The organism is Thiothrix eikelboomii (assembly GCF_900167255.1).
Taxonomy (GTDB): domain Bacteria; phylum Pseudomonadota; class Gammaproteobacteria; order Thiotrichales; family Thiotrichaceae; genus Thiolinea; species Thiolinea eikelboomii.
On record NZ_FUYB01000010.1, the window covers coordinates 1 to 57671 of the forward strand.

Annotated in this window: 51 protein-coding genes and 2 pseudogenes (1 of these 53 running past the window's edge); 22 read left to right on the forward strand and 31 right to left on the reverse strand. The window is 46.1% G+C overall.

From position 1 onward, the window contains the following. The 16 genes and pseudogenes from B5D50_RS10955 to rpsB all read right to left on the reverse strand — a co-directional run. Window positions 1-467, reverse strand: a pseudogene (locus B5D50_RS10955) (collagen-like protein); the annotation flags it as partial. 244 nt (window positions 468-711) lie between these two features. Continuing rightward, window positions 712-1287 carry a ribonuclease HII gene (gene rnhB / locus B5D50_RS10960; RefSeq protein WP_078922690.1) on the reverse strand — a complete coding sequence of 192 codons (576 nt, stop codon included), beginning with the start codon at window positions 1285-1287 and terminating at the stop codon, window positions 712-714. Continuing rightward, window positions 1284-2426 (reverse strand): lipid-A-disaccharide synthase, encoded by a 1143-nt coding sequence (lpxB, locus tag B5D50_RS10965; RefSeq protein WP_078922691.1) that lies wholly within the window; start codon window positions 2424-2426, stop codon window positions 1284-1286. Before lpxB ends, rnhB begins: the two co-directional genes overlap by 4 nt. Window positions 2427-2429: 3 nt before the next feature. After that, the gene (gene lpxA, locus B5D50_RS10970) at window positions 2430-3200 is read right to left on the reverse strand and encodes an acyl-ACP--UDP-N-acetylglucosamine O-acyltransferase (protein ID WP_078922692.1); all 771 of its coding nucleotides are present in this window, start codon (window positions 3198-3200) and stop codon (window positions 2430-2432) included. Beyond that, window positions 3197-3646: a 3-hydroxyacyl-ACP dehydratase FabZ gene (gene fabZ / locus B5D50_RS10975; protein WP_078922693.1), complete on the reverse strand. Its 450-nt coding sequence runs from the start codon at window positions 3644-3646 to the stop codon at window positions 3197-3199. The genes lpxA and fabZ overlap by 4 nt, the downstream gene beginning before the upstream one ends. 5 nt (window positions 3647-3651) lie before the next feature. After that, complete coding sequence (gene lpxD, locus B5D50_RS10980) at window positions 3652-4692, reverse strand: UDP-3-O-(3-hydroxymyristoyl)glucosamine N-acyltransferase (RefSeq protein WP_078922694.1); 1041 nt, start codon at window positions 4690-4692, stop codon at window positions 3652-3654. A gap of 2 nt (window positions 4693-4694) precedes the next feature. Further along, window positions 4695-5282: an OmpH/Skp family outer membrane protein gene (locus B5D50_RS10985; protein WP_078922695.1), complete on the reverse strand. Its 588-nt coding sequence runs from the start codon at window positions 5280-5282 to the stop codon at window positions 4695-4697. Between the two features lie 34 nt (window positions 5283-5316). Further along, a complete protein-coding gene (gene bamA / locus B5D50_RS10990; RefSeq protein WP_078922696.1) occupies window positions 5317-7608 on the reverse strand; it encodes an outer membrane protein assembly factor BamA in 2292 nt (763 codons plus the stop codon). After that, a complete protein-coding gene (rseP, locus tag B5D50_RS10995) occupies window positions 7608-8984 on the reverse strand; it encodes an RIP metalloprotease RseP (RefSeq protein WP_078922697.1) in 1377 nt (458 codons plus the stop codon). Before rseP ends, bamA begins: the two co-directional genes overlap by 1 nt. Continuing rightward, window positions 8981-10159, reverse strand: a complete 1179-nt coding sequence (gene ispC, locus B5D50_RS11000) for a 1-deoxy-D-xylulose-5-phosphate reductoisomerase (RefSeq protein WP_078922698.1) — start codon at window positions 10157-10159, stop codon at window positions 8981-8983. Before ispC ends, rseP begins: the two co-directional genes overlap by 4 nt. Before the next feature lie 3 nt (window positions 10160-10162). After that, complete coding sequence (locus B5D50_RS11005; RefSeq protein WP_078922699.1) at window positions 10163-10972, reverse strand: phosphatidate cytidylyltransferase; 810 nt, start codon at window positions 10970-10972, stop codon at window positions 10163-10165. Continuing rightward, window positions 10965-11717, reverse strand: coding sequence for an isoprenyl transferase (locus B5D50_RS11010; protein ID WP_078922700.1), 753 nt, complete (start codon window positions 11715-11717; stop codon window positions 10965-10967). Before B5D50_RS11010 ends, B5D50_RS11005 begins: the two co-directional genes overlap by 8 nt. 18 nt (window positions 11718-11735) lie before the next feature. After that, window positions 11736-12293, reverse strand: coding sequence for a ribosome recycling factor (gene frr / locus B5D50_RS11015; RefSeq protein ID WP_078922701.1), 558 nt, complete (start codon window positions 12291-12293; stop codon window positions 11736-11738). Window positions 12294-12296: 3 nt separating this feature from the next. Next, window positions 12297-13010: a UMP kinase gene (pyrH, locus tag B5D50_RS11020; RefSeq protein WP_078922702.1), complete on the reverse strand. Its 714-nt coding sequence runs from the start codon at window positions 13008-13010 to the stop codon at window positions 12297-12299. Window positions 13011-13108: 98 nt separating this feature from the next. Next, complete coding sequence (tsf, locus tag B5D50_RS11025; RefSeq protein WP_078922703.1) at window positions 13109-13996, reverse strand: translation elongation factor Ts; 888 nt, start codon at window positions 13994-13996, stop codon at window positions 13109-13111. Window positions 13997-14035: 39 nt separating this feature from the next. Further along, window positions 14036-14815 (reverse strand): 30S ribosomal protein S2, encoded by a 780-nt coding sequence (rpsB, locus tag B5D50_RS11030; RefSeq protein WP_078922704.1) that lies wholly within the window; start codon window positions 14813-14815, stop codon window positions 14036-14038. 220 nt (window positions 14816-15035) lie between these two features. On the opposite strand from rpsB, the gene map reads away from it, so the two are divergent. From map to B5D50_RS11045, 3 genes are all read left to right on the forward strand, one after another. Beyond that, a complete protein-coding gene (gene map, locus B5D50_RS11035; protein WP_078922705.1) occupies window positions 15036-15845 on the forward strand; it encodes a type I methionyl aminopeptidase in 810 nt (269 codons plus the stop codon). After that, the gene (gene glnD / locus B5D50_RS11040; protein WP_078922706.1) at window positions 15842-18493 is read left to right on the forward strand and encodes a [protein-PII] uridylyltransferase; all 2652 of its coding nucleotides are present in this window, start codon (window positions 15842-15844) and stop codon (window positions 18491-18493) included. Before map ends, glnD begins: the two co-directional genes overlap by 4 nt. Before the next feature lie 142 nt (window positions 18494-18635). Then, window positions 18636-19166: a hypothetical protein gene (locus B5D50_RS11045; protein ID WP_078922707.1), complete on the forward strand. Its 531-nt coding sequence runs from the start codon at window positions 18636-18638 to the stop codon at window positions 19164-19166. Window positions 19167-19252: 86 nt separating this feature from the next. Here the strand turns inward: B5D50_RS11045 and pnp are convergent, their stop codons facing one another. The 3 genes from pnp to B5D50_RS11060 all read right to left on the reverse strand — a co-directional run bounded on the left by pnp (window position 19253) and on the right by B5D50_RS11060 (window position 22256). After that, window positions 19253-21340, reverse strand: a complete 2088-nt coding sequence (pnp, locus tag B5D50_RS11050) for a polyribonucleotide nucleotidyltransferase (protein ID WP_078922708.1) — start codon at window positions 21338-21340, stop codon at window positions 19253-19255. A 194-nt stretch (window positions 21341-21534) separates the two neighbouring features. After that, entirely contained in the window at window positions 21535-21804 is a 270-nt protein-coding gene (gene rpsO, locus B5D50_RS11055) for a 30S ribosomal protein S15 (RefSeq protein ID WP_078922709.1), read from the reverse strand. A gap of 173 nt (window positions 21805-21977) precedes the next feature. Next, on the reverse strand, window positions 21978-22256 hold the full coding sequence (locus B5D50_RS11060; protein WP_078922710.1) for a hypothetical protein: 279 nt from the start codon (window positions 22254-22256) through the stop codon (window positions 21978-21980). 269 nt (window positions 22257-22525) lie between these two features. Here B5D50_RS11060 and B5D50_RS11065 point away from each other — a divergent pair, with 269 nt between their 5' ends. Continuing rightward, window positions 22526-23527, forward strand: a complete 1002-nt coding sequence (locus B5D50_RS11065) for an ArsJ-associated glyceraldehyde-3-phosphate dehydrogenase (RefSeq protein WP_078922711.1) — start codon at window positions 22526-22528, stop codon at window positions 23525-23527. Next, window positions 23524-24759 carry an organoarsenical effux MFS transporter ArsJ gene (gene arsJ, locus B5D50_RS11070; RefSeq protein WP_078922712.1) on the forward strand — a complete coding sequence of 412 codons (1236 nt, stop codon included), beginning with the start codon at window positions 23524-23526 and terminating at the stop codon, window positions 24757-24759. Before B5D50_RS11065 ends, arsJ begins: the two co-directional genes overlap by 4 nt. A gap of 88 nt (window positions 24760-24847) precedes the next feature. Here the strand turns inward: arsJ and B5D50_RS11075 are convergent, their stop codons facing one another. After that, entirely contained in the window at window positions 24848-26236 is a 1389-nt protein-coding gene (locus B5D50_RS11075) for a M12 family metallopeptidase (protein ID WP_078922713.1), read from the reverse strand. A 185-nt stretch (window positions 26237-26421) separates the two neighbouring features. Between B5D50_RS11075 and B5D50_RS11080 the strand changes: the two genes are divergently transcribed. Further along, complete coding sequence (locus B5D50_RS11080) at window positions 26422-29196, forward strand: AAA family ATPase (RefSeq protein ID WP_078922714.1); 2775 nt, start codon at window positions 26422-26424, stop codon at window positions 29194-29196. A 9-nt stretch (window positions 29197-29205) separates the two neighbouring features. Here the strand turns inward: B5D50_RS11080 and B5D50_RS11085 are convergent, their stop codons facing one another. Further along, entirely contained in the window at window positions 29206-29988 is a 783-nt protein-coding gene (locus B5D50_RS11085; RefSeq protein ID WP_078922715.1) for a hypothetical protein, read from the reverse strand. Between the two features lie 174 nt (window positions 29989-30162). Here B5D50_RS11085 and B5D50_RS11090 point away from each other — a divergent pair, with 174 nt between their 5' ends. From B5D50_RS11090 to B5D50_RS11105, 4 genes are all read left to right on the forward strand, one after another. Further along, entirely contained in the window at window positions 30163-30429 is a 267-nt protein-coding gene (locus B5D50_RS11090) for a hypothetical protein (RefSeq protein ID WP_078922716.1), read from the forward strand. A 154-nt stretch (window positions 30430-30583) separates the two neighbouring features. After that, window positions 30584-31531 (forward strand): LpxL/LpxP family Kdo(2)-lipid IV(A) lauroyl/palmitoleoyl acyltransferase, encoded by a 948-nt coding sequence (lpxL, locus tag B5D50_RS11095; protein ID WP_078922717.1) that lies wholly within the window; start codon window positions 30584-30586, stop codon window positions 31529-31531. A gap of 11 nt (window positions 31532-31542) precedes the next feature. Then, window positions 31543-32034 carry an FKBP-type peptidyl-prolyl cis-trans isomerase gene (locus B5D50_RS11100; protein WP_078922718.1) on the forward strand — a complete coding sequence of 164 codons (492 nt, stop codon included), beginning with the start codon at window positions 31543-31545 and terminating at the stop codon, window positions 32032-32034. Between the two features lie 172 nt (window positions 32035-32206). Continuing rightward, on the forward strand, window positions 32207-32809 hold the full coding sequence (locus B5D50_RS11105; protein ID WP_078922719.1) for a hypothetical protein: 603 nt from the start codon (window positions 32207-32209) through the stop codon (window positions 32807-32809). Between the two features lie 133 nt (window positions 32810-32942). Here the strand turns inward: B5D50_RS11105 and B5D50_RS11110 are convergent, their stop codons facing one another. Further along, window positions 32943-33959, reverse strand: a complete 1017-nt coding sequence (locus B5D50_RS11110; RefSeq protein WP_078922720.1) for a hypothetical protein — start codon at window positions 33957-33959, stop codon at window positions 32943-32945. Between the two features lie 301 nt (window positions 33960-34260). Between B5D50_RS11110 and B5D50_RS11115 the strand changes: the two genes are divergently transcribed. Beyond that, on the forward strand, window positions 34261-35454 hold the full coding sequence (locus tag B5D50_RS11115; protein ID WP_078922721.1) for an ammonium transporter: 1194 nt from the start codon (window positions 34261-34263) through the stop codon (window positions 35452-35454). A 443-nt stretch (window positions 35455-35897) separates the two neighbouring features. Here the strand turns inward: B5D50_RS11115 and B5D50_RS11120 are convergent, their stop codons facing one another. The 3 genes from B5D50_RS11120 to rmuC form a co-directional block, all read right to left on the reverse strand. Next, on the reverse strand, window positions 35898-36878 hold the full coding sequence (locus tag B5D50_RS11120) for a hypothetical protein (protein WP_078922722.1): 981 nt from the start codon (window positions 36876-36878) through the stop codon (window positions 35898-35900). 11 nt (window positions 36879-36889) lie between these two features. Continuing rightward, the gene (locus B5D50_RS11125; RefSeq protein WP_234975857.1) at window positions 36890-37879 is read right to left on the reverse strand and encodes a MotA/TolQ/ExbB proton channel family protein; all 990 of its coding nucleotides are present in this window, start codon (window positions 37877-37879) and stop codon (window positions 36890-36892) included. A gap of 90 nt (window positions 37880-37969) precedes the next feature. Next, complete coding sequence (gene rmuC / locus B5D50_RS11130; protein WP_078922778.1) at window positions 37970-39289, reverse strand: DNA recombination protein RmuC; 1320 nt, start codon at window positions 39287-39289, stop codon at window positions 37970-37972. An 87-nt stretch (window positions 39290-39376) separates the two neighbouring features. Between rmuC and B5D50_RS11135 the strand changes: the two genes are divergently transcribed. After that, window positions 39377-39874, forward strand: coding sequence for a TlpA family protein disulfide reductase (locus B5D50_RS11135; RefSeq protein ID WP_234975858.1), 498 nt, complete (start codon window positions 39377-39379; stop codon window positions 39872-39874). 68 nt (window positions 39875-39942) lie between these two features. Continuing rightward, window positions 39943-40419 carry a TlpA family protein disulfide reductase gene (locus B5D50_RS11140; protein WP_078922724.1) on the forward strand — a complete coding sequence of 159 codons (477 nt, stop codon included), beginning with the start codon at window positions 39943-39945 and terminating at the stop codon, window positions 40417-40419. 34 nt (window positions 40420-40453) lie between these two features. Here the strand turns inward: B5D50_RS11140 and minE are convergent, their stop codons facing one another. The 3 genes from minE to minC form a co-directional block, all read right to left on the reverse strand. Continuing rightward, the gene (gene minE, locus B5D50_RS11145) at window positions 40454-40714 is read right to left on the reverse strand and encodes a cell division topological specificity factor MinE (protein WP_078922725.1); all 261 of its coding nucleotides are present in this window, start codon (window positions 40712-40714) and stop codon (window positions 40454-40456) included. A gap of 6 nt (window positions 40715-40720) precedes the next feature. Further along, window positions 40721-41530: a septum site-determining protein MinD gene (gene minD / locus B5D50_RS11150; RefSeq protein ID WP_078922726.1), complete on the reverse strand. Its 810-nt coding sequence runs from the start codon at window positions 41528-41530 to the stop codon at window positions 40721-40723. A 70-nt stretch (window positions 41531-41600) separates the two neighbouring features. Continuing rightward, complete coding sequence (gene minC, locus B5D50_RS11155; protein WP_234975859.1) at window positions 41601-42308, reverse strand: septum site-determining protein MinC; 708 nt, start codon at window positions 42306-42308, stop codon at window positions 41601-41603. A 255-nt stretch (window positions 42309-42563) separates the two neighbouring features. Between minC and B5D50_RS11160 the strand changes: the two genes are divergently transcribed. From B5D50_RS11160 to B5D50_RS11170, 3 genes are all read left to right on the forward strand, one after another. Then, window positions 42564-43820 carry a tetratricopeptide repeat protein gene (locus B5D50_RS11160; RefSeq protein ID WP_159448621.1) on the forward strand — a complete coding sequence of 419 codons (1257 nt, stop codon included), beginning with the start codon at window positions 42564-42566 and terminating at the stop codon, window positions 43818-43820. Between the two features lie 96 nt (window positions 43821-43916). Beyond that, window positions 43917-47378, forward strand: coding sequence for a transcription-repair coupling factor (gene mfd, locus B5D50_RS11165; RefSeq protein WP_078922728.1), 3462 nt, complete (start codon window positions 43917-43919; stop codon window positions 47376-47378). Between the two features lie 349 nt (window positions 47379-47727). After that, a complete protein-coding gene (locus B5D50_RS11170; protein WP_078922729.1) occupies window positions 47728-48804 on the forward strand; it encodes a DNA methyltransferase in 1077 nt (358 codons plus the stop codon). Between the two features lie 3 nt (window positions 48805-48807). On the opposite strand, the gene B5D50_RS11175 is transcribed toward B5D50_RS11170, so the two are convergent. Further along, a complete protein-coding gene (locus tag B5D50_RS11175; RefSeq protein ID WP_078922730.1) occupies window positions 48808-49719 on the reverse strand; it encodes a hypothetical protein in 912 nt (303 codons plus the stop codon). Next, complete coding sequence (locus tag B5D50_RS11180; RefSeq protein ID WP_268807813.1) at window positions 49716-49913, reverse strand: helix-turn-helix domain-containing protein; 198 nt, start codon at window positions 49911-49913, stop codon at window positions 49716-49718. The genes B5D50_RS11175 and B5D50_RS11180 overlap by 4 nt, the downstream gene beginning before the upstream one ends. Window positions 49914-49930: 17 nt before the next feature. On the opposite strand from B5D50_RS11180, the pseudogene B5D50_RS11185 reads away from it, so the two are divergent. From B5D50_RS11185 to B5D50_RS20115, 3 genes and pseudogenes are all read left to right on the forward strand, one after another. Beyond that, window positions 49931-50840: pseudogene (locus tag B5D50_RS11185) on the forward strand (TRCF domain-containing protein); the annotation flags it as partial. Between the two features lie 93 nt (window positions 50841-50933). Then, complete coding sequence (locus B5D50_RS11190) at window positions 50934-51212, forward strand: type II toxin-antitoxin system Phd/YefM family antitoxin (protein WP_078922732.1); 279 nt, start codon at window positions 50934-50936, stop codon at window positions 51210-51212. After that, complete coding sequence (locus tag B5D50_RS20115; RefSeq protein ID WP_143594341.1) at window positions 51209-51373, forward strand: PIN domain-containing protein; 165 nt, start codon at window positions 51209-51211, stop codon at window positions 51371-51373. Before B5D50_RS11190 ends, B5D50_RS20115 begins: the two co-directional genes overlap by 4 nt. Window positions 51374-51696: 323 nt before the next feature. Here the strand turns inward: B5D50_RS20115 and guaD are convergent, their stop codons facing one another. Beyond that, window positions 51697-53001, reverse strand: coding sequence for a guanine deaminase (gene guaD / locus B5D50_RS11195; RefSeq protein WP_078922733.1), 1305 nt, complete (start codon window positions 52999-53001; stop codon window positions 51697-51699). Window positions 53002-53146: 145 nt separating this feature from the next. On the opposite strand from guaD, the gene B5D50_RS11200 reads away from it, so the two are divergent. From B5D50_RS11200 to B5D50_RS11210, 3 genes are all read left to right on the forward strand, one after another. Beyond that, window positions 53147-56146: an NAD-glutamate dehydrogenase domain-containing protein gene (locus tag B5D50_RS11200; protein ID WP_078922734.1), complete on the forward strand. Its 3000-nt coding sequence runs from the start codon at window positions 53147-53149 to the stop codon at window positions 56144-56146. A gap of 176 nt (window positions 56147-56322) precedes the next feature. Continuing rightward, the gene (locus B5D50_RS11205; protein ID WP_078922735.1) at window positions 56323-57006 is read left to right on the forward strand and encodes a hypothetical protein; all 684 of its coding nucleotides are present in this window, start codon (window positions 56323-56325) and stop codon (window positions 57004-57006) included. 64 nt (window positions 57007-57070) lie between these two features. Next, window positions 57071-57671: the 5' portion of an AEC family transporter gene (locus B5D50_RS11210; RefSeq protein WP_078922736.1), read on the forward strand. It continues 326 nt past the right edge of the window; the window shows 601 of its 927 coding nt (coding positions 1-601); its start codon is at window positions 57071-57073; the stop codon falls past the right edge of the window.

Sequence of the window (57671 nt, forward strand, 5' to 3'; positions counted from 1 at the left end):
TCGCCTTTAGAACCTTGTGCACCAGTATTACCTGTGTCGCCTTTAGCACCTTGAGCACCATTAGTTCCGTTAGTCCCTGCATTACCTTGTGAACCCTGTGCACCTTGAGCACCATTAGTTCCGTTAGTCCCTGCATTACCTTGCGAGCCTTGTGAACCTGTATTACCTGTAGAGCCTTGAGCACCCTGAGAGCCTTGTGCGCCTTGAGAGCCATGATTATGGCCACCACCGCCACAAGTATTGCAACCACCGTGGTTAGAACCGCCTTGGCCTTGAACACTTTGCAGTAACTGCATGATCAATGTGATCATTAAGGACAGCATTTGGAACTGAGAAGTGCCACCACCGGACAATAAAGAAGCAAAATCAAGAGCGCCGCCACCCGTATAGTTAGTGGTTGCGGTAGTACCAGTCGAACCCTGAGTACTAGTAGTATTACTTGTATTATTATTCACAGAAAGTGTCATTATTTGATTCTCCTAAACACTCATTTAACATGGCAAAGCTTTTTTTAAACTCGTCTATATAGCTCTGCGTTTTTGATCTAGTCACGCTATGCAGCAATCCATGTGAAGCATTTAACCGAGCACTTCGTCCTTGTTTGGTCTTGTTGATCGCTGTCAGAAGCATTTGTAGCGGACAGTGCTACAAACATCCAAAGCTAATAGGACAAGCGGGGAAGAATCAAAAATAAATGGTTGACAAGCAGAATTAGTTTTGGAAGAGAATTTTAATGGGTTTGAAAGAGCGGCGATGAATGGGTAGAACACCATATTGACGAATGGCATTTAAATGCAAGGGGGTCGGATAACCCTTGTGTTGGGCGAAACCATAAGCAGGATATAATTGATCTAAGCGTACTAATTCAGCATCGCGGCTTACTTTGGCTAAAATAGAAGCGGCACTGATCGCGGGAATAAGGGCATCCCCACCGATAATCGCTTGCATAGCATAGTTGATGTTAGGACAACGATTACCGTCAATCAGAACTTGATCAGGTTGAATAGCTAAGCCTTCCAGTGCACGTTGCATCGCTAAAAAGGTGGCTTGCAGAATATTGAGCCGATCAATTTCCTCGACTTCAGCACGACCTAAACTCCAAGCCAAGGCTTTTAAGCGAATTTCAGCGGCTAAAGCTTCGCGCTTTTTAGCCGACAGTTTTTTGGAATCGGCTAAACCTTCAATCGGTTGAGCCGGATCAAGAATGACAGCAGCAGCAACCACTGCACCGGCTAAAGGGCCACGTCCTACTTCATCGACACCTGCAATTAACTGCAATGAACTCATGTGAATCGTTCCAAGATGGCTTTAGCCGCATGATTACTGGCATCACCACGTAATTGCAGCTGCAACGCTTTAAAACGCTCGAGTAAATAAGCTTTGCGCTCAGGGGCTATGTGCATCAAACTTTCAAGCGCTGCGGCTAATTCAGGTGGATTCGCTCGATCTTGGAGCAATTCAGGGACTAGTTCTTCACCCGCTAAATTATTTGGCAGGGTGACATAGTTAACCTTTGCCAGTTTAAAGGTATGAATCAGCCACCAAGTAATGGGCGATACTCGATAAGCAGCGACCATTAAACGCCCTGAAAGCATCCCCTCTAATACCGCAGTACCCGAAGCCATTAAAAGATAGTCAGCAGCTTGCATAACTACACGTGACTGCCCCTCTACATAAGTCACGGGTAGCTCAGGAGCGACTTGCTGTTGAATCGTTTGCAACCGCGCTTTTAAATCAGCCCGTACCGTTGGAAGAACCAGTTGTAAATCAGGATATTTCAGCTTTAAGATTTGCGCGGTTTGTATAAATACCGCCCCCAATGCTTGGATTTCCTTGGTTCGACTGCCGGGTAGAATCCCTAACACTGGTTGATCCCGTGCTAAACCCAGTCGCTGGCGCGCTGTACTGGCTTTAGCCGCAAAAGACAATTCGTCTGCTAAAGGATGTCCGACAAATTGGGCGGGGACTTGATGTTTTTTATAAAAATCCACTTCAAAGGGGAATAAGGTCAACATCAAGTCAATCTTGCCTTGAATTTTTTTAACGCGCCCTTCACGCCAAGCCCAAATGGAGGGGCTAACATAATGAACGGTAGGAATACCCTCTGCATGTAAACTAGCCGCTAAGGGTAAATTAAAATCCGGTGCATCCACCCCAATAAACAAATCGGGGGGTGTCTCAAGCCAACGCTGTTTTAATTGCCGTCGGATTGACAATAAAGCCGGTAAATCCTTCAAAACCTCGACCAAGCCCATCACGGAAAGCTTGTCTAGCGGAAATAAACTCGTACAACCAGCGGCTTGCATTTCAGGGCCCGCAATCCCCTCAAACACTAAATCAGGCTGCATTTGCTTTAAGGCGAGGATTAAACGAGCGGCGAGTAAATCACCTGAAGCTTCACCTGCAATAATCGCAATACGTTGCATAACTTAGCGAATCACACCGCGTTGACTGGCTTGAACAAATTCAATCAAACACTGAATATCGGCAAATTCACCATATTCAGCCTCTAATTGCAGGAGTGCCTCTTTCAACGTAATTTGTTGACGATAGAGCAAACGATAGCTGTCTTTAATCCGCTGAATTGCTTCAGGTGAGAAACCATTGCGCTTTAAACCTTCAGCATTAATTCCACGCGGTACTGCAGGTGCACCATTGGCCATCGTATACGGTGGCACATCTTTACCAATCGCACTGCCCATTCCGGTAAAGGCATATTCGCCAATCGTACAAAACTGATGCACCAAGGTAAAACCACCCAGAATCGCATAATCACGCACTTCGACATGGCCTGCCAAGGTGGCACTATTTGCAAACACGGTATGATTTCCGACGATACAATCATGGGCGATATGCACATAAGCCATAATCCAGTTATCGTGACCAATCACGGTTTTGCCTTGATCTTGCACCGTGCCACGGTTCAAGGTACAGCCTTCGCGCAGCACATTGCGGTCACCAATAATCAGCTCAGTCGGCTCACCTTGGTATTTTTTATCTTGTGGCATCGCCCCTACTGAGGCGAATTGAAAAATATGATTATCCTCACCAATGCGCGTAGGGCCGTCAATCACCACATGAGAAGCCACACGAGTACCACGACCAATCGTCACTTGCTCACCAATCAGGCTATAAGCCCCGATTTCAACCTCGTCCGCCAGTTGAGCCGTAGGATGAATAATAGCCGTGGGGTGAATCAAATCGCACCTTCTTTAGCCGCACAGATCAATTCGGCTGAGGCGACTAATTCGCCATCGACCGTTGCTTTGGTATTGAATACCCACATAATGCCTTTTTTCTTAACGATTTCAGCTTCTAATAGCAGCTGATCACCCGGCTCTACTTGGCGTTTAAAGCGAGCCTTATCGACTGCTACGAGCATATACAAGGTATTGGGTTGTGGCTCAGCACTCATGGTGCGAAAGCCTAATAAGCCGGTGGATTGTGCCATTGCTTCAATAATCAGCACCCCCGGCATAATCGGTTTATTGGGAAAATGACCATTAAAAAATGGCTCATTGGCAGTTACATTTTTAATTGCCTTAATATAACGTCCCTCTTCTAACTCAAGGACTCGATCGACCAATAAAAAGGGATAGCGATGCGGAAGAAAATTTTTGATTTCATTCACAGTCATGACGGACATAAAGCCTAATCCTTATTCTTTTGTAGCTCAGCTAATTGTTTTTCGAGCTTAGCTAAGCGTCTTGCCATTTGATCTAACTGCCGGAAACGTACTGCATTTTTACGCCATAAGCTATGCTCTTCAACCGTCACACCCGAAGAATAGACCCCCGGCTCAGTAATCGAATTGATGACAAAACTAGTCCCCGTGATAATAACTCGATCTGCAATCGTTAAATGCCCAGCAATCGAACACATCCCCGAAATTTGGCAATGGCTACCAATCCGCGCACTGCCAGCAATCCCCGTACAACCCGCAATCACCGTATGATCACCAATCTGGACATTGTGTGCCAGATGAATATGGTTATCTAATTTGACACCGTTGCCAATGCGCGTACTCCCCATTGCAGCACGGTCGATACAGGTATTAGCACCGATTTCTACATCATCACCAATAACCACATTGCCGACTTGTGGTATTTTATACCACCCTGCTGCTTCAGGCACAAACCCGAAACCGTCAGCACCGATCACAGCACCTGAATGGATCAGCGCACGATCACCTATTTCAGTATCGCTGTACAAAACCACCTTTGGGTACAGCAAGGAGTGTGCACCGAGCTTAACTTTAGTCCCTAAAACACAGCCAGCCCCAATGACAGTTTCTGCCCCCACGCGCACACCGGCCTCTAAGACGGCATGAGCGCCGATATGCACGCCTTCACCGAGTTCTACATCCTCAGCAATCACTGCACTTGGGTGAATCCCTGCCGCAGGGCGAACCATCGGATTAAAGAGGGTGACAACACGGGCATACGTCAAATAAGGATTAGTACTAATCAGGGCATCCCCCTGATAGTGGGCGGCTAAATCAGCCGTCAAAATCAAAGCGCCTGCTTTAGAGGTAGGCAACAGATGAACATATTTGCGATCACGGATATAACTAAGCTCTTGGGCTTGCGCGTGCTCAATTGAGGCGACTGCGTGAATCAGCTTGTTAGCCTGCCCCTGAATTTGAGTTTGAGTGGCAGCGGCAAGCTCTGCTAACGTCCAAGTTTTGCTCATGCTTACTCTCCGCTGGCGGGTTTCGTCGGATTAGATTCATTAGCGCCATCGGTATCCACCACTGCTTTGGCGCTATCGAACTGCTGCTGTAAATAGGCTAAAACCTTATCGGTTAAATTCACACGAGCACTGGCTACGATATAATTGCTTTCTCGAAACACAATATCAATCTGTCCTTCGGCACGGACGGCCTCAACCGCTTGCTCAACTTGTTCTTGCACTTTTTCTAAAGCAGCATCTTTGGCAAAGCGAATTTCCTCACGCAAGTCTTCTTGCTTACGACTGTAATCCCGCTCTAGAGTACGCAGTTCGCGTTCGCGTTGCACTCGTTGTGCCTCTGGCAATACATCCCCTGTGGATTGCAAAGTCTCACGCGCCCGCTGCAACTCAAGCTGCTCTTGAGCGAGTGCGGTTTCACGGGCTGCAAATAAAGACTCTAACCGCTTACCCTCAGCGGCTGCTTGCGGTGCTTGCTCTAAGACTTTCACTAAATTCACCACAGCAATGCGATAAGGTGGAATCGGATCTTCCGCCCACCCAGAACTTGTGAATAAACTCAGTAATAAGACCAGCAGCCTTAAATGCAGCACAGTTAATTATCCTAATCCTTGGATCAGCACCTCATTAGAAGGAGGCACCAATACTAAACTGTAAACTTTGCTCTTTATCCCCATCCTTTGCATTCAATGGCTTAGCATAGCTCACTTCAAAAGGACCAATCGGTGATAACCAAACCACCCCTAAACCGGCTGAATAACGTATCTCAGCTGAGTCAAAATTATCGCTAGTATCGAACACATTACCCGCATCCACGAAAGCACTCATTTTGACACTTTTCACATCGGATGCTAAGGGCATAGGGAAGAGCACTTCAGCCGTAGTTGTCAATAAAGCATCTCCCCCTTTGGCATCACCTTTTGAATCTAAAGGCCCTAAACTATTCTGCTCATAACCACGAACCGAACGAATGCCACCGGCGGTGTATTTTTCAAAGAAAGGTAGACCGTCTAAATCACCCTGCCCTTTGCCCACCGCAACTTTAGCTTTCAGCGAGAAGGTCACATCATCGGTAATCGCTTTATAGAAAGCACCATCATAAGCAAATTTCGTGTATTGCAAATCACTCCCCGGTAGAGCACTTTGAATCGAGAGGCGATGACGTTGACCTGCATTCGGGAAAATACTGCGATTGCGGGTATCGTGTACATAGCTGAGAGTTAACGGCAATTGCTTATATTCTAAACCATGCTTATCGGTAAATTCTTTAATGTGATCGGCAGGAGCAGTACCTAGAATAATCTTGCGTTGCTCAGCCCCAGCGGTAAAACTAACCGAATCATTTTCACTCAAAGGAAAAGCAAATTTGACATTTGCCCCAAACTTATCCGAGGCATAAGCAGAAATATCCTCCGCTTCAGCATCGTACTCGTTGTAATAAATACTAAAGCCGCGACTCAAACCCTCAGGGGTATAATAAGGATTATCATAAGAAATCAGAAAATTACGATTCGACTCACTGTTATCAATATTAACTTCTAGCTGCTTACCCGTTCCCATAAAATTATCTTGGGTGACCGCTAAATTAACCAGTAAACCTTGTGACTGTGAATACCCCGCCCCAATGCGGAATTGATTGGAAGAGCGCTCACTAACAATTACATTCAAATCAACCTGATCCGGTGTACCCGCCACTGGCTCAGTGGTAATCCGCACCTCTTCAACATAGGGTAAACGCTGTAAACGCACTTTGGAGCGCTCAAGTTGCTCAGCGGCAAACCATGAGCTTTCTAATTGGCGTAACTCACGACGATAGACTTCATCTTTAGTGCGATTATTACCGCGAATATTAATCCGGCGGACATAAGTACGTTTACCACTATCCACATTTAAACTGATATTTACAATCTTGCGCGCTTCATCAATATCCGGTTTCGCACCAATTTTGGAAAAGGCATAGCCCTGCTCACCCAAATAAGTCGATAAGTTTTTACGACTTTCTTCTAAAGCTTTTTGAGAGAAAACCTCACCCTGACGCAGTTTCATAGAGTCTTGGACTTGCTGCTTAGTTAAGCGCTCGACACCATAGACATCCACCGTGCCAATTTTATATTGATCACCTTCATTGACACTGATGGTGATAAAAACCCCTTGCTTATCGGGAGTGAGTGAAACTTGCGTGGAAACAATTTCAAAATTCAAATAGCCACGGTCACGATAGAAAGAATTCAAAGCCTCTAAATCGCCGACTAATTTTTCTTTAGCAAACTTATCACGGCTACTGAGCATGGGAATGGATAGAGTACGTGGCGTACCTAGCTCTAATTGCGATAAGAGTTCTTGCTCGGAAAATGCTTTATTCCCGACAATTTTGACCTGTTTAATCCGTGCAATGCCGCCCTCTTTAACCGCGATATTCACTTTGGCCCGATTATTTGCGAGTGGCTCAATCGTGGTATCAACCTTGACACCATAATGCCCCATTGTCAGATATTGAGCTTCTAATTCACGCTGCATTTTCAACAAAGCTGCTTTATCCAGCATATCGCCCTTACCGACATTGGCGGCTTTCAGCGCTTGCAACAGCTGCTCAGTGGGCAGCTTGGAATTGCCGCTAATATTGATCTCACCAATCGTAGGGCGCTCAACAACCGTCACCACCAAGACATCGCCTTGACGGGCTAGCTGTACATCATCAAATAAGCCCGTGTCATATAATGCACGAATCGCAGCCGCTGAACGATTATCATCAAAAGCTTGCCCGACCCGGGCGGGCAAATAATTGAGGACAGTTGCCTGTGCCACACGATCTAGGCCACTGACTTGAATATCTTGCACCACAAAACTAGCAGCCCAAGCTGCCTGGGATGCTGCTAACAAGCTACTGACGATGGTCCAAGAAAGTGTTTGTTTTTTCATTAGTTCATTAACCGCATAATGTCGTTATACACCGCAAGCACCATGATGCACCCCACCACAGCCATGCCAAATCGCAATCCATATTCCTCAATACGAGGCGATACTGGGCTACCTTTAACAATTTCAATCACATAATACAGCAGATGCCCACCATCCAACATTGGAATCGGCAATAAATTCAAAACACCCAAGCTAATACTAACGACCGCTAAAAAGCCTAAATAATAAGGCAAACCCGCTGAGGCCGTTTCACCCGAATATTTGGCAATCGTCACCGGACCACTAATATTTTTCAGGGACACTTCACCCGTCAACATCCGCCCCATTAACTTCAGCGTCACCAACGACATTTGCCAAGTTTTTTCAATACTTTTAGTGACTGAATCCACTAAACCAAGGCGCTGGGTAAATTGTAAACTCGATAAAAGCTCAGGCGGTACACGCTCACCAACCCCTGCACCAATCTGCCCAACTGGTTTGCCATCCTTTTCTTTTAAAGCAGGTGTGACAACCAGCTCACTGACACCAGAAGTTCGTTCCACTTGCAAGGTAATCGGTTGATTGGCATGCTGCTGAATGTATTTAATAAATGCCTCGGCAGTTTCAGGCTTATGACCATCTGCCGCCAAGACCTTATCTTTAGGCTGCAGACCTGCTTGCTCTGCGGGTGAATTTGGCAAGATCTGCCCCAGCACTAGATCCAGTTTCGGTGACCAAGGCTCTAAACCAACCTTGGACAACACATCATTTTCTTCTTTAAATAGCGGCGTATTTGTTAAATCCAAAGTCCGCTCAGCGAGCTTAGCTTGTTGGGTTTCGACTTGGACTGTAATGGTTTTAGTAGATAAATACTCCTCAACTAAAGTCATCGCCGTTTCTTCAAACGTCGTCACGGGACGTTCATTGATTTGGGTAATTTTATCGCCGGGTTGGAAACCCGCGACGGCCGCAGGGGTATTGGCTAAAGGCTTAACCAACGGATGCATGGCCGGATTACCTGTCACACTAAACACGAGGAAATAAATCAAAATTGCTAAAATAAAATTAGCCACCGGCCCTGCAGCAACCACCGCGATCCGAGTCCATACCGATTGGCGATTAAACGCTCGATCAAGCTCTTCGGGTGCAACCTTGCCTTCACGCTCATCGAGCATCTTGACATAGCCCCCCAAAGGCAGGGCAGCAATCACATATTCGGTTTGATCTTTAGGTGAGACATAAGTCCAAAGAGGCTTGCCAAAGCCCACCGAAAATCGTAGGACCTTCACCCCAAGGCGACGGGCAACCCAGAAATGGCCAAACTCATGCACGGTCACTAAAATACCAATAGTGAGCAAAAAGGCCGGGAGAATGATCAGCAAGTTTTGTAAGTTCATAGCGCTGTATTATTTTTTATCCAAGATGATGAAGCGCTACGGCTTACCTGATCCTGAATAATCATATCCTCAAGTTGCACAGGAGTCCCTGCATCCGCTAATTTCATCACATCGCGGATCAAACGTGGAATATCCATGAAACCGATACGTCGTTCTAAGAAGGCTTGCACGGCAACTTCATTCGCGGCATTCAAAGCAATGGTCGCAAACCCACCTCGAGCATGCGCCTCATAGGCCAGCTCTAAACAAGGAAAGCGTGCAAGATCTGGTTTTTCGAAATCTAAACGGGCGATAGCAAATAAATCAAGCGGTGCGACACCTGACTCTATCCGCTCAGGCCAAGCCAACGCATAGGCAATTGGCGTGCGCATATCAGGATTCCCCAATTGGGCTAGTACTGAACCATCATTATAGGCCACCATCGAGTGCACGGTACTCTGTGGATGCACGACGACTTCAATCTGCTCGAGGGGGCTGGCAAATAGCCAGCTTGCCTCAATCACCTCTAAACCTTTATTCATCAAGGTCGCCGAATCGACCGAAATCTTTTGCCCCATCGACCAATTTGGGTGAGCTATCGCTTGCTCAGGTGTAACGGTATATAAATCAGCTAAGGGGCGTTGACGAAACGGACCACCTGAAGCGGTTAATAAAATCCGCTCGACCCCCTGTTTCCCCCCTTGCGAGGGTAAGCACTGAAAAATCGCATTATGCTCACTATCAATCGGCAATAACTCCGCCTTAGACTCACGGATTGCATCCATGAAGAGCCGCCCAGACATGACTAAAGCTTCTTTATTTGCCAGCAAGACTCGCTTACCCGCCCGAGCAGCCGCTAAGCTAGGCAACAAGCCAGCTGCCCCCACAATAGCTGCCATCACATAATCGGTATCAGGATGAGCTGCCACTTGTGCTAAGGCCGCCGGACCCGCGAGTACTTCGGTCTCAACATCAACTGCTTTTAAACGACCCGCTAATTGCTCGGCAGCTTGCTCATTCAGCATAACGGCATAACGCGGCTTATACGCCAAACACTGTACCAGCATAGCTTCAACATTGTGCTGAGCTGTTAAAGCAAAGACTCGAAACCGATTAGGGTGACGCTGCACGACCGCAAGAGTACTCGCCCCAATGCTACCGGTAGAACCTAAAATAGTTAGTGCTTTTAAACTCATGCCTTAAAATCTACCGATTACAAAAAGACCTAGGGTTAAAATCGGAATCGCTGCTAATAAACTATCTATACGATCTAAAATCCCGCCATGTCCGGGTAATAAATTCCCACTATCCTTCGCACCTGCTTGGCGTTTAATCAGACTTTCAAATAAATCGCCGGCAATGGACATCACCACCGCTAGCATTGAAAAACCAATAAAAACCAGTCCGCCACCGAGACTTAAGTCCGTAAACAACGCACCGATACAAGACCATAGCAAAGTCACCACCAGCGCCCCCATAGCACCTTCACGAGTTTTGCCGGGGCTTAAACTAGGCGCTAGCTTATGCTTCCCAAAACGCTTACCCGAGAAATAAGCCGCTATATCAGCGAAGGCAATTAAGCTAATCAGGTAAAATACATATGCATAATGCAGGGCATGTAAATAAGTGAGTGCATACCAAGAGCTAATTAAAACCACTACCCCTAGACTCGGTAATAGCCAAGGTCGCTGCTGATAATCAAGCGTTGTCGGTTGATAGCGATATAATAGAAATAAAATAAATCCCCAAGCGATCAAACTGATGCATAGCACTAAGAGCAGCGAGGGTTGGAGGAAAAAAATCAATTCCGCCAGCAGCAGATTAAACCCCACCGCCGCTAAACGAGTCCGTTGATGCGTAAAACCCGTTAATCCCGCCCACTCCCAACTCCCTAAGCCGACGATAATCAAGAGTGCCAACTGATCGAAAACAGCATTAGGCAACCAGAAAATCGCTAAGGACACCAAGATAGCAAGAATAAGCCCCGTGATTATGCGTTGTTTAAGCATGCGAATCTCCTGGCGGACCTTGGATTTGCTCACTCGTCATCCCAAAGCGCCTTTGCCGATGTGCATAGGCATTAAAAGCGTCTTGCAAGGCTGGCTCATCAAACTCTGGCCACAATTTATCGGTGAAATACAGTTCAGTATAAGCTAATTGCCAGAGTAAGAAATTACTAATCCGCTGTTCCCCTCCGGTGCGAATGAATAAATCAGGTTCAGGTAAACCAAAGGTTGACATTTCCTGATCTAAATCACGCTCCGTCACTTGCTGAGCGCTTAACTCGCCCTTGGCTACCTTTGCAGCTATTTTTTGAGTAGCCTGCAAAATATCCCAACGCCCACCATAATTCGCGGCAATGAATAACACCATGCCCTTGCAATGCCCGGTTTGCTGCTCTACATGAGTAATCTTTTCTTGCAAAGAACTTGAGAATGCCGAACGATCACCGATAAAGCGCATCCGCACCTGATGGCGAATTAAGCCTGCGGTTTCCCGCTCCAAGACCAACATGAATAGCGACATTAAGCCATTCACTTCTTCAATAGGGCGCTTCCAATTTTCACTGCTAAACGCAAATAAGGTGAGGCACTCCACTCCGGCCTGATTACAGGCGCGAATCACTCTACGAACTGCCTCAACACCCCGTTGATGCCCAATTAAGCGGGGCATAAAGCGTGCTTTAGCCCAGCGCCCATTGCCGTCCATCACAATGGCAACATGCCGAGGAACGGCTTTTGCTTCAACTTGCATGTGCCAGCTCCACAACCATTAGATAGCCATCAGATCCTTTTCTTTCTTCTCAAAGACGGCTTCTACTTCTTTGATATATTTATCGGTGAGTTTTTGCACATTGTCTTCTGCACGGCGCTCTTCATCCTCAGAAATGGTTTTATCCTTTTCCAACGCCTTCAGCTCGCCATTAGCATCGCGCCGAATATTTCGAATCGCCACGCGCGCGCCTTCTGCTTCATTCTTAACGACTTTAACCAAATCACGCCGCCGTTCTTCAGTTAATGCGGGAACTGGCACGCGAATCACCGTGCCTGCAACTGCTGGATTTAAACCTAGATCCGATTTCAGAATCGCTTTCTCAATCACCGCGACCATCGGCTTTTCCCAAGGCGTGATGCTTAAAGTGCGCGCATCTTCAATCGCAATATTGGCGACTTGGCTTAAAGCCATCATGCTGCCGTAATAATCCACGCTAATATGATCTAACAAACTAGGATGTGCACGACCAGTACGAATTTTAGTTAATTCGTTCTTTAAGGATTCAATACTTTTCTGCATGCGGGATTCCGCACTTTTCATAATATCGCTAATCATTTCTTAAACCTCTACTAGAGTACCCACAGGCTCACCACGGACAATCGCATGAAGTGCACCTGCAGCAAACATATCAAACACTCGCAATGGTAATTGGTTATCACGACACATCACCATCGCAGTTAAATCCATCACCCCTAACTGCTTAGCAATCGCTTCATCAAACGATAATTGCTCATAGCGCACCGCTGTTGGATGCTTTTTGGGATCAGCCGTATAGATACCATCTACTTTAGTCGCTTTCAGCAATAAATCAGCTTGCAACTCGACGGCGCGTAAACTGGCTGCAGTATCGGTCGTGAAAAAGGGATTACCGGTGCCAGCGGCACAAATAACCACCTCACCTTGCTCTAAATAACGACGCGCTTGATGGGCTGAGTAAGCCTCACCGACTTGAGCAATAGCCAAAGCAGGCAGGACGCGACAAGAACCACCCAATTGCTCCAGCTGATCTTGCATGGCAAGGGCATTCATGACCGTTGCAAGCATCCCCATTTGATCGCCACGCACCCGATCCATACCAGCAGCAGCTAAGGTAGCACCACGAAATAGATTGCCACCACCGATCACTAAAGCGACTTGTACCCCTAAGGCGCGCACTTCAAGGATTTCTGTTGCCACCCGTTTTAAAATAGTAGGATCAATACCCGAGTCTAGATCCCCCATTAAAGCTTCGCCGCTAAGCTTAAGAAGAATTCGGCGTGGTGCGGTGTTCATGCTGAAAATTTCCAGAACTTAAAGATGGCGTATTTATACAGATGAAAAGAAAAAGGGGCAACCATGTTGCCCCTGATCTTAATCACTTAAACGGCGCTTTAACCAGCTTGACGCGCTTGAGCGGCAACTTCTTCAGCGAAGTTTTCTTGCTTTTTCTCGATCCCTTCACCCGCTTCGAAGCGTGCAAAGCTTGTAACCGAGGCATTTTTGTTTTTCAACAATTGTGCAACTGTCACTGCTGAGTCTTTAACAAAGGCTTGTCCTAATAAAGTTAACTCAGACAAGAATTTACGCATTTTGCCTTCTAACATCTTTTCAGCAATGTCGCGGGGTTTACCCGTTTGCATAACAATATCCAATTGAATATCACGCTCACGGGCAATGCGCTCAGCGGGAACACTAGACTCGTCTAAACCAGCAGGGTTATTCCAAGCAACATGCATGGCTAAATCTTTACCTAGCTCAGCATCTGCGCCGGTGTAAACGACAACCACACCGATCTTATTATTGCTGTGCAGATAAGTAGCGAGATGACCATCACCCGCCTCAATCAACTGAGCACGGCGAACTTGAATATTTTCACCGATTTTTGCAATCAAAGCAGCGCGTGCTTCTTCCACTGTTTGACCACTCGCTAAGGCTACATTAGCCAAAGCGCTTGGATCAGTCACACCACTGCTCAATACCGCAGCAGCAACGGCTTCAGCAAACTCAATGAAATTAGTATCTTTAGCTACAAAGTCTGTTTCACTGTTGATTTCAACTAAAGCTGCTTTAGTTTGATCCGCATTTAAAGTAATCACCACCCGACCTTCAGCCGCGATCCGACCTGATTTCTTTTCCGCCTTTAATGCGCCTGATTTGCGCATTAAGTCGATCGCTGCTTCGATGTCACCTTGGGTTTCAGCCAGTGCTTTTTTGCACTCCATCATGCCTGCGCCAGTACGCTCACGCAGGTCTTTTACCATTGCCGCAGTAATTGTCATTACTAGACTCCTAAATTCCATCTAATAAGCTAAGCAGGATTATGCCTCGTCAGCGCTGTCATCAAGCTCAGCAGCCACCGCGACTTCTTCGACCTCTTCCTCAGCAGGCTCAGATAAATCAACACCTGACACCGCAGCTGAAGCATGACCTTCTTTGACGGCATCAGCTGCCGCTGATACATACAATTGAATGGCACGAATCGCATCATCATTCCCCGGAATGACATAATCCACGTCTTTGAGCGAGTTATTAGTATCCACTACCCCGATGACAGGAATACCTAACTTTTTCGCTTCTTGAATAGCAATTTTTTCATAACCCACGTCGATGACGAAAATCGCATCGGGTAAGCCTTTCATTTCTTTAATACCGCCGAGGCTACGCTCTAACTTTTCTTGCTCACGCTTAAGCATCAGAACTTCTTTTTTGTTTAAGCGCTCAATGCTGCCGTCATCAGACATTTTTTCTAATTCTTTCAAACGACGAATCGACTGCTTAACCGTTTTGAAGTTAGTCAACATACCGCCTAACCAGCGATAGTTAACATAAGGCATTTTGCAAGATTGGGCGGCCTCACGCACAGCATCACGTGCAGAACGCTTCGTACCAACGAACATGATCCGGCCACCACGTGAAGCCAATTTGCCAATGAAATTCATGGCATCATTGAACATAGGCAGGGTCAGCTCGAGGTTAACGATATGAATTTTGTTGCGTTCGCCGAAAATATACGGACCCATTTTAGGGTTCCAGTAACGAGTTTGGTGACCGAAATGGACACCCGCTTCCAGCATTTGACGCATAGTCACTTTAGGCATGTAAATCTCCTGATTTGGGTTAGGCCTCCACGTATCCCAAACCACTGACTCAAGTTTTAAGCGTTGTACTAAACTTAAGCACCCTTGATAGCTTGTGTCGATACGTGTGTGGATTAAATAATTACAAGTATAAAAATAATCTTGTTAATCTTGTTTGCCAAAAAGGCGTGCGCTTTATACCATGATTCGCCTTTAAGTGCTACTTTGGAATATAGAACAGATGGCCATCTCCATAAAAACACCCGAAGAAATTGAAAAAATGCGCCTCGCTGGCCGTCTAGCTGCCGAAGTGCTCGATATGATTGGACCTTATGTGAAACCCGGTGTGACCACGGGCGAGCTTAATGATATTTGCCACGAGTATATTGTGCAGGTACAAGGCGGGATTCCAGCCCCCTTAGGTTATGGCACACCGCCTTTTCCTAAGTCGATTTGTACCTCCGTCAATCATCAAATCTGCCACGGTATCCCCAGCGATAAAGTCTTGAAGAAGGGGGATTCAGTCAATATTGATATTACTGTGCTTAAAGATGGCTATCACGGTGATACCAGTAAAATGTTTCAAGTGGGTACACCTACCGTTCCCGCTGCACGCCTTGCGGAAATCACCCAAGAATGCATGTATTTAGGCATTCTGACGGTTAAACCGGGTGCGAGTTTAGGTGATATTGGTGCCGCGATTCAGCAACATGCAGAGAAACATTACTACTCTGTAGTGCGTGAATTTTGTGGGCATGGCATTGGTGCTAAATTCCATGAAGACCCACAAATTCTGCATTATGGTAAAGCTGGCAAAGGCGAGGTCATGCAAGCAGGGATGATCTTTACGATTGAGCCAATGATTAATCAAGGCAAACCTGACTTAAAAATCCTGCCAGATCAGTGGACGGCCGTCACCAAAGACCACAAACTATCCGCCCAATGGGAACATACCGTACTGGTGACTCAGGATGGCTTTGAAATTCTGACCTTACGCCCTGAAGAAGATGGCTGGTTAGAGCGTTTACGGGCAAAACTCAAATTAAAATGAATACTGACACACGTTTGAATCCGTTACTCGATCACTATCAAGAATTTAAAACCAGTACTTCGTCAACGTTAAAGCCTAGCGATTATGCAGGCTTTCTCAAAGAAGCTCGTAAGCGCTTAGCGGGTTATTTTCTGGAAAAATACCCGATTCGCTCACTGCTTTATTATCATGCTGGGCTGATTGATGTCATTTTACAAGAGCGCTGGCAACAAACCGGATTTAATGTATCAGAAGCAGCTTTAATCGCTGTCGGCGGCTACGGGCGCAAAGAATTACACCCCGCTTCAGATGTCGATTTATTAATTCTGCTCCATCAAGCACCCGATGCACTTGCTCAAGACCGTATTTCTCATTTCTTAACTTTTTTATGGGATATGGGGCTTGAAGTGGGGCATAGCGTGCGTACCCTCGACGAATGCTTACACACAGCACACACTGATTTAACGGTGATCACGAATTTAATTGAGGCACGGCTGTTAGCCGGTAGTCGTGACTTATATCATCAAATGCGTGCGGGTATTAGCCCAGAAAATATGTGGGATAGCCGGAGCTTTTTTCTGGCTAAACTAGAAGAACAAAAGGCGCGCTACTTACGTTTTGGTGATACCGCGTATCGAGTCGAACCTAATTTAAAAGAAGGGCCGGGTGGTTTACGGGATATTCACATGATTGGCTGGATCATTGAGCGTGAATATGGCCATCTTTCACTATCAGAATTGCATGAACATCGCTTACTGGATCAAAACGAGTATGAATGCCTACGTGAGGGGCGTGCCTTTTTATGGGGAATTCGCTTTGTTCTACATACCATTACCGGGCGCAAAGAAGATCGGCTGTTATTCGACTATCAGCATACTCTCGCTAAAACCTTTGGTTATGCTGCAGAGCAGCGCAATGAAGCGGTCGAAGCATTTATGCAGCGCTATTATAAAAGTATCACTGAATTAGAGCGTTTAACTGATGTGCTAATGGGCGTTCTCCGCGTCAAATTAGCGATTGATAAACAGCCACAACCGATTATGGTGGGCGAATGGTACGAAAAACGCGGCAATTTATTAGCAGTTAACTCCCTCGATACCTTCACGCTCTACCCGACAGCTTTATTAGAAATTTTTCTATTTCTGCAAAATACCCCAGGGGTCACTGGCCTTGATCCAGCAACGATTCGTTTGATGCGCAGCAATCTCCATCGCATGGATTCAGGCTTCCGGCAACAAGCTTGGCATCGACAAATCTTTATGCAGATTCTGCGTCAACCTAGTGGGATTACTTTTGTACTCCGCCTGATGAATCGCTACGGGATTTTAGCCGCTTATTTACCCGCTTTCGCCAATATTGTCGGACGAATGCAATACGACTTATTTCATGCTTATACGGTTGATGAACATACACTGTTTGTGATTAGTAATGTGCGCCGCTATAGCACCGAAAAAGGTGCGGCTGAATTTCCGATGTGCAGTGAAATCTTTAAGCGCTTACAAAAACCGGAAATTCTTTATTTAGCTGCACTCTTTCATGATATTGCTAAAGGACGTGGCGGGGATCACTCTGAGTTAGGCTCAGTCGATGCTTATGAGTTTTGCCGTGAGCATGGCTTAAATGTACATGATGCGTCTTTAGTAAGTTGGTTAGTGCAAAAGCATTTGCTCATGAGTGTGACTGCACAACGTAAAGACATTAGCGACCCTGTAGTAGTCGAAGAGTTCGCAGCACAAATTATTGCCCAAAACCGCTTAGATTATTTATTTCTACTCACCATTGCGGATATTAAAGGTACTAATCCCAAGCTTTGGAATAGTTGGAAACGGTCACTGCTCACCGAGTTGTATTTAAGTACTCGTAATTTACTCAATCAACGCTTACCTGCTTCAGAAAAATCTGGCTCGATTATTGCCCAAAAACGCAATTCAGCCTTAGAGTATTTAACACATCAGGGCTTTAGTGAGCAAGCTTGTCTCAAGCTTTGGAAAAATTTGGGTGAAGATTATTTATTACAGCACTCTGTAGAATCTATTTGTTGGCATGCACAGAATATCCTCAATACTGAGCCGAGTGATTTACCCTTAGTAAAAATGCGTGCAACCATTTCTGGCAGTAGTAATATTATTTTCATTTATAGTCCTGACTCACCGGATTTATTTACTCGAGTCGTTTCCACGCTCGAACAATTAAATCTAAATATCGTCCAAGCACGGATTGTTTCGGTCGAAGAAAATGGCTTTGACTTGTATACTCTACATATTCTCGGCCCTGATAATAAAATTCTAGATGATTTAGCGGATCAAAAGCATATTGTAGAGGTCATGCAGCGTAATTTACAGCGCGCACAATTCCAAGTTCGCCAACATCGTCCACCACGTATTTTGCGTAATTTCGATGTGCCAACTCGCATCAACTTCCGCCAGCAAGCCGATAAAAACCTCACCATTATGGAAGTCAGTACAGGGGATATGCCGGGTTTGCTGTCTCGAGTGGGGGAGGCTCTCGATCAAGCTGGAGTGCGGGTACACAATGCACGTATTACCACTTTAGGTGAGCAGGCTGAGGATATTTTCTATATCACGACTCGTGATGAAGAAACGATGATTACTGATCCTATCATGCAAACAAGTATCCGGCATGCCCTCGTCGAGGCCTTGAAAATTTAATTACCATTATCAACCTAATATCATTTGCTAATGACTCCTAGCTAGCCTATATACAAACGGTATGAGTGCCAATGAACTATCTAAATACTACTTTATTGAGTGCTTCTATCCCCCCTGTTAGGCATTGCTATGGAGAGTCTCTATGCTAGATAAGTTGAAAGAAAAAGCCACTGAGTTACTACAAGACGCTAAAGAAGGTGCTGAGGAGTTATTTGATACCGTATCCGATAAAGCTTCGGACTTAATGGATAGCATCAGTGAACAAGCAGAGGAAGCCCGTGATAAGGCGGCTGATTTAGCAGACTCAGCCAAAGAAACTGCGGCCGATGCTGTAGAAGCTACTAAGGAAGCCGCTAGCGACGTTGCTGATCAAGCTGAAGCAGCCGCTGCAGAAGCTAAAGACATGGCGGCCGATGCTGTAGAAGCTACTAAGGAAGCCGCCAGCGACGTTGCTGATCAAGCTGAAGCAGCCGCTGCAGAAGCTAAAGACATGGCAGCCGATGCTGTAGAAGCTACTAAGGAAGCCGCCAGCGACGCTGCTGATCAAGCAGAAGATGTCGCAGACGCAGCTAAAGACATGGCGGTCGATGCCGTCGATACGACTAAAGAAGCTGCTAGCCAACTCGCCGATCAGGCCGAAGAAGCGGCAGATCAAGCTTCTCGCAATACTTAAGTTTTAAAGTTTTACGCTAAGAGTAAAAGCCCCAATCAGGGGCTTTTACTTTAGGCTAGCTCGCCTGAGCGAGTAATCAAGATTGGCTATACAGCGTCTTTCATGCTTAAACGCATCCGGCCTTGGCGATCAATTTCAATCACCTTAACCTTTACCACATCACCCACATTCACAAAATCAGTGACCTTTTCAACACGCTCTTGGCTGATTTGAGAGATATGCAATAAACCATCCTTACCCGGCAGAATCGTGACAAAAGCACCGAAGTCCATAATTCTTGCCACTTTGCCTTCATAAATCTTATTCAACTCGACCTCAGCAGTAATCGCTTCAATCATCGCTTTCGCTTTATGTGCAGCTGCGGCATCGACAGCGGCAATTTTAATAAAGCCATCATCACTAATATCAATCGTCGCACCTGAGGCTTCGGTAATACCACGAATGGTTTCGCCACCTTTCCCAATGACTTCACGAATCTTTTCTGGATTAATCTTTAAAGTGACATAGCGTGGCGCGTAATCAGATAACTCGCCCCGTGGCTCAGAAATCACCTTTTCCATTTCGCCTAGAATGAATAAGCGCCCGGCTTTGGCTTGCTCTAAAGCACGCTCCATGATTTCCCGAGTAATGCCATTGATTTTAATGTCCATTTGCAAGGCAGTAATGCCATTCCGTGAACCCGCGACTTTGAAATCCATATCGCCTAAGTGATCTTCATCACCCAAAATATCCGTTAACACGGCAAAGCGCTCACCGTCTTTAATCAAGCCCATTGCAATCCCTGCCACGGGTTCAGACACCGGTACACCGGCATCCATCAAGGCTAAAGAGCTACCACAGACGCTGGCCATCGAACTTGAACCATTCGACTCGGTGATTTCAGACACACAACGAATCACATAAGGAAAATCTTCCATTGCTGGAATCGTCGCTTTGACACCCCGTTTGGCTAAACGACCATGCCCGATTTCCCGCCGTTTGGGTGAACCAATCATGCCGACTTCGCCGACGCTATACGGAGGGAAATTATAATGGAACATAAACGGGTCTTTGTATTCACCGGCAATGGCATCAATCACTTGCGCATCGCGCTCAGTGCCTAAAGTCGTAATAACTAAAGCCTGAGTTTCACCACGAGTGAATAAAGCTGAACCATGCGCACGGGGTAAGACCCCTACTCGTACTGTAATCGGGCGCACCGTTTGCAGATCACGACCATCAATCCGTGGCTTACCTTCTAAAATCCGACCACGTACCACTTTCTTTTCTAAGTTTTTGAACTCAACCCGCAGCTCTTCTTCACTGGGACCCACCACATTTTCTTCTTTAGGAAGTAACTGTTCTTTGGCTGCAGCGAGAATTTCATCCACCCGTGCATAGCGTTCTTGTTTGTCTGCGATTTGGAAAGCATCGACTAAAGCGGCTTCTGCATGGGTAGCCAAACCCTCTACTAAGGCTTGATTGGCCTCAGGAGCAGCCCAAACCCAAGCTGGATTACCGACTTCTGTTGCCATTTCATTAATCGCATTGATCGCTACTTGCATTTGCTCGTGGCCATAGACTACTGCACCGAGCATGACTTCTTCACTGAGCAATTTCGCTTCAGATTCCACCATCAACACGGCATCATTCGTACCCGCGACCACTAAATCTAAGGCAGAACCTTCGATTTCAGTCGGAGAGGGGTTCAACACATATTGATTGTTGATATAACCCACCCGCGCTGCCCCGATCGGACCTTGGAAAGGGATACCACAAATCTTTAAGGCAGCCGAAGCACCGAGCATCGCTGGAATATCCGGTGATACATTCGGATTTAAAGAAATGACCGTGGCAACCACTTGTACTTCATTGGTGAAGCCCTCAGGGAAAAGCGGACGAATCGGGCGGTCAATTAAGCGTGCAATTAAGGTTTCCTCTTCGGTTGGCCGCGCTTCACGCTTGAAGAAGCCACCCGGAATACGGCCAGCAGCGTAGAATTTTTCTTGATAATTAACGGTGAGTGGGAAGAAATCACGACCTGGACGGGCTTGGCGTTCTGCCACTGCGGTGACTAAGAGTACGGTTTCATCCATGCTAACGATCACTGCGGTACTTGCTTGACGAGCAATTTCACCCGTTTCGATCCGCACAGTGTGCTGGCCATATTGGAAGGTTTTGGTCACTTTTGCCATAAAAAATATTCAGCCTATTGTTTTAAATTTAAGGAAGTTACGAACGGTCACGGGCAGGCTGTTTACAGCAATTCTGCAATAAAATTGCTGTAAACAACCTTCCTGCATGACGACAAATATTAGTTAATAATAGTTAATTAAGAATAGCGCAAACAAAAACACCGCAGAATTTGCGGTGTTTTTGCTGCATCGGCTTAGCGACGCAAGCCCAAGCGTTCGATCAGGGTTTGATAACGCGCTAGATCTTTACCCTTGAGATAGTCGAGCAATTTACGGCGTTGATTAACCATTCTCAACATACCACGACGGGAATGATGATCTTTCTTGTGGTTAGCGAAATGGTCGGTGAGGTGCTTAATATTGGCGGTTAACAGCGCCACTTGCACTTCCGGCGACCCGGTGTCAGTATCTGACTGGCGATAATCAGCTACGATTGCCGCTTTTTGTTCTGCATTCAGAGACATCGTCCAAAGCTCCAGATTAAGTTAGGTTGCTAAAAAGGCGGCTATTGTAGCAGCCTAAACCTTCTGGGGAAATACTTATCTTCTGAACTCGGCGCACTAGATCCTACCGGGGCGAGGTTTTGTCGAGTAAGCCACACCACAGCAGCTTACTCGTTTAAGTTATCATGTTTTAATTAATAAGAATAATGAGGTCTGTAGTGGTGGCTAGGCGCATGATAGGCTTGTTGCTTAGCGGCACAACGCCATTGATAGTCGTAATTGTAATAACGCTTTTGGCATTCATAGACCACACAAGCATAACCATAGTGGCTCTTACAACTGCTGACTGCGGATTGCTCAGCTTCCCATTTGGTAGGATACCAAGCACTCCAAGGATTCCATGCGACTGCATTACCTGCTGCACCTAACACTAAAGAGCCTAATACAGCTGCCATCATTAATTTTGCTTTCATGACCGTACTCCTTACAACAAATCGAATCAGATAAATGGGTTCTGTCCTCTTGGACTAACTTAACTTGGCTTGGGTGATTCACTGCTGGCCTCGTCTTGTTGGGATCAGTGTATGAAAATGGCTGTTTTCAGTCATAAAGAAGCGGTAAGGCTTCGGTAAAGGTTCAGTAAGGCTTCGGTAAAGAATGGTAAATATCTTTAATATACGCATTTCTATATATACGATAAATCGAATATAATCTGCCTTCTACTTTCGACTTCGAGATCTGGATCATGGTAAACATAGGCATTAATGGTTTTGGACGAATGGGCAGGTTAGGTGTGCGGGTTGCTTGGGCTGATTCCGCCTTCTGCTTTAAACAGATCAATGAAATTGCGGGTAATGCAGCCACTTCAGCGCATTTATTAAAGTTTGATTCAGTACAAGGAACTTGGCCATTCGATTGTAGTGCGGATGAAACCAATTTACGCATTGACAACACCGCGATCACTTATACCTCGAATAAAGATATTGCTGAGACTGACTGGTCAGGTTGTGATCTCGTGTGGGAGTGCACAGGTAAGTTTCGTAAACCTGAACAGTTGCAAGCCTATTTTGAGCAAGGCGTCAAAAAAGTCATTGTTGCAGCCCCCGTGGAAGGTGCTTTAAATATCGTCTATGGTGTGAATGATGATTGGTATAAAGCCGAAGAACATCATTTACTAACAGCCGCCTCTTGCACGACGAACTGCCTTGCGCCCATTGTGAAGGTTATGCATGAAAAAATCGGTATTAAACATGGCTGTATGACTACTTTGCACAATATCACCAACACTCAAACGATTGTCGACAAAGGCCACAAAGATTTACGGCGTGCACGAGCGTGTGGTGAGTCCATGATCCCCACCACGACTGGTTCCGCTAAAGCAATCACCAAAATTTTTCCAGAACTCCAAGGTAAACTGAATGGTCATGCGGTGCGTATTCCGCTGCTGAATGCCTCTCTCACTGACTTTGTATTTGAAGCAGAGCGAGTCGTTACGGTAGAGGAGGTGAATGACTATCTTAAAGAGGCGTCTACTAGCTATCTCAAGGGGATTTTAGGCTATGAAGAACGACCTTTAGTGTCAGTCGATTATAAAGGCAACCCGCTCTCGGCCATTATTGATGCCCCCTCGACGATGGTGATTGATGGTACTCAGGTAAAAATTTACGCCTGGTATGACAACGAATGGGGCTATATGAACCGCATGGTAGAATTAACCGCTAAAATAGCAGCCAGCTTAGGATGAATATTGATTTACGCAACTATCTAACAGTGACTGGAGGTTATTGGGCCTTCACACTAACCGATGGTGCTATTCGGATGTTGGTGGTTCTGTATTTTCACCAATTGGGTTATTCACCCTTCCAAGTCGCCATGCTGTTCTTGTTCTACGAATTTTTCGGTATTGTTACCAACTTAGTAGGCGGTTGGTTGGCTGCCCGCTTAGGACTCAACCTGACCCTGTATTTAGGTATGCTCATGCAGGTGATAGCCTTAGCTATGTTGATACCCACTCAATGGCTATCTGTACCTTATGTGATGTTGGCACAAGCCCTTTCGGGTATTGCTAAAGACTTAAACAAAATGTCGGCCAAAGCGAGTGTGAAAACCTTAGTTCCCAACGATGCCAAGGCGCGTTTGTTCAAGTGGGTCGCGCTATTGACGGGTTCAAAGAATGCACTCAAAGGCGCCGGTTTTTTTCTAGGCGCAGTATTGTTACAAACCTTGGGTTTTCAGTTAGCCCTTGCCGTACTCGCCCTGATTTTATTGGCAGTCACTGTTTTAACCTTCCTGTTATTACCTAGCAACTTAGGTAAAGCCAAAGATAAACCCAAATTCACTCAAGTCTTTTCCAATAATGCAGCTATTAATTGGTTATCAGCTGCCCGATTTTTCTTATTCGGTGCACGTGATGTCTGGTTTGTAGTGGCTGTACCCGTTTTCATGGTCGGGGTACTAGGTTGGACCGTCATGCAAGTGGGAAGTTTTATGGCTGCATGGGTCATTGGTTATGGACTCGTGCAAGCGAGTACTCCCGTTTTATTAAACATCCAGCAAAAGGCTCCAAGTGCCCGCTATGCCCAAGTATGGGCCTTTATTTTGCTTCTGATTCCAGTCGGCATGGCACTAGCCTTACAGCAAGCACCGGATGCAGAAATCATACTGGTGGTGGGTTTATTAGTGTTTGGGGTGGTATTTGCTATTAATTCAGCCCTGCATTCTTATCTTATTTTGGCTTATGCCGATTATGATAAAGTGGCTCTAAAGGTCGGCTTTTATTATATGGCAAATGCGGGCGGACGTTTAGTAGGAACTCTATTATCGGGTTGGTCTTATCAGCATTATGGGTTAGAAGGCTGTTTATGGCTATCTGCTGGGTTTGTGCTGGCTGCGTTCTTATTATCCCTCCATCTACCAACTGACAGACTCGCTCACCAATACCGGGGAAAAACAAGCTCATCACAAAGGAAGAGGTAAAACTTTGGTAAAAATCGAGCACGAAAAAATCTAGAGAGTCAACTGATGACTCTCTACTGCATGGCCAATTAGAATTAAACTTTAATGCTTATTGAACTCTTTTCACAGTGAGATTCACAACTTGAGAATTATCACCATACGAAACTAAAGCATCGTTTGCAAAATTAACCAGATAACCACTTCTAGGTGCTGTTAAAGTTGTTTTTCCACAGCCAATTCTAAAATAAGTCCCTGAATAACTCGTTGTATTATTTTGGTTAAAAAGCTCACCTGTCAGAGCCATCATATTAATATCAAGATGACGACGACCAGCATCAAACACATTACCCGGATAACCATTACAAGTTGTGCTAGTTGAGCCATTTTTCCAACTAGGGCTGCTAGTGGTAAATTCAAAGCGCTGACCTTGACGCATAAATATACCACTTAGATTATGAGAAGTATCTGCTCTAACGGTTACAGTTCTTGCAGCACCCACAGCTAACTCACCCGGACTTAAATCACTTAAAGTCGCGCAGGGTTGATTGGTAGGGTACATGTGATTAATACCTACTACATCACCATTACTTAAGGTGGATGATGATCCAAAACTAGTATCAGAGGGATTACTTAGATTAATAATTGTCCTTTGTGTTACACCATTAATCTTTTTACCAAAGCCATTATATCTGTAATGCATCACAGAATTAAAATCATAACTGCCTATATCTGTTGAAATGATTGGCATCTGCAAAAAATTACCGATATTTAACGGCTCAACATTACTTAATATAATTGAGACAAAGCTGTCACGATCCTCTCGAGTATGCTCATGCCCTAGTCCAAGGGCGTGACCCACTTCATGTGTCACAATTCTTTGGCTAGATGCCGATAGCTTAACTTCTTGCCCATCCAAACAAGTTGCACATTTACCCAGTAAAGATTGACCTCCCAAAAAACCTAGCCCTGCTTCAGTATATTTTTTGAATTTAATTCGCGCTGACTCTGAGACTCGTGGCCGAAAGCACACATTAGTCCTAGTTGAATACTGATTTAATACACTAATAGTAGTACTACGCTCATTATCTGTGAAACGCTCTGCTGGCGTAGCACCATCGACTATCTCAAACGGGATAACACCGCCCGTCCAACGCCCTGAATCAAGAGTTAATGATCTTGCTTGTTGTTGAACCTGATATGCATCTAACTCTTTTTCAGTACCTACAAAAATATCACCTTCTACATAAGCATTACCTTTAATAATCACGACTTCAGTGGGTTGATCTTTTTTGAAAAAAGCATTAGGTATCTTATCATAAATTTTAGTATAGGGCTTTTCACATAAGTTACCATTTTTATCTAATATTTGATTGTTTTCACATTCAAAAACCATATCAACATTTTTAAGATTAGCTTCTTGAGCTGAATTAGCAGCTGCTATTAATGGCATACTAATAACTAGTGTGAGCAGAGTAGCTTTTAGACTTTGAGTTTTCATGATTTACTTCCTTAGTAAATATTATATAGACTGATTTCATTTTGCTAATTTAACTTAGCTTTTATTTTTACTGCTTGCTTTGTTGAAATCATCTTATGAAAAACGACCATTAGCGTCATAAAGAAATAGTAAAGTTTTGGTAAACTTGTTATAAACTTACCCTACTTATCCTAAAGATCTTACCCATGCCGCCCTCGATTCGTTTTGACCCTAGTAATCAAACTCTCCTGACCGAACACGGCACGATCCAACTCCCGCCCAAAGCCTTCGGCATCCTGACTTATCTCTGCCAACACCCTCAGCAATTAGTCACCAAAGAAGAATTATTAACAGCAGTGTGGCCGGGGGTGTTTGTTACCGATGCGGTGTTGAAGGTCACGATTGGCGAGTTGCGCAAAGCCTTAGCGGATGACGCGAAAGATCCGCGCTTTATTGAGACAGTGCATCGACGCGGTTATCGTTTTATTGGGGAGTTGCCTGAGCTTGAAGCGGTTCAAGCACACACCCTGCCCCATGCATCCAGTGTTCCTACGCTTGAATCCAAGCTAAACACTCAGCCTGCTTTGTTGGGTCGAGTCTCTGAACTGGCACAATTACACAAGGCTTGGGAAGACAGTTTGGCGGGGCATAAGCAGAGTATCTTGGTGCAAGCGGAGGCAGGTTTTGGCAAAACGACCCTGCTTAACCATTGGCTAGCCAGTTTACCCACGCAGCAAGTGGTCGTGAAAGTCCAGTGCTTGGATCAATATGGGCAAACCGAAGCCTACCAACCGTTTGTGGATGCCTTAATCGAGCTAGTGACAGGTACACAACACAACTTAGTGCTTAGCCACCTCAAGCAATATGCACCCATTTGGCTAGCGCAATTACCACCCGCCTATCAGCCTAGCCATGAAGTAAAGCTCGCAGAACCCTTTGGGGCGACCACGGGGCGGATGTTACGTGAATTTGCCGACTTCATTGAGCAGCTCAGCAAACAATTGCCACTGATCTGGGTAATTGAGGATGTGCATTGGAGTGATGCAGCCTCAATCGAGCTATTAGCAACCCTGATTCAACGCCAACAGCCTGCACGCTTACTCCTCATCAGCAGCTTAAGACCCTCCCACTTACAGCAGCAAACCCGCCTAAAAAGTCTCTTAGGGGAACTCGCGGCGGCGCAAAAATGCCAAACCCTAGATTTAATGGCCTTAAACTCTGCTGATTTAGCGGCTTATTTAACAGAACAATTGCCACCCGCCTTGAATCCTGCTTGGGCTGTTGAACTCTTCCAACGCTATACGGAAGGCAACCCCCTGTTCGTCTTTACTGCCCTAGAGCATATCAAAAAAAGTAGCGCCTACCTCGAACTGGCCGAGATCACGCCCACTTGGTTAGAGCAAGCCATTTCCGGTGGCTTAAAAACTTTATTGGCATTCAAATTTGCTAGTTTGCATCCTAAAGAAACGCAGCTGTTACAAGCAGCCAGTATTGCCATTAGCCGTAGTACCTCAGAAGGTTGTGCGGCAATTCTTGAGCAAGATGTGCTCAGCCTAGAAGATGACTATGAGCAACTGCTATTAAAGGAATTTTGGCTAATTTCAAGTGGCGAATATGTTTGGCCAGATGGCTCGATTGGGGAAAGCTATCGTTTCCGCCATAAAATCTACCAAGAGTTTATTTATACAACCCTATCAGCCGCCCGCCGTCGCCATTATCATTTACGTCTCGCCAAACGTTTACAGGCTGCTTATCAAGAGCGGAGTGCGGAAATTGCCGCGAAATTGGCTTATCACTTTGAACAAGGCGGAGATCTCAGCCAAGCAATCCATTGCCTACAACAAGCCAGCCGCGTGGCTAGCCAACGCTTTGCTTATCATGAGGCCCTGCAACAACTTGAGCACATTATCGAGCTGACTCAGATTCAAACTAAAGATGGCTTGGCTACACTCGATTGGCTAGAGCAGCGCTGCAACCTCTTACTGGCTAGTGGTCAGTTAGCTCTTGCCATCCCTGCTTATCAAACTTTGATTGCAGCGAGTGAAACCCAATCCAATCAGCATACGGTGCGGGGTTTATTAGGCTTAGCAGGAGCGCTATTTTGGGTCAATCGCCAACAATGTCTAGTCACCGGGCAAGGCGCAGTTGCCTTAAGTGAAACCCTAGGTGATGCAGCACTCACGACCCATGCACGCGGCAAGTTAGCCCATTGGCGGAGTATTATTGAAGGCTATCGCCCTGAATACCGTGAAGATTATGAATCTGCCATGCGACTTGCACAGCAAACCAATGACCCCACACTGAAATGTACGCATTTCCTACTGTATATTTATTATTTAATCATTACTTCAAATTATCAGCAAGCCACTGAGATTGCACTGGAAACTCAACAGCTGGCTAAAGCCGCTGGTGATGCGAATAGCTATTTGGGGAGTATTTTTTTTCAGGCTTGGTCTTATTTCTATCTTGGGCAATGGTCAGAAATGGCAAGCTTGATTAAAGAGGCTTTAGCCTTAGCTGAAAAAAATGCTCAAATTCATTGGGTAACACATTTTCAATTGCAACAAGCTTGGCTACTAATCCATACTCAAGATTATCAACAGGCAGCTTCATTAGTAGAGCCTATTCACCAACAACAGCAATTAGCACCGTTTAAGACTAGTGCCTATTTCTTTAGTATCATTATTCTGATCCATCTAAAAACCAAACAGGCTGAACTTAATCAGGCTCAAAATTACATTAATACGATTAATGCCTATTTGCTAGACGATGCACAGGCCATTGATTGGATTTTAAAGCTGCCTTTGTATCAAGGCATTGCTGAGTTCTACTTAAAAACCCAGCAAATTGAGCTAGCCCTAGCAGCTGCTCAACAGTTAGATTTATTAGCCCAACAATCACAAGAGGCTAGTTATATTCAATTAGCTAAGCGCCTCAGCATGGCTTGCTTGCAGGTGCTAGGAAAAACCACAGACATCTAAATAACTCATTTATAAGTTAACTTTACTAGAAAACAACCTAGATTCCCGGTGAATAAATAAATAGTAAATCGCTAACATGGCGCTATAGATTAAAACTGATAAATAAACGAATAAACTCAACTGGTGCTCAGGCTTGACCGTATTTGTCAAATGCTGAATAAAAGGCCAAATCAACAATAGATCATAAGCTAAAAAACCTGCTAATTGCCCTTTCACATTTCCCCAGACGGGGTAAATCAAGCCATAAAGAAAATAAACGGCTGCACCCAAGTAAATCCAACCAAATACAATGGAGGTTTGGGGTTTAAGTGGCCAAGGGAAAATATGCGGCAGGCGTAACACTAGGCTAATACCGACAACCACGAGTGCGAGGAAAAATAGCCCGAAGGAAAAACGCAATAAGGCTGGAATCGGCTGATCATATTTAAAAGGAAGGTTTCTCGACCAAGCGTACAAGCCTAGATTCAGTATTAAAGAGGCCGCACATAAACCCATCGCAAGCGGTGGTGCAATCCACTCTTGTACAGCAGGATAAGTGATCACTAAAGTGGCCAGTAGACCCGCATACGTCATTGCAAAATCCAAAGCACCCGCTCGAATCGCTGCATATTCTTCTGTTAGACCAATCCAAAGCACCGGTAGCGCGATCCCTGCACAAATCGCGGCAATGAATAGATACGAAAGCTTACCATCTTCCCAAGGCCAGAGACTCAAAGCCCAAGGTAAACGCAAGGCAAATCCAAGACACAGCACTAACAAACCAAGACCGATTAAAATACATAAAATACGCATAGTTTTCCTTCTTAACCCTGCCATTGTTTTCCGTTGTTCTTACTAGCTTAGCTCATTCCGCACAGAGAGAGCTGAGTTGCTGATATTTTATATCTCATTGATATTTGAGTATGATTTGCAAACACTGAAAATGAGCGTAGACTGGATCAGACAAACTCAAGCGAGGAGTGTGTCATGAAAAAGTTCGGTTTATTCACTGTTCTATTGCTTTTAGCCGGAGCAGCGGTTGCTTGGAGCCCCTGGAGTCCTTGGTATCCGACTAAATGGGAAGCAGAGAAATTTGCGGTCGCCAGCTGCAAAGATCATTATGGGTATGCCTGCGCGGTCTATGAATGCCAAAAACGTTACTACAACTATGCTTATGAATGGCGTTGTGCCGCTAAACAAGCCTATACCCCACCTGCTCATTACAATACGCCTTATAAACCACCTGCCTACTAAATCTTTAACAAATTTAGCTAAAGTCAGTGACTAAGTAGCTTAGTGGCTGACTTTTACCATTGCACTGAAGATTACAACTGAAGTCCTAAGGTCACTAGCAAATTCCCCTAAACTGTTTAACATAGCCAAGCTTTTTAACAAAATAACCCTTGGCATGGATCAAAGCACACAAAAACAGCAGGCTCTATTTCACCCCCGCTATTGGCTAACTTGGCTCGGTCTAGGCTGTTTATGGCTGATCGTCCAATTGCCGTGGCGTGTACAAATGTGGCTAGGTAAACAGCTGGGTTTAGTCATGTTCCAAACCCTTAAAAAGCGCCGTTATATTTGCTGTGTGAATTTAGAGCTGGCTTTTCCTGAGTTAAAACCTGAAGAACGCCTAGCTTTAAATCGTCAGCATTTTATTTCTCTTGGTCAAGGTTTATTAGAAACAGCATTGAGTTGGTGGGGCAGTGAACGACGTTTAGCCAAACTCGCTTTTTTTGAAGGCTTGGAATATTTAAAAAATGCCCATCAACAAGGTGGAGTGATTCTACTGAGTGCGCATTTCACTAGCCTTGAGTTAGGTGGCCGCTTACTCGCTCCTTATTTGCCCTTGCATGTGGTTTATCGCCCGCATCAAAATGCGGTTATTGAACAACAAGTGGCTAAACTGCGCACTAATCGCTATGGGCAAACTATTTCCCGCGATAATATTCGGAATATGCTACATAGTTTGAAGCAAGGTTTTACCGTTTGGTATGCACAGGATCAACACTTTGACCAAAAAACCAGCCTATTCTTACCCTTTTTTGGCGTTGATGCTGCGACGAATACCGCAACCAGCCGAATCGCTTCGTTAGGGCGAGCCAAGGTCGTACCCTTTTTCACAGTACGCACCCCACAAGGCTATCTACTGCGCTTTTTGCCCGCCCTACAAGACTTTCCTAGCGAATCCGTTCATACTGACACCGCCCGAATCAACCAGATCATCGAGCAACAGATACGCATGTTCCCCGAACAGTATCTGTGGACACACCGGCGCTTTAAAACCAGCCCGGATGGTAGCAATCGCTACCTGAATCATCGCCGCGACCATCCTGAGAGTCGCTGCCAACCCTAAAGGAAACTTGCATGCAAATTGCTCCCAATACTGTTGCCAGTTTGGCTTATGTGTTAACCGACACCCAAGGCGACATTCTTGATCAAGCTGATGCCCAACATCCGTTTGTGTATCTGCATGGTGCTCATAATATTATTCCCGGCCTCGAAAATGCTTTATCCGGTAAACAAGCCGGTGAGGAATTGGAAGTCACCATTCCACCCGAACTAGCCTATGGCCTCAAAGACGATAACTTATTACAACAAGTACCTCGTGCGATGTTTGCAGGCGCTGATGAGGAACATATTGTTCCCGGTGCACAATTCCATGCTCAAACCAATGCAGGTATGCAAACGATTGTGATCACCGCAGTTGATGGCGATACCATCTCAATTGATGGTAATCACCCCTTAGCAGGTGAAACTTTGCACTTTAAAGTCAAAATTTTAGAAGTCCGCGCAGCCACTAAAGATGAATTAAGTCACGGTCATGCTCATGGACCGGGTGGCCATCATCACCATTAAATGCGCCAGGCCTTGGCTGTTACCTTGCTAGAACTAGCTGATAACAGCCTCTAACCCGCACAAAATCTACACTGTTCACGGTTCATGCAGGCATATCCCTGCTCTATCTGGTAAACTATTCTTAATTTATAGCGTCAAAAACCCTACGAACCCCAACCGAAAGGAATCTGACATGCGTTTGCAAACCTCGCTGGGCGTGACTGTTTTGGTCAGCGCTTTGTTCGCTAGCCCTGTTTATGCCACTAACTGTAGCATTTCTTATTATTGCTATCGCAGTATGACCCCAGGTCCTGCGCCGGTGGTGACACCGGTTGCGACCAACCGCCCTAATCCGAATGGAAATCTACGCCCTGCTAACCTGCAACAGCCTCGCCCTGTCAACGCTCAGGTTGTACGTCCACAGGCTAATCCTACGCCCCCATCACCCCAAAATTCACCAACCAGTACTGCAGCCCAACGCTTAGCTGAGCAGCAGCGCGCCCAAACGTTGGCGGATCAACGCCGTTTAGCGGCCTTGCGGCGAAATCAACCCGCTGCCACGCCTCGTGCTACCCCCGTACCCCCGCAACCTGCAAGAGTCACGACTCCGGCGAATCCTCCAAGCTTTCGCCCAGTGGATACTCAATCTTGCAATACTCTCGCCTTAAAAATCAAAGTCTTAGAAAGCCAAGCAACCAGCCAAGCCCGTAACCAACAGCAGGCTAAAGCACAAGAGTTATTTAAGATTGCGGCGGATTTACGTAAACAAGCCCAAGCTAAAGCTTGTACGCTTTAGCAAGTTAATGCGTTCAAGTTAGCAGAGCTAACGACAGCTGGTTACTACTACAGCTCCAACTAGGGTCTCGACCGCCTTTAAGCCAGTTTGCTCCAAGGCGGTTGTACTTAAAAGAACTTCCGTCTTAAGCTTTTTAAACCTTCCACGGATCAAAAAAGGCAGCCGTTGATGGTTGACGTTCTGCAGAGCGTGCCGCGACTAAAGGCTGTTCAACTTCAGCTAGCGAATCCAGCTTTGAGTTTGCTGGGTTAGTGTCTAAACTAGCGGCTAGCTGAGGCTCAGTCTTAAAAGGATCAGGATCAGGGCTGACCACTAGACTTATATTAGGTGGCCAATCTTCAGCTAAATGCTCGGTATAAACAGGTTTTAAAGCTTGCTCATTGGCTAATTGAAAATAATCTTGCTCATTCGCCGCTGTTAACTCAGCAAAATTAGGCAGGTCTGGCTCAGGTACTCGTGCAAAGGGCAGAGACGACAGCTCAGGTTCAGGCTCTATGGTAGGATGATCTTCAACCACACTCACCACGCTAGGCCTAGACGGAGTAGCTGGAGCATTAATCACTGTTTGAGTCTCAACCGCGAGTTCTTCGGCCTTGGCCTGCGTTAAGGCGACTGGAACTAACGCAGAACTTATGGCAGTACTTGGCTCAGGGGTAGGGATTTTTTGCAGTTTAAGTTCAGGGATCACCGCTTGTTGATTGTTGGTACTTTGATTTTTTTCTGCCTCTAACTGTTCAGAGCCTAGAAAAACACCGATACCTAATAAAATAATACTGCCATACCAAAACCAGAATCCTTGCCCGACTTGCAAAATCGGCATGTCCACTTCACCCGTTGGAATGGAGCTAAACCAAAAAGCTTGAGTTGCTACCAAGACCCCGACTCCAGCAAAAGTCGCACCCCATAACGGTGAGGTATACATCAGGCCAATACCGAGGAGCATCAATAAGTTTGCATACCAAGCAAATTGAAAAATAGCAAAGCCCATCCAACCTGTCGCAAATACCCAATACCCCTCAACAGCGCCTTGGCTGGTGTAAAAGGCTGGAAACCAAAAGGCAGCAATCCACGCCAGCCCCCCTGCAAATAATGCTAACGCAGAAAGAGGCTCACGTAGCGAACGGCGCGCAGTGGAAGTAGCGATATCCATATTTCATACCTATGCGGGAGTGACACTCGACCCGTAGATTATAGGCGTTTTCCTTCTAAAAATACGCCCTTTAACCTGATAAATACTGCCTTTTACCAAAGCACTTAAATAATGCATAGCATTAACTAAAAAAGTGCATAAAATTTATTAAGCACTAAAATAGCTCGCTATTTTTTAGAGTTTGCTGCAAAAATCCAATATTTTCAAAAAATCCCTATCTTTGTGCGTTTCAACACTAGTCAAGTCTGCTGCACTGACTAAGATGGCTGCACTTTCTGCATTGTTCAAGAGGTTATATCGCATGGAGCAATTGGTTCCCGCTCTAGATACTCTATTTGTATTGATTGGGGCTGTGATGGTTTTAGCCATGCACGCAGGTTTTGCTTTCCTTGAAGTGGGTACGGTTCGGCATAAAAACCAAGTCAATGCCTTAGTGAAAATTATCGCTGATTTTGCCGTTTCGACCATTGCCTATTTTTTCATTGGCTACTATGTCGCTTATCAAACGGGCTTTTTCCACAGCGCCCATGAATTAGCTGCCAATAATGGTTTCGGCTTAGTGAAGTTTTTCTTCCTGCTGACTTTCGCCGCCGCGATCCCAGCGATTATTTCGGGGGGTATTGCCGAGCGTGCCAAGTTTTATCCACAACTAGCAGCCACCTTTATTTTAGTCGCCTTGGTTTATCCGTTGTTTGAAGGTATCGCTTGGAATGGTGCTTTTGGTATTCAAGCGGGATTTGAATCCCTGTTCGGGGCAAAGTTTCATGATTTTGCAGGCTCTGTGGTCGTGCATGCAATGGGAGGGTGGATTGCCTTGGGCGCGGTCATTTTATTAGGAGCACGCTACGGTCGCTATAATAAACAAGGTAAACCGATGTCAGCTCATCCTCCATCGAATATTCCCTTCTTGGCTTTAGGGGCTTGGACGTTAACAGTCGGCTGGTTTGGCTTTAATGTGATGTCTGCGCAAGCCGTGCAAGGTATTAGTGGTTTAGTGGCGATTAACTCATTAATGGCGATGGTGGGTGGAATTCTAGCGGCGATTGTATTAGGTAAAAATGACCCCGGCTTTGTCCATAACGGTCCGTTAGCGGGTCTAGTCGCGGTCTGCGCAGGTTCTGATATTATGCATCCTTTAGGTGCTTTAATCACAGGCGTGGTGGCAGCCGCCATTTTCGTTTGGGCTTTCACCGCTGCACAAAATAAATGGCGCATTGATGATGTACTCGGTGTCTGGCCACTGCATGGTTTATGTGGTGCTTGGGGTGGCATTGCAGCAGGTATCTTTGGCTTAGAAGCCTTCGGTGGTATGGGCGGTGTCAGCTTAATGAGTCAAATTGCAGGTACTTTACTAGGCGTAACGATTGCAACAGCCTCGGGCTTTATTGTGTATGGCATCCTCAAGAAAACTCTCGGCTTACGTTTGACTCAAGAAGAAGAGTATAACGGCGCTGATTTGTCGATTCATAAAATCAAAGCCAATCCTGAACTCTAATACCTTTTAATAGCAGCCTCAAACACATTGAGGCTGCTATCCTCGAGCATTCACTCTATTCAAACCCTCGTTTAATCCGCATTTTTTCTCCATTCATCTGCCTACTTAGAAAAATAAACCACAGACTGAATAGTGTTGCCTATGCTTTCAATCAAGCTGGGTCTCCTAAGAATCAGCCCCACCAGAAATACTAAAAGCTATCATCACCCATCCGGGCAAAAAAACGGGGCTATGTTCTCCGCTTTTCTTGTCCAAGACTTTACAAGGCTCATCCCCAACCTGTCAGCTCAGAGCGGCTAAAACCTCTTCAGCATCGAGGCTTACCGTATTCATTGGTTAGTCAGTGCTGAACCGCCCTGCCAGCGGGATGAATTCAATCAATCACCCTTTTGGTTAGTTGAACAACAAAAAGACGAGGCTTGGCAGTAAAGGCTACTCTTGAATCACTCTTCCTCAGCAGGTGCAGTGACACTATTATCTTCCTGATAATAATAATCGTATTTCGCTAAGGTATCGCGGGTAAATGCCCAAGCTTGGTTATACGATAAACCACTGTTGGAAGGAATCACGATTTTCACATACAAATTGTTACCATGATTGAGTTTCAAATCACTCAAGGCGGTATTGAGTTCACTAGAACTCACGGTTTGATAACTTGAATCTCCGGGTTTACGCAAGCTATAGCCATTGCGGGTATACATCACCTCAACCACAGTTTTACCTTTAGCCGAACGAGAAGGTTTCAGCAACTTTTGATATTTTTCATCTAACTGCGAATACTCACCCTCTAAACTAGCTAACTCCTTGCGATTTTCTTCAATTTGTAGGCGCAAACTGGTTAGGGTAGAGGCTTGCTCTGCATTGTCGGCTTTAGTTTGGGTCAAGTCGGTTTGTGCTTGCTGCAGTTCATTGCGTAATTGTGTCGTTTCAGCTTCTTGCGCCGCTTTGGTTTCCTTAAGCTCAGTTTGTAGGCGCTCTGTCGTGGTCGTTGCAGCGTTTAAATTTTGTTGCAGGCTAGACAATTGGGTCGCTCTTGCTGCTAAAGTGCTGGCTTGAGTGGTCGCTAAACTCTTGGCTTGCTTCAATTCAGATTGGGTAGAACGTAAACTCGCTTGGGTTTGCTCGGCTAAGGCTTGGCTACGGAGTAACTCCGTTTCGGTCGAATTCAGCTGTTGACGATAATAATCCAGCTGCTCTTCTAAAGTCGCATTTTCCTTCAAGGTCGTGGCAGCCACTTGGCGAGCTTGATCTTTCGCAGCAATATTTGAGCGTAAATCTTGCAATAAGCGCGTATTTGACAGCAAGACCGACACCGTGACTAACAGGAAGGTCATGAGAATCACCATCATGACATCACTAAAAGAAGGCCAGAAATTCTCTTCGTGCGCATCCTGAATTTGTAAAAGTGAGTTGCTATTGAGCATACTTAACTAACCTAGCGACTGATCAAAGCAGTTTTAGGGAGTGTGGGGACAGGCTTATCATCTAACCGGAAGCCCTCACGGATTGACTCTCGAATCACCCGTAAATCATCACTATTGGTTTCCACCGTTCGAGCTAATGAATGGCCAATCGTTGAAATCTGCCCCTGCAAATCATCCACCGCTAATTGTAAGCGATCACCCGCTTGCAAAAAGCGCTCTTGAATTTTAATGACTGCCTCTGCTGCTTGACGCAACTCAGTAGTGAGAATAGAGACATCATTTAAAATACTGCCTTCTGTGGTACGGAAATGCGGCATCACATATAAAGCCGTGGTTTGTTCCAAATTAGCCAGTAATTGGGTGCGAATATCTTGCAAGCGTAAATGAAAATACGAAAAGACTGCATAACACAAAATCGCGGTGATGGTGGTTTTGAGTGCAGTCGACATCCCACCTAAAATCGCCCCCATTTTTTGCATATCATCTGGTGTATTCAATAAACCCTCGGCACTAAACAGAGCGACCGATAAAGACACGACCGTGCCAAATACCCCTGAAATAATTAAAATATTATGCACAAAACGTACCAACGTAAAGCGAGCCGACTCCCCTGCTGCCACAATCGACGCTAATGAGCCTTGGTTAATCTCGGCATTCTGGTCATAGAGAATTTGCAAAGCATTGACCCGCTCCACAATCAGGGATTGATTATCTAGTTTATGTAAAGGGTTAGCCGCATTGTCTTTGACTCGATCAACAAAGCGCTCTAGCACGGCCTCTTCATGAGCATAACTGAGAAATAAAGCCATCATGCGAGTTAAGCCCATGAGGAAGAGCAGGATAATGGCTAAATTCAATACAATGCCCAAAGTACCTAATTGTTTTGAATAGAAAAACGGGGTTAGCACCTCTCTAAATATAAAAATTACCGCACTAGTCAGCAACAATACGCCAACTATCAAAAATAAGGAGGTATAAGCTCGTGCTTTTACGGGTTTCAAGATCGTTTCCTACTAATTAACAGGTCATAGAACCGCTAAATTGTTAAAAGAAATAAGCACTCTTGACCTGAGTGGTGTGCTCAACTGAGATTATGCTTGGTCAAGTAAGTCTTCGGTAAACGCTAAGGCTGCTTGCAAGGGGGTACGTGGGCTGGATTCTAAAGGCACGAGTTCAGGCATAGCACGACCTGATTCAATCCCTAATTCAGCTAAGCGTTTCGCACTCGGCATCACACTTCGCTCCATCGACCCTAAGAGGCGATTATAACTGTCTACACTTGCCTCTAAATGTTTGCCTAAGCGTTCAGCATGGCTGCTTAGAATCGACAAGCGCTTGTGGAGTTCCATCCCCACATCACGAATCTGAGTGGCATTCTCAGTTAAAATCGCTTGTTGCCAGCCAAACGCGACTGCACGCAGCAAAGCCATGAGTGTAGCAGGTGTAGAAAGTATAACTTTAGCTTCTAGCGCATCGTTCATTAAGGTTTTGTCATGTTCCAGTGCAGCGCCCAAAAATTGTTCACCCGGCATAAATAACACCACAAAATCCGGCGCACCCTCAAACTGTTCCCAATAGCGCTTTGCGGATAACAACCTTACATGCTCACGCACATGACGGGCATAACGCTGTAAGTGTTGAGTCCGATCTTTATCATTATCGGTTTGGGCTGCATCCATATACGCATCCATCGGTGTTTTCGCATCAATCACCAGCTCACGTTTATCGGGCATCCGAATCACCATATCGGGACGAATGGTGCGCTCTTCATTACTGCGCTGCACTTGCTCCATAAAATCACAATGCTCAACCATCCCCGCCATTTCGACAATACGCCTTAAGGTTAGCTCCCCCCATTCACCACGCATCCCCGGATTGCGCAAGGCTGAAGATAATTTGCTAGCCTCTTGGCGCAGTGCCAACTGATCTAAACTCAAATGACGCAACTGCTCACCTAAAGCGCCCAATGAAGCTTGTCGATCCTTTTCAATGGTTTGAATTTGCTGCTCTGTTTTTTCTAAAGCCGAACGAATTGGCTCTAATAGATATTGAATAGATTGTTTACGTTGATCTAAATCCGCCTGTGATTCACTCTGAAAACGGCGCATACTTTCTTGGGCTAATTGCAAAAACTGCTGATTATTTTCCCGTAAAGCGCGCTGTGAGGCGGCTGCAAAGGTATTATGCAATTTATCTTGAGCATCTTCGAGCATGCGTAAGCGTTCTTCATGCAGTTGCTCTTCTGATTGTAATTGCAGCTTTAAGCGCTCTAGCTCTTGACGGGCTTGTTGGAGTGGACGGTTATACACCAAAAAGGCCACCAACATCCCCAGTAGAAACATGCAGACCGCAACGATCAAGAGTATATTGGCATCCACCCATTGACCAAAACTTGACACAGGGTTGGTCATGATACCACCTGAATAGCGAGGCTCATGCATCTGATTGCAGGGTTACTCCGTATAGGTGATTTGTGAATTTTGGAATAGGTATTGTGCATGAATAAACGACTCGCCACTCAAATGCTAAGTATTATCACACTTCTGTGCACTTGGTTGCTAATCACTACGCCAGTTACGGCCATGACCGATCTGCAAGGCAACCCCGTCAAACTAGAGAATATCGTCGGTAAAGGCAAATGGACGGTGATGAAAGTGTGGGCTTCTGATTGCCATGTTTGCCGCCAAACCATTCATTATCTTAGTGATTTTGAGGTCAGCTTTCCTGAGGCTGAAGTTTATGGTATTTCGATTGATGGCCAAGACGCTAAGGCAGCAGCTCAAGCTTTTGTAAAACAATACAGCCTAAGCTTCCCGAATTTACTCAGTGACCTCAGCGAGATCAATGCTTACTTAAATAAAGCCGCTGGTGAAGACCTCTATGGTACCCCCACGATGTTAGTCTTTAACCCACAAGGCAAACTGATTGCGGTTCAACCCGGCCCAGTCACTGCTGATGAATTAATCGCTTTCATTAAGAAAGAGCAACAATCTTGAACGCTAGTTTGAATAAGCTGCCGCACACACAATCACATAGATTATCCCACACCCTGTCTAAGCTCTGCTTGAGTGTAATCGCGACTGGCTTACTCAGCTTAAGCTTGACCGCTCAAGCCATGACGGATCTACAAGGTAAACCCGTCGAGCTATTAGAGTATGTTGGTAAAGGTAAATGGACTATCTTTGAAATCTGGGCTTCAGACTGCCCGTATTGCCCAGATGCTATCTTGTATATGCGAGACTTTAAACACCGCTATCCGCAAGCCGATTTATATGGTATCTCGCTAGATGGCGATAACGGGTACACTCGCGGACGACAAGCAGCACAGCGTTTTATTCAAAAGCATCGTGTCAATTTTCCAACCTTAATGAGCGACACTGTTGAATTAGATAAGTTTTTACTCGATCAAGGGGAAGAAGCTTTAATAGGCACACCCGCCTTAATGATTTATAACCCGAAAGGTGAATTAGTCGGGGTCGAATCAGGTGCTATTATCGCGCAAGATGTCATTGACTTTATCCAAAATAAACAGAGTAATTAAAATAGCAATAAAAATAGACACGTGAAGATCGCACCTACTGGGCGGTGCGATCTGGTAAAGTGATATTTAATTCAAGTACTTCGTAGTTATTCACCCTTCCAAGCTGAACATTCACATCTTTCTCATCAATCTGCACATATTTACGAATCACTTCCATAATATCATTGCGCAGCTGCGGTAGAAAATCGGGGCCACTCCGATCAATACGCTCATGCTTAATTAAAATCTGTAAGCGCTCTTTTGCTACTTGAGCTGTTTTAGGTTTAGAGGTGCGAAAATAATCAAAAATACCCATGAAGAGTTAGCCTCCGAACAGTCGTTTAAAAAGTCCTTTTTTCTCAACTTCGAGAAAACGATGTGGCACAGTTTCACCCAAGAAACGCCTTACGAAATCATCGTAAGCTTGGCCTGCAGTACTTTCCTTATCCAAAATAACCGGCACGCCACTATTAGACGCTTGTAATACTGAACCAGACTCTGGAATCACCCCAATCAAAGGCACTGCCAAAATCTCTAAAATATCCTCCATCGCCAGCATATCGCCACTGGCCACCCGAGCGGGTGAATAGCGAGTAATCAATAAATGCTCACGAATACTTTCACCACGCTCAGCTTTACGAGTACGGCTTTGTAATAAACCCAAAATTCGATCCGAGTCACGCACCGATGAAACCTCGGGATTGGTCACAATGACAGCATCATCTGCGAAATACATGGCTAAAGCAGCGCCACGCTCAATCCCAGCGGGTGAATCACAGACAATAAAATCAAAGCCATCCTCAGTTAAATCTTTTAAGACTCGCTCTACCCCCTCTTGAGTGAGGGCATCTTTATCTCGAGTTTGGGAGGCCGGCAGAATAAATAGATTATCACTGCGTTTGTCTTTAATTAAAGCTTGCTTAAGATTAGCTTCACCACTAATCACATTAATGAAGTCATACACCACACGCCGTTCACAACCCATAATCAAATCGAGATTACGCAAACCCACGTCGAAATCGATTACAGCTGTTTTGTAACCCTTTAATGCAAGTCCAGTTGCGAATGCGGCGCTCGTTGTAGTTTTACCAACGCCCCCTTTGCCAGAAGTTACAACAACAATCCTGCTCAATTTCTTACTCCTTGATCGACCAAGCCATTTAGTACCGCCGGACTATAAAGCCAAACCCAAATTCTGCCAATTAGATCGGGACAATTTTCAATTTTTCTTGCTCTAAATAGATCATCACGGCTTGACCTTTTAGATTCGATTCAATGTCGTCTAATAGACGATAACGTCCTGCAATCGCAATTAGCTCCGCTTCTAAGCGCTCACAGAAAATTCTTGCTTGAGTATCGCCCTGCACACCGGCTAAGACGCGCCCACGTAAAGCGCCATACACATGCACTGAACCGCCTGCGAGCAACTCAGATCCTGCACTCGTGTGCTGCAAGACAACAATATCGCCATGCGGGCAATAAACTTGCTGACCAGAGCGCACAGGACGATCTAACACTAAGAGTCGCTGCACAGCCTCAGATGGTTCTTGCTCTAAAGTTATTTCGGTTGGAGGGGGTGTATTGGGCGTTACTTGTTGCTTGCTAGGGCGTAATAAAGCCCAACCTGCATCAATAGCGAGTGCTTCCGCTGCTTCCCATAAATTACGTAAACCAACAGGTACAAATCCCACTTGAGTCATGAGTATTTTAAGCTCAGCAAACTCAAGCTCAAGGCTACGCTCACCCAACAGTTGACAATCAATGATAATCGGGCTTCTTACGAGAAAGTGGCTGGCTTGTTGTTTTTTTTCCTCTAATGCCTCACGGATAGCTTGTATCTGCGTGGTGTACAGAACCAATACCGTCAGAAGAGACATTTCACCTTTTAAATCAATTATTTGTTCCTTCAAGCTCGTCTAGCTCCTTCTTACAAAACTTAACACTGACTGAATGGTTATTCACCAGATTTTGTACATTTATCGAATAGACTTATGATATGCTTTATGTGAAATCAGTTTGAAGGGGTATTTGCTTCAGTTTTCAGCTACTTAAATATGCCAAGCATATAGATACTCAGATCCTCAACCTAGGGCTTAACCATGTACAATAAGAAACCTCAGAAACTTTTTTTTACCTTGGGCTTGGCTTGCCTGAGTGCTTTGGCTATGCACTCTCTGAAAGCCAACCAAACACCCGAACTAGGGTCACTATACAATCCAGCCGAACAATTTGAAACCGCAATTCGCTTGATCGAAGGACAAAATACTAAAACGGATTTTTCGACCGGCTTAAAATGGCTAAAACTAGCTGCAGCGCAACAATATTTACCTGCGCTCTATCAGTTAGGCTTTTATTATGAATATGGAATTGATGAAATTGAGCGTGACTACTTCAAAGCCGCCGATTTCTATGAAAAAGCAGCTAAACAAGGGCATTTAGAATCACAATTTAATCTGAGTGTGCTCTTACTGCGAGAAGGCACACCCGTTTATAACCCCCAACAAGGCTTATATTGGTTAGAGCAAGCGGCACAGCAAGATAATGGTGAAGCTCAATACAGCTTAGCGATGCTGCTAGAAAAAGAAGCAAAACAAAATACAAACCTCGTTGAGCAAAGCTTTAGTTGGCTCACCAAAGCCGCACATAATGGGCATCGTGGCTCTGAATATGTACTAGGTGTCAAATACTTAAAAGGTGCAGGCGTTGAACCCGATCACCAACAAGCCTTTAATTGGTTTCAAAAGGCCGCTCAACACGGTGATCCAGCCGCTCAATTCAATACCGGTCTGATGTATGAGCAAGGGGCTGGCGTTGGGCAGGATTTAAAACTGGCGATTGAATGGTATCAAAAAGCAGCTGCCCAAAATGAAGCCGGAGCACAGTTTAATTTAGGGAATAAATATCTTTTCGGCGTGGGGACTGAGCAAGATACCCATAAAGGTTTGGAACTCATTCAAACGGCTGCAAAAAATGGCAATCCAGCAGCACAAACTATGCTCGGCAATATGCTCACTACGGGTAAATTTTTAGGCGTTGATTATGCAAAAGCCCTGCAGTTGTATATGAATGCTGCGGAAAGTGGCTATGCCGAGGCACAATATCAATTATCTTTGATGTTTGCTAAAGGCCAAGGCGTGGAAATCAGCCATGAAAGATCCGTACATTGGATTAAAAAAGCGGCTCAATCCAATCACCCCTTAGCTCAATATGGCTTAGGTGCTTATTTAGCCAATGGTGTCGGTGTTGAGAAAAACTTAATGGAGGCAGCTTATTGGCTCTCGTTAGCTGCAGCCCAAGGCCAAAAACATGCGATTGAGTCCCGTGACTCTGTGATGGAATTGCTGACCCGTGAGCAGATTGATACCGTAAAACAACGCATCAATACTTTTAGCAGTACACCATCCCAAACGATCACCCGCTAAGCAATACCATTAACCCTTACTAGCAATACATGCTATGCATCGTATTGCTAGTTTCAGGTACAATGCCCGCATTTCTGATTACCCCACAAGCGTATTATGGCCGTAGCAAGCACAGCCTCTTCTTTCCAAGCCTTACAACCTGTTTATCCACCCCCAAAGCAAGGTAGCCTACGTTGGGGGCAGCTCTATGGTAATGCTGCTGAGGCTTTGATTGCCCACACGGCTAGTGAATATAAAGGCTTAATCCTATTAGTCACTAGCGATACCCATCATGCGTATCGGATGGAAGCTGCGTTACGCTTTTTTGCTCCCGAATTAGCGATTCATATCTTTCCTGATTGGGAAACCCTGCCTTACGACATTTTTTCTCCTCATGAAGATATTATTTCTGAACGCTTAAAGATGCTGGCGCGCTTACCAACCTTGCAGCAAGGCATTTTGATTGTCCCCATCGCTACCTTACTGCAACGCTTAGCACCTACCCATTATGTGCAAAGTCATAGTCTCTTGCTGAAAGCAGGCGTGAAGCTAGACCTTGATAGCTTTCGTCAGCATTTAGATAAAGCGGGTTATCAACAGGTCAGCCAAGTAATGCAACACGGTGAATATGCTAGCCGTGGAGCTTTAGTCGATTTGTTTCCTATGGGCAGCACATTGCCCTATCGCATTGACTTGTTTGATGACGAAATTGATTCCATCCGTAGTTTTTCGACTGAAACTCAGCGTACTGCTGATACTTTTAAACAAGTAGAACTCCTACCTGCTCGCGAGTATCCCCTCGATGAGGCAGGGATTAAGCTGTTCCGCTCTAATTATCGTCAGCAAGTCGACGGGGATTTGCAGCGTAGTCGCATTTATGAAGCGGTCAGTCACGGCAAACCGCCAGCAGGTATTGAATACTATTTGCCACTATTTTTTGAAAACACAGCGACCCTCTTCGATTATCTACCTGCGAAAACCTTATTAATCCTCGAGGCAGGCATTCCAACGGCGATTGAGCAGTTTTGGCAGTCGTTAGCACATCGCTATGAACAGCGGCGGCATGATCTTGAGCGTCCATTACTCCTGCCTGAAAAATTATTTCTTAAGGCTGAGCTGCTCAATAGCTTTTTGCGTGAATACCGCTGTATTGAGGTCCAAAGCTTCAAACTAGAGGCGGAAGGTCATAACTATTCTACCGCAGCCCTTCCCTCACTCCTGCTTCATCCACGGCATGAACAGCCGCTCTTTTTATTACTCCAATTTCTGAAGGATTTAAAAGGCCGCGTTCTGTTCACTGCCGAATCTGCTGGGCGGCGTGAGGCTTTGATGGAGTTGCTTAGTGCTCAAAACCTTGCGGTATCCCCCGTAGAAAGCTGGCAAGCCTTCATCCACAGCACAACGGCAATGGCAGTGACTGTTGCTCCCTTAGAACAAGGTCTGTGGTTACCGGATGCTCGCCTCGCAGTGATTCCTGAAAATCTATTGCATGGCGTGCAAATTCAGCAACAGCGCCGTCGCAAGAAAACTACCCGCGATGCAGATGCCATTGTCCGCAATCTCACCGATCTGAATGAAGGCGCACCCGTTGTACATGAAGAACACGGCGTCGGGCGCTATTTAGGTTTACAGCGGGTAACAGCGGGAGGTATTGAAGCAGAATACTTATTGATCGAATATGCGAATAATGATCGTTTATATGTTCCTGTCGCCTCCTTACATTTAGTCAGTCGCTACACCGGAGCTGATCCTGATCATGCACCCTTGCATAAACTCGGTACTGACCACTGGGAAAAAGCCCGCAGTAAAGCCGCTGAAAAAGCGCGGGATGTCGCTGCTGAACTCTTAGATATTCATGCTCGACGCGCCGCCCAACGAGGTCACAGCTTTCCCTTCGATGAGTCTGACTATCGCTTATTTGCAGGCGCTTTTCCTTTTGAGGAAACCCCCGACCAAGCTCTCGCGATTGAGAATGTCATCAACGATATGCGCTCTGCCCAACCGATGGATCGGGTCGTTTGTGGTGATGTCGGCTTTGGTAAAACCGAAGTTGCCATGCGCGCCGCCTTTGTCGCTGCCAATGCAGGCAAACAAGTGGCGATGATCGCCCCCACCACGCTCTTAGTGGAGCAACATTTAAATAACTTCCGTGACCGCTTTGCCGATTGGCCGTTTCGGATTGAGTCACTCTCCCGTTTTAAAACCAGTAAAGAAGCTAGCAAAGCACTCGATGCCTTAGCTGCTGGTACGATTGATATTGTGATCGGTACGCACAAACTGTTGCAGTCGGATGTAGTCTTTAAAAACTTAGGGCTGGTGATCATCGACGAAGAACATCGTTTTGGCGTGCGTGATAAAGAGCAGATGAAAAAGCTGCGGGCGAATGTTGATATGCTCACCATGACCGCCACCCCGATCCCACGAACTTTGAATATGTCTTTGTCAGGTTTGCGGGATTTGTCGATTATTGCTACACCGCCCACCCAACGCCATGCGATTAAAACTTTCGTCACTGAATGGAATAAAACCACGATTCAAGAGGCCTGTGCACGGGAACTAGCACGGGGCGGCCAAGCTTATGTCTTACACAATGAAGTTAAAACCATTGGGAAAATCACTGCAGAACTGAGTGAACTGTTGCCCAATGTCGAAGTGCGCTTTGCCCACGGACAAATGCGTGAACGTGAACTCGAAAGCCTGATGAGCGACTTTTATCATCAACGCTTTCAGATTCTGGTAGCCACCACCATTATTGAAAGCGGCATCGACGTACCCACGGCGAATACAATCATTATCAATCGTGCCGACAAGCTTGGTTTGGCTCAGCTCCATCAATTACGCGGGCGGGTCGGGCGTTCGCATCATCGCGCTTATGCTTACTTGATTACGCCCCCCAAAAAATTATTAACCCAAGATGCTGTTAAACGTTTGGAAGCTATTGAATCACTGGAAGAGTTAGGGGTGGGTTTTACGCTGGCCACTCACGATTTAGAAATTCGCGGGGCGGGTGAATTGCTAGGTGAAGATCAAAGTGGGCAGATTCAGGAAATCGGCTTTAATCTCTATAATGATTTGCTAGAGCGCGCAGTAAAAGCCCTCAAATCCGGCAAAATACCCGATCTTGATCCACGCACGCACAGTCGAACAACCGTTGAACTGGGCGCACCTGCTTTAATTCCTGATGATTATTTAGCGGATGTCCATAGCCGCTTGATTCTTTATAAACGTATTGCCAGTGCTGCCCATCAAGCAGCCTTAGATGAACTGCGTGTCGAAATGATTGACCGCTTTGGTCTATTACCCGAACCCGTCAAAACCTTATTTAGCGTGACGCGAGTGAAATTAGTCGCCCAAGCCTTAGGGGTACGTAAATTAGATATGAACACTAAAGGTGGGCGCATTATTTTCGATACTAAGCCGAATATTGACCCCCTGAAAGTGATTCAACTCATTCAAAAACGGCCGTGGATGTTTAAATTGGACGGACAAGATAAATTGCGGTTTGAGGTGGAATTGGCAACCGTGCAAGAACGAGAGGAATGGGTGGTGAAGTTGATGGGGGACTTAGGGGTTAATTAACAATAACTATGCAAATTAATTTTTCAAGATCAATGACTTACATCTCATTAACTCTTTATCACGTATAGAAATAATAAAATTCTAAATTCAAAAATAGAAGTCTTGTAAATTAGTTAGTTAGAGATCAATAAAAAGTTTAATTTATTAAATATTAAATACTTAAAATACAATTGACTTTTTGGAAAGTAAAATGATTGCCCAACAGAAAGAACAGACCTCTGTACACGACAAAAATCATAAGCCATTGATTGTAGGGTGCTTTACTTGAGGGATACGACAAGTCGCCGTTCTCCCCTGCGACACCCACCCTATGTTATCCTACCCCCAACAAGATTTTTGGCGTTGGTTTATGTCTGCATCGGTAGCACTCAAGGCAAAGAACACCCCATCCCCCGGCACGGTCGGGCGCGGCAAAGCTGTCACCCTCGACAGCCTTCCCACCCACACGCACTGGACAGACGGGCAAGTCAGCCTCCATCTCGGCGACAGCCTCAACCACTACGCCCAATGGGACACCCCAACCGTCATCGTTTCCGACGGCGCGTATGGCATCCTCGGCTTTGAAGGCGACACCTCCGACCACCTCGGCATCGCCGCATGGTACGAACCGCACATTCAGGCATGGAGCCAACACGCCACCGCACAAACCACCCTCTGGTTTTGGAACTCCGAAATCGGCTGGGCAAGCGTCCACCCCATGCTGGAACGCCACGGCTGGCGTTACGTCAACGCCAATGTCTGGAACAAAGGCAAAGCCCACATCGCAGGCAACGTCAACACCGCCAAAATCCGCCGCTTCCCCGTCGTCACCGAAATGTGCGTCCAATACGTATTTGAAGCACGGCTCGACAACCTCAGTTTGCAGCAATGGCTCTACCGCGAATGGAAACGCACCGGATTGACCCTGCGCCAAGCCAACACCGCCTGCGAAGTCAAGGACGTAGCCACCCGCAAATACCTCGACCAAGGCCACCTCTGGTATCCGCCACCGCCGGAAACCTTTGCCAAAATGGCCACTTACGCCAACCAGCACGGCAATCCGGCAGGTCGCCCCTACTTCTCCCGCGACGGCATACGCCCGATGACCGCCGACGAATGGGCAAGCCAACGCAGCAAATTCCACTGCCCAATGGGTTTCACCAACGTCTGGGAACGCAATCCCCTCAAAGGCGCAGAACGCATCCGCGTCCCCGAAATCAGCGGCAAAGCTGCCCACCTCAACCAAAAACCACTGGACTTGATGGGGATGATCATTGAAGCCGCCAGCGACGTAGGCGACGTAGTGTGGGAACCGTTCGGCGGATTGTTTTCAGCGTCATTGGCAGCAAAACGCGCCGGACGCAAAGCCTTTGCCGGAGAAATCGACCCGACTTATTTCCAGCTTGGTTTGGAACGCTTCATGCCGCGCCAATCCACCCTGTTTTAAGCATCAGCGCACCACGTTGCCATTGGGCTGGATATCGAGTTGCGCTGCCAGTATCGCACTGATGCTGGCAGCGTCGCCCTTGGCAAGCAAGCGATTCCACTCCCCAACCGTGCACCCCTGAAATTCAGCCGCATAAACTTCCGCCTTGAAACACTCAATAGCCGGGTGAGCAATGCGGTCAAGTTTGGCAAAGTTGGTATCCAAACGGTACGGAAACTGTGCCAACAATGCCCGCAACAAAGCTTGATATTCACGGGTCGGCAAATAAGCCGCACCACCAGGCCCCCAATTTTGCACCATTTGTTGTGCCAGAACATACTGCGCGGCAGTGCCTTGGAACTTGTAACCGTTGGTATTGGTTTGCTGCAAGTTGGATGTCCGCGCCGAGGTATCTTCCGGCTCTAGCACCAAATAATCCGGTGCTTTGTGGTAATGCTCATCCCGCGCTTTGGCGATAGAACCACCCGGAATCACTGCAATACCCACGATTTTGGGCTTACCGAAAATCAAAAACTCCGGCAACCACGCGAGCATGGCGACATGGGTTTGGTCATGGGTAAAGTGGTTCTGGCTATCCTTGAAACGGGCGGTAATCTCCGTCGCCAATGGAAACCACGCCTTGATTTCCAGCCCCGGCATTGGGCTGACTTGCCCGTCAAACACCGTGTCAGGAAAACCGGGGTCTTGCCGCCGCCATTTGCCAAACCCGGCGAAGCTGCTTTGCTTGTTCAGGTATTCACAGGTGTTGAACTCAATCAGATTGCCCACCAACGGCGACAGCTTGGAAATAATCTTGGCGAGATTCGCCGCCGCTTCCGGTGAAGCGGGCTTTGCCAGTTCCAGCACATCAAAACAATGACCGTTCAATGCCTGCATGTGCTGGGTTGCCAGTGCGAGGATTTGCTGCGTATTCATGCACCCATCCTCAACTGCACTGCGTTCAGGATAGCTTGCGCATCAGCCTTCAGCACCTGACAAATTTGCAGGAATTCCAACACATCCAGACGGCGTTCACCGCTTTCGTATTTGGAAACAAAGGACTGCGGACGCGCTAAACGGGAAGCAACATCAGATTGTGTCAATCCTGCCGTTTCACAGGCGGTGATCAACAGGGAACAAAAGTGCGATGTTGCCCGGTGTGACGGTGCGCCATGCCCACGGGCAGATGCGGGCGCACGAGCTGGAAAATATCATGAGCGATTTTTACCACCAGCGTTTCCAGATTCTGATTGCCACTACCATCATTGAAAGCGGCATTGACGTGCCGACCGCCAACACGATTTTGATCAACCGTGCCGACAAACTGGGGCTGGCGCAATTGCACCAGTTGCGCGGGCGGGTCGGGTGTTCGCACCACCACGCTCACGCCGGATGCAGTCAAGCGGCTGGAAGCGATTGAATCGTTGGAAGAATTAGGATTCTGTTTCACGCTGGCAACGCACGATCTGGAGATTCGCGGCGCGGGCGAATTGCTCGGCGAAGGGCAAAGCGGGCAGATTCAGGAAATCGGTTTCAACCTCTACAACGACTTGCTGGAACGGGCGGTGAAATTCCTCAAAGCAGCGGCGGATGGTGACGTAGGGGCGAATGATTATTCGCCCCTACAATGCCGCCGTATCACGGTGGAATTGGGTGCGCCTGCGCTGATCCCGGACGATTATTTGCCGGATGTCCATGCGCGGCTGATCCTCTACAAACGCATTGCCAGCGCGGAATCGCAGGCGGCTTTGGACGAATTGCGGGTGGAAATGATCGACTGCTTCGGGCTGCTGCCAGAGCCGACCAAGACGCCGTTCAGCGTCACGCGGGTCAAGCTGCTGGTGCAGGAACTGGGCATCCGCAAGCTGGATATGCACGTCAAGGGCAGGCGGATACTCTTCGACGACAAGCCGAATATTGATCCGATGAAGGTGATTACGCTGATCCAGAAACGCCCGTGGGTGTTTAAGCTGGATGGACAAGATAAGTTGCGGTTTGAGATTAAACTCCCGACGGTGGAGGAGCGGGAGGAGTGGGTTATCAAGCTGATGGGGTAGATTGGCGAGTAACATCTTCCCGTTTTTTGATCGTGTAAATACCTCAAACCGTGTCTACAATGGAGAAATGTAGCCACAAATAAGGCAGCATTTATGCACGTTGCTGTCCACGAACTCAAAAACCGCTTTTCTGAATACCTGAAATACGCCCAAGCAGGCGAAGAAATCATTGTCACTACCCACGGCAATCCGGTGGCACGCTTGACGCGCTTAGCACCCAACTTGCAACTTCGCGCTTCACAACCACTGGATAAATTAGCGTGGGTACGGCGTGGACAAGCTGGCAAAAAACTGGGCTTGCCAGCCGCGCAGCGTATCCGCTTAACCGAAGGCGTGCCGTTGAGTGATTTGCTGTTGGAAGACCGTGCATGAACATCCCGCTGCTCTACCTCGACACTTCTGCGTGGCTGAAATTGTATATGGAAGAAAACGGTTCAGAAGCAGTCCATGCAGCGGTTGAGCAAGCGGAACAGACTTGCACCCACCTGATTGCCTATGCCGAATTACGTGCAGCCTTAACAACAACGCTGTAATTTTAGCACAACGCCAACTGACAGCGATGTACCAAGTTTGGGTGCGCTCTTTCATTTCAATCGCACCCAACTACGCACGGTTCGCACTGGACGTGTGCTATGCTCCGTGCCAAACACCGCCCAACACACCCTCAAGCTGCATTTCTTTCAAAATTTTGCGGGCTTGTTAAACGCAAGTCGCTCACTGTTAAAGCAACCGTATCCAATCATGAATGGCTTTTCTACCTCAACGACATGATCGAATTCACCGAACGGGTACTAAAATACCCAGAAAGCTACTCCCAAACAGAGTCAAGACCGCCGCAGCTAGTCTTAACCACCTGCTAAACCTTAAAAGCCGCCTTGCCCATCACATAGCTAGCAGTCACCAGACGATCATCGCCGAGCATTAAAATTGCAAATAATTGATCATGCAAGCTCTGACAGTGTTGCAAACGCCGCGTTAATAAAGGGGTCGCTTTTAAGTTTAAGACCACAAAATCAGCTTCTTTGCCCACTGCAAAATTGCCAATTTTATCGTCCAGATACAGCGCTTTCGCTCCACCTAAAGTCGCTAGATACAAAGCCTGAAACGCTGAAAGTTTTTTCCCAAGTAATTGAGTAATTTTGTAGGCGTCATTTATACCCCGCAGCAGGCTGAAATAATTACCACCACCGACATCCGTCCCCAAGCCCACTCGTACATCCGCCTCCTTGGTTAAATGCAGATCAAATAAACCACTACCGATAAATAGATTGGAAGATGGACAAAAAACAGCCGCTGTACCCGTGGTCGCCATACATGCCCGATCCTCAGCATCTAAATGAATACAATGCGCGAGCACTGCACGCGGGCGCAATAAACCATATTGCTGATAGACATCTAAGTAGCTACGACTTTCTGGAAATAAATCGGCGACCCAAGCCACTTCAGCGTGATTCTCGGCCACATGCGTGTGCAGATAAACATCTGGATATTCAGTGAGTAACTCCCCGGCTTTAGCTAACTGTTCACGGCTCGAAGTCGGTGCAAATCGTGGAGTGACGGCATAAGATAAACGCCCCCGCCCATGCCATTTTTCAATTAAAGTTTTGCTATCGGTATAAGCCGTTTCTGGTGTGTCTTGGAGATAAGCGGGGCAATGGCGATCCATTAATACCTTGCCCGCGATCATCCGCAAATTACGTGCTTCCGCCGCTTCAAAGAAAGCCTCTACTGACGCTGGATGTACGGTTCCAAACACTAAAGCGGTGGTCGTGCCATTCCTGAGTAATTCATCTAAAAAGAACTCGGCAACCTCACGAGCATGAGCCTTATCCGCAAATTGGCGCTCAGTAGGAAAGGTATAAGTCTCCAACCACTGCAATAGTTGCTCGCCATAGGCAGCAATCATATCGGTTTGTGGATAGTGAATATGGGTGTCAATTAATCCGGGAATCAGTAAATGATCGGGATAGTGAATAAGTTCACAATCTGCAGGCAAACTCGCTAACATCTGCTCAGCTGCTCCAAGTTCGACTATATAACCTTGGTGGGTTAATAAAATTCCATCGGGGAAATACTCGAGATGGGGTGATTCAAGATCATTATCAGGATCATCGAGAAAATGTAGCACAGCCGCCCGAAAGGCCAAATAAACGCTTTTCATTTAAAATCTCATTAGGGGTGGTGATCAAGCAACCGCTCATTTTTGGTGCTTCGCCGCGTATTTTAATCAGGATAAACCTGCCATTCCGCCCTAAATAGGCGTATGTTTAAACACTAAAGCAACACACATCACAGGAGGAGTAACCATGGACAAAGATCCAGGACAACAAGTTATTGACCAAATCCACACTAGCCTAGCCAGCAGCTGCCAACAGATGCCGAGCAATTTAGCGTGGCTGCAACAGGCCATGCATCCGTTTTTTTTCAGCTTTAACCGCACCGAACCCGATGCTTTAGCCGTCTTAGTCGAATCGCTCTATCGCATCCATCGCTTACCCTATATTCGTCTTGCGGATCGTCCCGAGCGGATGTTAGTCGCTCAAAATGGCATTCCCAACTCTATTTATAATACCCTGAGTTCTCTACCAAAACGCGATAATTTATCGTATTCAGAAATTAATACTTCGCTCTTACGCTTACCGAATAGTGATTACTTTTTGGAAGTCTTGCGCTTTGATTATGCCAGCCTAGCTGATGCAGAAGTCGCAGCAGCTTTAGTTGCTAACGAGCATCAACCTCCTGCCGAAGTTAAAGAGGCGATTGAAGCCAGCTTAAAGATTCATGCGCCCGAATTTGATAACCGCCAACTGGATGCTTTGATCAAACTGTTGTGGATTAATAATCCAGAGTATGTGAAAGTTTCTCACCCCGAACGCTTAGCGCGGGTGCTGGATTTATACCAAAAAACCCAAGCACACGGCGGTATTCATTTAGAAATTGATCCCATAGATAATGCCGTTAATGGGGAGACCCATCGCATTCTTTTTGGGGTGAGCAATCCACCGCAGCGTGATTTTTTACTGCAAGTGGTGGAAGTCTTTAAGCGCTTAAATATCGGTGTCAAACGCACCTACACCATCACTTTAAGCAATGGCATTTTCCCAAGCTTCCTAGCCACTTTTTATGTACAACCCCGCAATGGCGCTGTACTTGAAACGGGTAATCCCCTCTTCCAAGCTCTACAAGACGAGTTATATAACACTCAAATTATTTCCTCCGACTCCACCAGCTTCAATGAACTGGTCACCACGGGGGTAATGAATGGAACAGATGCAACTCTTATTAAAGCACTGATCACCTTTTGCCATACCAATCTAGCGCATAATAAGCCGGATCAGTTTGATCCTGAAGTAGTGCAACGTGCCTTTCTTGCGCACCCCGATATTAGCCTGCAACTCGTTAAACTCTTCCACACTCGCTTCAAGCCGAATCTTGCCAATCGTGAGGCGCTATATGCGGACAGTTTGCAAACCAGCCAAACGAAAATTGCTCAGTTTAATACCGGTCGACGCTTCTTAGATGAAACCCGCCGAGTGATTTTCCGTTGTGCGATTAGCTTTATTACCCATTGCTTAAAAACTAATTTCTTCGTCGATGAGAAACATGCACTAGCCTTCCGCCTTGATCCACTGTACTTAGAAGAATTAGGTGAAACTTTCACGGCTGATCTCCCTAAAGAACGCCCTTTCCGTATTACGTTTTTTGCAGGGCGTAGCGGCTCGGGTTATCACATCGGCTTCTCGGATATTGCACGCGGCGGTTGGCGTACTTTAATGACTCAAGGTCATGATGACTATACCAATAGTGCCAATACGCTGTTCCGCGAAAACTATGTGTTAGCCCATACACAACACCTGAAAAATAAAGATATTTATGAGGGTGGCTCGAAAATGGTTTCGATTTTGAACACCCGCCCCGGTACACCCAAACCAACCGTGCTGCAATATCTTTACAAGCTGCAATATGGGTTTGCGAATGCCTTCCTCGATTTGTATGTGACTGCCAATGGCAAGGCCAAAGACCCACGAGTGGTTGACTATTATGGCGAAGATGAACCCATCGAACTGGGCCCTGATGAAAACATGCATGATGTCATGATTGAGTTGATTGCTCAGTTAGCTGTGCAGCGCGGTTATTTATTGGGTGCGGGCATTATGTCCAGTAAACAGGTCGGGATTAATCATAAAGAATACGGTGTTACCTCAATCGGGGTGATTCGCTTTGCGGAAGTAACGATGCAAGCCACTCTCGGCATTAATATGCATACTGATCCTTTCAGTATCAAAATCACCGGTGGGCCAAATGGTGATGTGGCTGGCAATAGTCTGCGTTTACTGTTGGAACGTTGCCAGCAAGTACAAATCCGTATGATTGTCGATGGTACAGCCGCCGCTTTTGACCCTGCTGGTCTAGATCATACTGCACTTCGCAAAGTCATCCTCCAAGCGGATTTGGATGCCTTTGATGCTCAAGCTTTACATGAGGGAGCTTTTATTATCTATCGCAGCCAGAAAAAGCATGATGGCATGCGTGACCTCTATAAAAAGCTCGAAAAAACCGCTGCGGGTTTAGAGGAACAATGGATCTCTACCGATGAATTCAACCGCATCTTTAATCAGTTAACCTTCACGGTTGAGACAGATCTCTTTATTCCTGCAGGGGGACGCCCTGAAACGATTGCCATGCATAATGTTGATCAATTCTTTAAAGCGGATGGTCAACCGACAGCCAGAGTGATTGTGGAGGGTGCAAATTCGTTTATTACCCCGGATGCACGGCGGGTTCTGCAGCAGCGGGGCGTGGTCATTATGCGCGATGCCTCAGCGAATAAATGTGGAGTAATTTCCTCCTCTTATGAAATTATCGCCAATCTGACTTTAAGCGAAGCCGAGTTTCTTGCGCACAAGCAGCAATATGTCAGTGATGTCATCACTATTCTCAATCGCATGGCTGAGCAAGAAGCACGGGTCGTGATTAAACGGCAGCGCGAAACGGGTGGCAAAATCACCTATACCGATATTTCTACCCAAGTTAGCCAAGAAATTAATGGTCACTATGCACGGATGTTTGCTTATTTCCAAGCCAACCCGGAATTGGTGGCCCAAGCCAACTATAAAAATGCGATCCTCGCGCATATGCCTGCCTTAATTCGTGAGCCGCAGTTCCAAGATCGGATTGACCGCTTACCTGAAAAGGTGAAATACGCGATTCTTGCCAGCAAGCTGGCTTCATCTATGGTCTATTTCGGTGATGATAATACCGTATACGGTGATATTATTGAGGCACAAGTGAAACGTTTAGCCTAAATAAACTAGCCTAAATAAAACTGATCACCCTGTTCGGTCTACCCACTGAGCAGGGTTTGATTTTATGGCAATTAACCATTTAGTCAGTGAACTTAACCGCTAATCCCCAGTCTAGTTTCAATACTCATTAATTTAATTAATAAATAGCTCAAATGACAAAACTGGGATAAGACTCGATGATTTCCTCTAAGCCACTAGCCGCTCCAAGCATTGAGCCTAAGCGGACACGTCCATTAGCCTTAAGCAAGCTGCCTAATTTAGAGTTTGGGAAATCAACTAAATCCTCACTTCCCTTATCCAACCTTGAGCAAAATGCTAAGCAACAACGCCTTAATCAGCATTTTAATCAAGTCGTTGAGCAACAAGTTGAGCAAATCCGCGACACACCGATCTCTGCTCAGCCACCCCGACCAGCGCAACACCAACCTTTAGCTTTAAACCCAGCCTCTGTAGGACGACCCGAGCACTCCGAATTACTCGAGCTATTGGATCTTAACCAGAGTAGGAACTCTGGCTCGTTACCCTCACATCGACCCTTAGCGCTAGGGTCTACGCCTCATACAGCAACATCAACGACTACACCAACAACTCACTCGGCAGAACGATCTCAACATAAGCCCTTAGCTTTAGCAGAAAAACCCAGTAGCCTTGATGTTCAGCTTCTAACCGAACACAACAGTGCGTTGTTGCTAGATCCTAGCCAACAGTTCATGACGATTTTGCAAGACCTATTAGACCATACCCCTAAAGAAAATCCTTTATATCGGCTAGAAAATATGCCACCGACAGCCGCTACCCAAGTTGCTAGCCCGGGTACGCAAACCCCCAATTTAGCTTGGCAGGCGAGCCTATGGTTTTAAACTAAACTCACAGCCTTGATAATCCGTATAATAGCGGCGCTTGCACGTTAACTCGGACTTTGTTGTGACTGAAAGCCTCTTTGCTATTATCCCCTTATTTACGCTGATTGGCTTAGGCTATCTCGCTCGTAGAACTATTCTCGATAGCTCCATGCTGCCAGCCTTAAATCTGTTTGTGTACTACTTTGCGGTACCTGCACTGTTATTTAATGCTGCCCGTCGCCAATCGTTAGATGATCTGTTCAATGCACCGGCTTTAGCTGCGTTTGTACTAGGTATTATTTTGACCGCTACCGTGGCGATATTGGGTAGCCGCTATTTTTTTCAATGCAAAACACCGACTGAATTAGTCATGCGTGCTTTAAATAGCGTGTTTGCGAATTATGCCTATATGGGGATTCCGCTCACTTTTAGTTTATTGGGTGAGTCCGCCGCGACCATTAGCATTATTTTAGCAGGGAATTTATTGGTGATTGGCGGTGCACAACTGTGCCTTGAGGCCTTGCGGCAACATAGCATGAGCCTCCAACAAGTCTGGGCTAGTTTGGATCGGTCTTTATTGCGCAGCCCAATTTTCCTTGCCACCGTATTCGGTTTATTAGCCTCTGGCTTTGGACTCACCCTGCCTCAAGTCATGAATACGACCTTAGATATGCTCGCACCCG

Coding starts and splice junctions, on each gene's coding strand:
- rnhB (WP_078922690.1), bottom strand. CDS start 1,287: ATGAGTTCATTGCAGTTAATTGCAGGTGTCGATGAAGTAGGACGTGGC.
- lpxB (WP_078922691.1), bottom strand. CDS start 2,426: ATGCAACGTATTGCGATTATTGCAGGTGAAGCTTCAGGTGATTTACTC.
- fabZ (WP_078922693.1), bottom strand. CDS start 3,646: ATGTCCGTCATGACTGTGAATGAAATCAAAAATTTTCTTCCGCATCGC.
- lpxD (WP_078922694.1), bottom strand. CDS start 4,692: ATGAGCAAAACTTGGACGTTAGCAGAGCTTGCCGCTGCCACTCAAACT.
- bamA (WP_078922696.1), bottom strand. CDS start 7,608: ATGAAAAAACAAACACTTTCTTGGACCATCGTCAGTAGCTTGTTAGCA.
- rseP (WP_078922697.1), bottom strand. CDS start 8,984: ATGAACTTACAAAACTTGCTGATCATTCTCCCGGCCTTTTTGCTCACT.
- ispC (WP_078922698.1), bottom strand. CDS start 10,159: ATGAGTTTAAAAGCACTAACTATTTTAGGTTCTACCGGTAGCATTGGG.
- B5D50_RS11005 (WP_078922699.1), bottom strand. CDS start 10,972: ATGCTTAAACAACGCATAATCACGGGGCTTATTCTTGCTATCTTGGTG.
- B5D50_RS11010 (WP_078922700.1), bottom strand. CDS start 11,717: ATGCAAGTTGAAGCAAAAGCCGTTCCTCGGCATGTTGCCATTGTGATG.
- frr (WP_078922701.1), bottom strand. CDS start 12,293: ATGATTAGCGATATTATGAAAAGTGCGGAATCCCGCATGCAGAAAAGT.
- pyrH (WP_078922702.1), bottom strand. CDS start 13,010: ATGAACACCGCACCACGCCGAATTCTTCTTAAGCTTAGCGGCGAAGCT.
- tsf (WP_078922703.1), bottom strand. CDS start 13,996: ATGACAATTACTGCGGCAATGGTAAAAGACCTGCGTGAGCGTACTGGC.
- rpsB (WP_078922704.1), bottom strand. CDS start 14,815: ATGCCTAAAGTGACTATGCGTCAAATGCTGGAAGCGGGTGTCCATTTC.
- map (WP_078922705.1), top strand. CDS start 15,036: ATGGCCATCTCCATAAAAACACCCGAAGAAATTGAAAAAATGCGCCTC.
- glnD (WP_078922706.1), top strand. CDS start 15,842: ATGAATACTGACACACGTTTGAATCCGTTACTCGATCACTATCAAGAA.
- B5D50_RS11045 (WP_078922707.1), top strand. CDS start 18,636: ATGCTAGATAAGTTGAAAGAAAAAGCCACTGAGTTACTACAAGACGCT.
- pnp (WP_078922708.1), bottom strand. CDS start 21,340: ATGGCAAAAGTGACCAAAACCTTCCAATATGGCCAGCACACTGTGCGG.
- rpsO (WP_078922709.1), bottom strand. CDS start 21,804: ATGTCTCTGAATGCAGAACAAAAAGCGGCAATCGTAGCTGATTATCGC.
- B5D50_RS11060 (WP_078922710.1), bottom strand. CDS start 22,256: ATGAAAGCAAAATTAATGATGGCAGCTGTATTAGGCTCTTTAGTGTTA.
- arsJ (WP_078922712.1), top strand. CDS start 23,524: ATGAATATTGATTTACGCAACTATCTAACAGTGACTGGAGGTTATTGG.
- B5D50_RS11075 (WP_078922713.1), bottom strand. CDS start 26,236: ATGAAAACTCAAAGTCTAAAAGCTACTCTGCTCACACTAGTTATTAGT.
- B5D50_RS11080 (WP_078922714.1), top strand. CDS start 26,422: ATGCCGCCCTCGATTCGTTTTGACCCTAGTAATCAAACTCTCCTGACC.
- B5D50_RS11085 (WP_078922715.1), bottom strand. CDS start 29,988: ATGCGTATTTTATGTATTTTAATCGGTCTTGGTTTGTTAGTGCTGTGT.
- B5D50_RS11090 (WP_078922716.1), top strand. CDS start 30,163: ATGAAAAAGTTCGGTTTATTCACTGTTCTATTGCTTTTAGCCGGAGCA.
- lpxL (WP_078922717.1), top strand. CDS start 30,584: ATGGATCAAAGCACACAAAAACAGCAGGCTCTATTTCACCCCCGCTAT.
- B5D50_RS11100 (WP_078922718.1), top strand. CDS start 31,543: ATGCAAATTGCTCCCAATACTGTTGCCAGTTTGGCTTATGTGTTAACC.
- B5D50_RS11105 (WP_078922719.1), top strand. CDS start 32,207: ATGCGTTTGCAAACCTCGCTGGGCGTGACTGTTTTGGTCAGCGCTTTG.
- B5D50_RS11110 (WP_078922720.1), bottom strand. CDS start 33,959: ATGGATATCGCTACTTCCACTGCGCGCCGTTCGCTACGTGAGCCTCTT.
- B5D50_RS11115 (WP_078922721.1), top strand. CDS start 34,261: ATGGAGCAATTGGTTCCCGCTCTAGATACTCTATTTGTATTGATTGGG.
- B5D50_RS11120 (WP_078922722.1), bottom strand. CDS start 36,878: ATGCTCAATAGCAACTCACTTTTACAAATTCAGGATGCGCACGAAGAG.
- rmuC (WP_078922778.1), bottom strand. CDS start 39,289: ATGACCAACCCTGTGTCAAGTTTTGGTCAATGGGTGGATGCCAATATA.
- B5D50_RS11135 (WP_234975858.1), top strand. CDS start 39,377: ATGAATAAACGACTCGCCACTCAAATGCTAAGTATTATCACACTTCTG.
- minE (WP_078922725.1), bottom strand. CDS start 40,714: ATGGGTATTTTTGATTATTTTCGCACCTCTAAACCTAAAACAGCTCAA.
- B5D50_RS11160 (WP_159448621.1), top strand. CDS start 42,564: ATGCACTCTCTGAAAGCCAACCAAACACCCGAACTAGGGTCACTATAC.
- mfd (WP_078922728.1), top strand. CDS start 43,917: ATGGCCGTAGCAAGCACAGCCTCTTCTTTCCAAGCCTTACAACCTGTT.
- B5D50_RS11170 (WP_078922729.1), top strand. CDS start 47,728: ATGTCTGCATCGGTAGCACTCAAGGCAAAGAACACCCCATCCCCCGGC.
- B5D50_RS11175 (WP_078922730.1), bottom strand. CDS start 49,719: ATGAATACGCAGCAAATCCTCGCACTGGCAACCCAGCACATGCAGGCA.
- B5D50_RS11190 (WP_078922732.1), top strand. CDS start 50,934: ATGCACGTTGCTGTCCACGAACTCAAAAACCGCTTTTCTGAATACCTG.
- B5D50_RS20115 (WP_143594341.1), top strand. CDS start 51,209: ATGAACATCCCGCTGCTCTACCTCGACACTTCTGCGTGGCTGAAATTG.
- guaD (WP_078922733.1), bottom strand. CDS start 53,001: ATGAAAAGCGTTTATTTGGCCTTTCGGGCGGCTGTGCTACATTTTCTC.
- B5D50_RS11200 (WP_078922734.1), top strand. CDS start 53,147: ATGGACAAAGATCCAGGACAACAAGTTATTGACCAAATCCACACTAGC.
- B5D50_RS11205 (WP_078922735.1), top strand. CDS start 56,323: ATGATTTCCTCTAAGCCACTAGCCGCTCCAAGCATTGAGCCTAAGCGG.